Raw genomic sequence first — 57,671 nt, 5'->3', positions numbered from 1 at the left:
ATTATCGCTGGAACAATTATAGGTTTAATTTTAGAGAAATCAGGCGCTGCCTATCGAATGGCAGAAGTAGTTTTACGCATCGTTGGTCCAAAACGTCCACAACTTGCGATGTCTTTAATTGGTTACATCGTATCTATCCCAGTATTTTGTGATTCAGGTTTTATTATTTTATCGAGTTTGCAAAAATCATTAGCAAAACGGGCTAATGTAACGATTGCATCCATGGCTGTAGCTTTAGCGACGGGGTTATTTGCAACACATGTATTAGTACCCCCTACACCAGGTCCCATCGCAGCAGCTGGAAATATTGGGGCGGCCAATTATTTAGGGACAGTTATTGTCATTGGTTTATTAGTAGCGATACCTGCTACATTTGTAGGCTATATGTGGTCAGTGAAAGTTGCAACCAAAATTCGTGTACCCCAAGATGAGGTAGAGGCATTAGATTATGAGGAAGTCATTAAATCCTTTGGCAAAATGCCTTCAACATTTAAAGCCTTTTTACCAATCGTTCTACCTATTGTTTTAATTGGTCTTGGCTCAATAGCATCGTTAGCGGGTGATCCCGAATCAACATTCAATACGATTTTTAAGTTTTTAGGTTCGCCAACAGTAGCATTATTTTTAGGTGTAGCAGCTGCCTTTTTATTATTGCCTGAAATTAGTGAAACGACCTTAACGGGCTGGATTGGTGAAAGTTTAAAAGAAGCCGCGCCTATTTTACTTATTACAGGAGCAGGTGGTTCGTTTGGAACAGTTATTAAAAATGCTGGTGTTGGAGAAATACTACAGGAAATGGACTTGGGGATGTTTGCATCAGGTACTTTGTTCTTGCTAGTACCGTTTATAGTAGCAGCTGCCTTAAAAACTGCTCAAGGATCTTCGACGACAGCGCTTGTCATTACGTCTACTTTAGTAGCACCAATGCTCGTGACACTTGGCATTGAGGGCGCTGTCCCATTAGCATTAGTAGTAATGGCCATTGGAGCTGGTGCAATGACGGTTAGCCATGTGAACGACAGTTTCTTCTGGGTAATTACACAGTATAGTGGAATGGAAGTAACTCAAGCTTATAAGGCACAAACCGTTGCTACATTACTACAGGGCATTGTCACAATCATGATTACAATGGTTTTATGGTGGATATTTGTTTAAAGTACAAGGAGGGCTGCCCCATGGGAAGCTCTCTTTTTTGTATAATAGAAAAATAGAAAGGAAGTTAGTAACATGAGAAAATTAATAGTAGTACTCCTTTGCATTTTTTTATTAGCAGGCTGTACAGAAGCAATTAAGACAGAGCGGGTGCCTGTAACGGCTGGCGATGAAATGCGAGTTCATTTTATGGATGTGGGACAAGGGGATTCCATATTAATTGAATCGCCAAATGGGAAAACCATGCTTATTGACGCTGGTGTGAAAGGTGCAGGACAACAGGTAGTTTCTTATTTAAAGGAACTTGGTGTGAACAAACTTGATAAGGTAGTGGCGACACATCCCGATGCTGACCATATTGGTGGGCTCATTCCAGTGTTACATGCAATCCCTATTGAGCAATTTTATGATTCGGGCAAAGTACATACTTCTCAAACTTTTGAAGAAATGCTGATGGCGATTGATGAAAAAAACATACCTTATTATGTGCCGAAAACAGGAGATTTTATTGAATTTGATAAGGATGTAACGGTGAAGGTTTTAAATGCAAATGAACATGCAACCGATAATAATGACGCTTCCATTGTCTTAAAAGTGGTTTATGGCAATGTATCCTTTTTATTAACGGGAGATGCTGGCATAGCATTAGAGAAGGAAATGATGTCAAATGATGTAACAGCTACTGTTCTGAAGGCAGGGCATCATGGTTCTAATACCAGTAGCTCAGAAGATTTCATTCGTGCAGTGAAGCCAGAAGTCACTATATTAAGCTATGGTGAAGATAATAAATATGGACATCCACATGCAGAAGTAGTAAATCGATTGCAAGCTATTGGTAGTAACATCTATGCCACTGCGGATTTAGGAACGATTACAGTGGCAACAAATGGGGTAAACTACACGGTGAATGGAAAGAGGGCTGTAACTCAAAAAAAACCATCCACGGTTGAACCAACAACTGCTGTTGAGATTGTCAGCAAAGATTTAGTGACAGAAATTGTAGGCATTAAAAATAACGGTCAACAAGCTGTTTCGTTAAACGATTGGCAGCTCATTTCTCTGGAAGGAAATCAAGTCTTTAATTTTCCTAATCTATCCTTACAACCTGGTAAAATTATTTATGTTACTAGCGGGGCTAATGCTCGTGAAGGGGATAATTATTTAAAATGGACCACTAAACAGATTTGGTTAAATGATGGAGATGCTGCGCAATTACGGAATGAGAAAGGGGAACTTGTTAGTGAGCTCGACTAAATATACTTTAGATCGGATTGAAGACGGTTATGCTGTTTTTTTAAAGTATCCTGAGGAAGAAGAACAAATTATTATTTTACAGTCAGCTTTGAACAAGCCTGTGCTTGTTGGGGATCGTGTACAGATAGAAGAAATAGATGGCATGTACCATATTGAGATTTTAAGAGAAGAAACGGAACAAAAAAGAGCCGATATCCAGAATTTAATGGACCGTTTACGTCATAAAAACAAATAATAAATGATAAGCTGTGGAAGTTACCCGCAGCTTGTTTTTTTGATTGAGCAATGTCCTGTCCATCAGCCTTCTTTGGATAGATGTTTAGGTGTAAGGGATTTGAGAGGAATTGGACATAATTTGTTATCCTAAATATTTTGAAAATATGCTAAAATAATAGTATTAATCAGGAGCTAGGAGCGTACGGACAAAATGTCGATAAACACTATTATTTTTGATTTAGATGATACATTACTATGGGATAAAAAATCAGTAAAAACTGCTTTTGAAAAAACATGTGACTATGCTGCTACGATACATAATGTGAATTCTGCAGAGCTAGAAGAAGCAGTTCGTCAAGAGGCTCGTGCGTTATACGAAGGCTATGAAACGTATGACTATACGGTATTAATTGGTATCAATCCTTTCGAAGGTCTATGGGGAACATTTGATGACCCTACTGAATCCTTTCAAGCCATGAAGAGGCTTGTACCGGGCTATCGTGCGGCAGCATGGACAAAAGGTTTAAGCGCCCTTGGTATAGAGGATGCAAAATTCGGAGCAGAGCTAGGAGAACGCTTTGTAGCTGAGCGCAAAGCATCACCATTTTTATATGAAGATACATTTACTGTGTTAGACGAATTGAAAGGGAAGTACCAGCTTGTTTTACTTACCAATGGTGCACCTAGTCTGCAAAATTTAAAGCTAGAAATTACGCCTGAAATAGCGCCGTATTTTGATCATATTATTATCTCAGGAGACTTTGGAAAAGGTAAGCCAGACGCTTCTATTTTTGAGCATGTGATGGAGAGAACAGGCATTACAGCGGATGATGCCATTATGGTTGGCGATAATCTCAATACTGATATTTTAGGCTCTTCTCGCGTAGGAATGCGAAACGTATGGATTAACCGCGATAATAATATGGCCAATGGAGCTGTGACACCAACCTATGAGATTAGCTCTTTAACAGACCTAGTAAAACTTGTGAAACAGCTTTAAAAAAATGTACTGCACCTTCAAGGATGCAGTACATTTTTTTGTAGAAATATTAAAAAGGCAGACCATGCCTGCGAAGTTCGTCAGATTACCCTTCATAAAAGTATTAATTACCAAAAAAGCAGAGAGTAGGAAACCCTCTGCTTTTCACTTTACATATTATAGATTGATGGCTTTTACTTCATCAATATTTTCAAGCTGTGCCACAAATGCTAAATCCTCATTTGTTACAACGTTATCTATTGTTAACATCATAACCGCTGTTCCGCCAACTTGGGCACGGCCAACTTGCATGGTTGCGATGTTGATATCTTTTTCCGCAAGTTTAGTTGCTACACGGCCGATTGCACCTGGTTTGTCAGTATTTTTAATGTAAAGAAGATGACCCTGTGGAATAACGTCTACAACATAGTCCTCTACTTTGACGATACGTGCACCTAAGCCGTTTAATAATGTACCAGCTACAGTGTGTGTTTCATTCGCAGTAATAATTTCGATGGTAATTAAACTTGTAAAGCCCTTAGCTGTTGTCGTTTTATGCTCAATAATTTTCATACCAATACGCTCAGACAGGTAGCGAGCATTGACATCATTCACATGATTACCGTGATTTTTAGCTAATAAACCTTTTAATGCATTTGAAGTTAATGGACGGACATCATAGTTGGCTACTTCCCCAGCATAAGATAAGTTGATTTCTTTTACGGGCTCTGTTGTTACTTGTGATAAGAATGAGCCGAGTTTTTCCGCTAATTCAAAGAAAGGTTCAACTTGTGCTAGAAGTTCTTTCGGAATAGATGGCATATTCACTGGATTTGTCACAGTACCTGTTTTATAAAATTTAATAATATCATTTGACACATCAACAGCTACAGACTCTTGTGCCTCAATCGTAGACGCACCCAAGTGAGGTGTAGCAATTACTTGAGGTAAAGTAAGAAGCTTATGGTCTGTCGCTGGTTCAGATACGAATACATCCAGGGCAGCACCAGCAACTTTTCCTGCTACGATAGCATCATATAGGTCATCCTCATTAATAATACCGCCACGCGCACAGTTAATGATACGTACGCCATCTTTCATCATCGCAAATTTTTCTTTATTAATGAGATTACGTGTTTCAGGAAGAAGTGGTGTGTGTACAGTAATGAAATCGGCTGCTTCACAAATTTCTTCCACTGACGCCTTAGTGACACCTAATTCTTTTGCACGCTCATCAGTTAAGAAAGGGTCATATGCCATAACATTCATACGTTGACCTTTTGCGCGGTAAGCTACTTCAACACCGATTCGACCAAAGCCTACAACACCTAAAGTTTTGTTTTTTAGCTCTACTCCCACATAAGATTTACGGTCCCATTTCCCATTTTTTAGTGTATTAAAAGCTTGTGGAATGTGACGTGCAAGTGATGTCATCATGGCAATTGTATGTTCAGCGGCTGAGTTTGTGTTACCATCCGGAGCATTAACAACGATAATACCATGCTCAGTGGCAGCAGTAAGGTCAATATTATCGACACCTACACCAGCACGACCGATTAATTTTAAGCTTTTTGCGGCTTCAATTACTTCTCGTGTCACAGTAGTTTGTGAACGAACAAGTAACACATCTACATCTGCAATTTTAGTCATTAATTCTTCTGGTGCTAGACCAGTGTCTACGATAATATTTAAATCTAAATCTTGTTCCTGGCGTAATGGGAAAATACCATCCTCACTTAGTGGGTCAGCGATAAATACGTTAATTGTTTTTGTGGCAGTAATCATTATAATTAGCTCCTTTTAATAAATAGTAATTGTGGTTTTAACTACGACAGTCTGGAATTTGTAAAATTCTAACATCTTACAGCGTGCAAACAATCTCCTTTCCGAATCGAAAGCAATATAAAAAGCCTTCCACGCCTTACAAACACAGTTATTGTGTTGTAAGGGGCGAAAGGCTGTATAAACATTGGTTCGCGGTACCACCCTTAATCACTGCTAGAAAATTTATTCTTGCAGTCTTAGCAATATGCGTAACGTGCATGAGACGGATAAGCTTACTTAGATGGTTCGGCTTAACTATTCAGGAGTGGAACTATTATCGTAGAAATCACTGATTTACACCAACCATCAGCTCGCTTTGGATTTTCTTACGACTAGTGTGTCTCCGTCGTTATATTTTTTATGATTAAATTTGTTAACATCATAATCCCTATTGTTCACCTTTGTCAACAATAATTCTAAAAAAACTAAAAAAACATGACTTCGAAAGTCTGAAAAATACTTATATACGAATGATTTATGTATTTTAAGTGTATAATGTTCGTCTTTATGGAGTGCACAATGAAAGCGCTAACGATATTTGTAAATACTGATTTTATCAAGCTTCTATGAAGTTTATTGCGAAAATATTATATGGTAATTATATGGAATGAGTGAAGTGTTCTAAATTAGAACTGGATCGTTTTATGAAAGAAGACGAACGTTTTACGTTGTCACATTTTAGACAAACCTTTGATTTTTAGAAGGTAAATAGACTAGTAGAGAAGAATTTAAAGTAAGGATGATTGATTTGGGGGTGTAGTAATGAAATACGATGTTGCAATAGTTGGTGCCGGACTGGCAGGCTTAGTGGCAGCCTGCGAGTTAGTCGATGCAAAGAAAAAAATACTTTTAGTAGATCAAGAGCCTGAAAATTCAATGGGGGGACAGGCATTTTGGTCTTTTGGTGGCATATTTTTGGTAAATTCTCCTGAACAAAGAAGGCTCGGCATTAAGGATAGTAAGGAGTTGGCATGGCAGGATTGGCTAGGGACAGCAGGTTTTGATCGTTTAGAAGATGAGGATTCCTGGGCATACAAATGGGCGAGGGCCTACGTCGATTTTGCTGCGGGTGAAAAATATCATTGGTTGAAGTCAAAGGGTATTAAATTTTTCCCTGTTGTTGGTTGGGCAGAACGGGGTGGCTCACATGCTGGTGGACACGGGAATTCAGTGCCGAGGTTTCATATTGTATGGGGAACAGGTCCAGGCATTGTCAAGCCATTTGTGGATAAAGTTAAAAAGGCAATAAAAGATGGCTATATTGAGTTTAAACCACGACATCGTGTGGATGAATTTATTCAACAAGATGGAAAGATTATGGGGATAAGTGGCACAGTACTAGCAGAAACCTTTATCAGTCGAGGGGAAAAAAGTTCAAGATTAGGAGTCGGAGAATTTTCGTATGAGGCTGCAGCCGTTATTGTGGCAAGTGGTGGTATCGGGGCCAATTTTGATTTAGTGAGAAAAAATTGGCCAGAACGATTAGGGACCCCTCCTAAAAATATGGTCTGTGGTGTTCCTGCATATGTAGATGGAAGAATGCTTGAAATTACAGAGCATGCAGGGGGACGTATTGTGAATCGTGATCGTATGTGGCATTACACAGAAGGATTAAAAAATTGGGATCCGATTTGGCCTAATCATGGAATACGAATTTTGCCAGGCCCCTCCTCTTTATGGTTTGATGCAGAAGGTAACCGATTTCATGCGCCTAATTTCCCTGGATTCGATACGCTCAGTACACTAGAAACGATTCAAAAAACAGGCTATGACTATTCCTGGTTTATTTTAACAGAAAAAATTATTGAGAAAGAATTTGCTTTATCTGGCTCGGAGCAAAATCCGGATTTAACAAACAAAAGCATTGGTGATGTTTTAAAAAGGATCATGCCCGGACCACCTGCTCCAATCCAAGCCTTTAAAAATCATGGTGAGGATTTTGTGATTGCAAATGATTTAAGAGAACTAGTAAATGGAATGAATAAACTAGCAGGCAATGATTTACTCGATTTCATGAAAATTAAAGAGCAAATTTTAGCGAGGGATCGAGAAATGGATAATAAGTTTACAAAAGATATACAGGTGAACGCCATTCATGGTGCCAGAAATTATATTGGGGATAAGCTAATCCGTGTTGCCAAGCCACATAAAATTTTAGATACTAAAAATTGGCCTTTAATTGCGGTACGATTAAATATTTTAACAAGAAAAACCTTAGGGGGCTTACAAACAAACTTAAATGGAGCAGTATTAGGGATGGATGGTCAGCCTATTCCAGGACTATTTGCTGCTGGTGAAGTAAGCGGCTTCGGGGGCGGTGGTGTTCATGGCTACCGCGCTTTAGAAGGTACGTTTGTTGGTGGCTGTTTATTTAGTGGTAGGCAGGTAGGGCGTTTTTTAGCAGAAGTGTAATGCCAGTGCAAAAAGAGCATCGTTATAAACGATGCTCTTTTTGTCACCAAGTAATAATGACAGCGATTATGATTTTGCGTTTTGGACAACTGCAATTCTAGCGATTTGTTCTTCGATTTGATGAACCGTCCAGCCATGCTCCTCCACGAAGAAGTTACGTTTGGCACGACGGCATTCATCAGAGCAGCTGCGCATATAAAAGGCTTCATGCTTTTCTTCACATAGCATTAATTTATGGCATTCAGGGTTTGCACAGTTCGTATAACGTTCGGAAGGTTCACCTGTGAAATAATCTTTTCCGATAACGATATGCTCCACTTGATTGATTGGCACACTGCGACGACGATCAAAAACAAACATTTGCCCATCCCAAAGTTGCCCCTTTACTTCAGAATCTTTTGCGTATGTGGCAATTCCACCATGTAATTGACCAACACTTTTTCCATAGCCCTCACGTTTTAACCAACCAGAGAATTTTTCACAGCGTATTCCACCTGTACAGTAAGTTAAAATCTTTTTATCAGCGAATTCTTCTTTATGTGTTTCCATCCATGCTGGCAAGTCACGGAAATTTTCAATATCAGGTCGAACCGCGCCTCTAAAATGGCCAAGATCGTATTCATAGTCATTACGTGCATCGATAATAATAGTATTCTCTTCTTGCATTTGTTCCATAAATTCCTTAGGAGATAAATAATCCCCTGTTATCTCTAAGGGATTGATATCATTTTCTAAGCCTAAGTGAACGATCTCGCGGCGAGGGCGAACGTGCATTTTTTTGAAAGCGTGTCCTTCAGCTTCATCAATTTTCCACATGATATCACTAAAGCGAGGGTCAGCCTTCATATGATTCATGTAAGCATCTGTTTGTTCAATAGTCCCCGAAACCGTTCCGTTAATCCCTTCGTGACCAACTAAAATGCGGCCAAGAAGTCCGAGTTCTTGACATACTGCTAAATGTTCTTCAGCAAATGCTATAGGGTCTTCAATCGTAACATATTTATAATAAAGTAATATACGATAGTCTTTTTGTGTCAAAATACGTAACCACCTTTATAACAATATTCGTCCTTTAATATAGCATAATGAAGGTAAATTTGTTTAGCAGAGAAGGAGTTTACTAAAAAAACACGAATAGTACATAGTGAATGACTATTCATATTTGGGGGTAATGGAGATGGAATTTTCAACAATTACTGTAGAAAAGCTAGATCGACGTGCAACGTTAACTTTGAATCGTCCTCAGGCGATGAATGCGATGGATGACGTTATGATGCGAGAACTCGCTGAATGCTTTGAGGCTTTGCAACAGGAAAAAGATATACAAGTACTTGTTATTCGTGGAGAAGGGAAGGTCTTTTCTGCTGGAGGCGATATTAAGGCGATGCTTGATTCAACTAAGCCTTTAAATATTGATGAGGCGATGGGTTATCTTACACGCATCGTTAAGGCCTATTATCAGCTGCCAATGATAGTCATTGCGGCAGTTCATGGCGCATCGGCAGGTCTTGGCTTTAGTTTAACACTGGGGGCGGATATTGTTGTGGCCTGTGAAAATAGTAAACTAGCTATGAACTTCATAGGGATAGGACTGATTCCAGATGGAGGTGGTCACTTCTTTATGAAGGAACGTGTGGGGACTGTTAAAGCAAAACAAATGATTTGGGAAGGGAAGGTGCTTACTGCAAATGAAGCATTAGATGCAGGATTAATCGACTATATGGCACCAGATGGCACTGTATTTGCAATGGCAGATCAGCTTGTGGGTAAAATGCTTGCTTCACCTATTTCTTCTATGATTACGACAAAAAACATTTTACATGCTCAAAATTTACCACAGCTGGAAAATATCCTTGCACTAGAAGCAGAAGGACAATCAACAATGCGTAAAACGACAGATCATATAGAAGGTATTCATGCTTTTGTAGAGAAAAGAACACCTGTCTTTGTAGGAAAATAAAAATAAGAAAAGGCATGTAGATATCCTACGTGCCTTTTCTCAATTATTAAACATGGAATAAAATTAATTTACCTGAAGCATTTACTAGACGATGAGTTTTGTTGGCAACACCTTTTTCTTCAATTTGTTGTTGGCCATTTAATTTAGCAGCTTCGTCATTTTCAAATGTCCATGTTTCATCAAACAATGTTTCCCCTGTTTTTTCGAAAGCTGTGAAACGATAGTTCTCCATACAAACCCCACCCTTTTATTTAAATATATATCTATTATACATAGAAGATTTATAAACTTCACGGTAAAACTAGTAAACTATTTGATGAATTACGAAAATTGTGGAAAAAGTAAGTCGACGTTTTTTTTTAAGCATTACCATTTTTCATAAATAGGGAAGTATGATAAAATAGAACAAATATTCGGTTTTGTAATCATATATGACTGCTTTGGTTGATAGTTTGTAGTAACTAACTGAGGTGGGAAATATCTATAGTTGGGGTGATTGGATGTCAGAAATTCGTTTTTTTCATATGGCAGATTTACATTTGGATAGTCCATTTAAGGGCTTATTTGGCTTACCTGAACACATTTTAAAGGAAATTCGATCAAGTACCTTTGATGCTTTTGATAAAATTATTCAGAAGGCAATTCAGGAGCAGCCAGACTTTTTATTAATTGTCGGAGATATTTATGATGGTGAAAATCGCAGTTTACAAGCCCAAAGAAAATTTCAAGATGCAATGGAGAAACTTTTTCAACACAATATTCCTGTAATTATTAGCTACGGGAATCATGATCATTTAAAAGGAACTTGGACACGTTTTTCTTTACCAAGTAATGTTTATGAATTACCGGCTGAAACAAGTGTTGTTCAGTTGAAAATCCGTGGTCAGCAAGTCTGTATATACGGCTTCAGCTATAGTGAACGCCACCTGAAGGAGTCTGTTATTGATACGTTTCCAATCGCTCAAGATTCTCATGCAATTCATATTGGCATGTTGCATGGCAGTGAGGCTAGTGATACGTCACATGCTTTGTATGCGCCATTTACCAAACAGCAACTGCTTGAAAAGAATTATCATTATTGGGCGCTAGGGCATATTCATAAACGACAACTGTTACATGAAAACCCTCCTATAGTTTATCCAGGCAATATTCAAAGTCGTCATCGTAAAGAACAAGGAATAAAAGGTTGCTATGATGTAACTTTATCTCAAACAGCATGTGAATTAGATTTTATTCCTACCTCCGCTATTGTTTATACCACGATAGAGGTGGATTGTACAAATATCGTTCATGCTAATGAATTACTTAAAAGATGTGAAGAAGCAATTGCTGTCAATCGTACTTCATGGGGAGCGGCGGTAGTTGAGCTTTATTTAAAAAATATTGATGAGCAAACAGAAGCATTGTTTGAGCATGCGACGGTGGACACTTGGCTGGATACCATTCGAGAGGCAGAAGAGGGTATTGAGCCAATGTGTTGGGTACAAAAAATGGTGTTACAAAAACCTTCGATTCATGGTGAATATTCTGCTGCTACGCAGTCAGTCGTAAGTTTAATGGAGCAATGGGATAGTAATGACTGGAAGGATATACTAAAAGACTTATACCAGTATGCTGGTGGCGCTCGGCTGATTGAGCCTTTATCTGAAAAGGATATAAAGAATCTAACGCACAATGCACAGTCACTATTGGCGGAAGAAATTCAAAGGGCGTGATGCACATGCTAACAATCAAAAAACTACAAATTTATGGCTTTGGTAAGCATGAAAACGTGACGATTCCCTTAAATGAAGGCGTTACAATTTTTTATGGATTAAATGAGGCAGGAAAAACAACGATTCAGCAATTTGTTTTACAAATGCTCTTTGGCTTTCCAACAAGACAGCAGACACAGCGCAAATATGAACCAAAAGCATCGACGAAATTCGGTGGTCAGCTGACACTATTACACCCTATTTATGGTTCATGCATTATTGAGCGTGTGAAAGGCAAGGCTGCAGGTGATGTTACTGTTTATCTTGAAGATGGTACAACAGGACAGGAGGAGCTGTTAGCTAAGCTTTTATATGGCTATTCTAGAGCATCCTTTGAATCCATTTTTTCCTTTTCATTGCATGAGCTTCAGGGCATTGAAAAAATGTCTGAGGAGGAACTAACACATCTTCTCCTCTCCTCTGGTACAACAGGTATCCAGCACTTGTCTGCTCTTGAGAAAAAAATGGATAAAGAGGCCAATGAGCTATTTAAGAAGACAGGTAAAGTTCCAGTAATCAATCAAAAAATTGAGCAGTTAAAGCAACTCGAGCGAATGATTAGACACGAGCAAGGTAAGATCCAAACATTTGAGAATAAATTACAACAATTGCAACTTCTTGAGCAAAACCTTGAGAAACTTTATGCCACTCAAAAAAAGCAACAACAACAATGGCAATACTTAACGGTTCAAAAGCAGGCCTTGCCTCTTATCAAGCAACAACAGATGTTGCAGCAAGCATTAGGTAATGATCCGCATGTTCAATTTCCAGCAGAAGGTGTAAGACGATATGAACAAGTAAAGGACCGACTTTTACATGAAAGTCAGCAGTTGCTGCAATTAAAAGAACAATATCAATTGCTACAGGACAAAGTGCTCGCGACAGTGAATGAGCAAACTGTAAATGAAATGGGCCGCCTTATGCAAAAAGAGGCAACATGGCATCAGCTGATCGTGAAGGAGAAAAACTTACGGGATGATCTCTTTATGCTTGAGCAAGAAATAGATGCGCAGTTTCGTTTATTAGGTGTGCAAGAAAAAGAGGCACAGAACATTCTTCTTGGAGAAACAGTATCCTTACAGCAGGAACAGCAATTTCAACAGCAATTAAAAAGGCTGGAGGAGGCGGAGGATGAGCTAAAGTTTCATTTACATTCGCTAGAGCAAGTCCATCAAGCATTAGATGCCATAACGCAACAAAAGCAAAGGCTAAAGCAGGAGTCATTAACAAAGGAAGAAGAACATATTTTAGCACAGTGGCCTCAACAAAAGCGGAGGCTAGAGCAATTGCGTGCTGCCAAATCGCAACGGACTAAACAAAGGCAGCCTAATTATTTTTCCTTGATGATTTTATTAATTGGTTTATTATCATTTGTTTATGGGATATTCCAAAAAAATGTGGCAGTGGCCATTATTGGTGCTATTTTGACCATCATAACCATTTGGTTGATAAAGTTTGTTAGACCAGCAACGGAGACGTCCGATAAAGAAAATAGTCACCTCTTACGACAATTAGAGCAGGATGAAATGACTGTACAAACTATACTCCTAAAGAAACAAAGATTGGAGGATCGTTGGTTACATGTCCATGAACAGCAAAGTGAGAAGGAGCAACAATATGCTCAATTGGAATATAAAATTCAACAAGCGGAGCTGGAGAGTGAAGAAACTACGCAGTCATTGCAGCAATTTTTAAAACGCTATCGATTACAAGGTACGATAGCTAGAACGTTAATGCCCGAATTATTTATGCGTATACGAAGTGTTCAAGAATTGGCGGTTAAAAGGGAGGGCTCAATAAGCCTTTTGCAAGAAGTTCAGGATGAAAAGAACAGCCTTTATGAACAGCTTCAACTAGTATTAAATGAAAATTATAATGAACATGAAATATATATGTATCTACGAACAGCCTATCTGGACGCACAGCAACAGCAACAGCAAGTGCAGCAAGCACAAGCTCAGCTAGCTGACATCAAGATTAAGCTACAAAGTGGACAAACACGAATAGATCGTTATACAGCTGATATGATGCAGCTATTGAACGAAGCGGAGGTGCAAAACGAGCAAGCTTTTTATGAGAGATATGAGCAATTTGAGCATCAAAGAAAAATAATGACAGAGCTTCAAACGGTTCAGGCTCAAATAGCCTCGTTGGATTTATCTGAAAATGTTGGTTTAAAAGAGGACTCTGTTATCGAGGATATGCGGGTTTTAGAGCAGGAGCAAGCTTCTTTGCAAATGGATATAGACCGATGTCTTGAACATCGTGCTGCATTGCAAATTGAAAAAGAACAGCTATTAAATGATGAAAAATATGGCCAACTACTTCAAGAGTTTGAGCAGGAAAAATCGGAGTTACAGCAAATGATTGAGCATTGGGCAACGAAAAAGGCTGTGGCGACTGCTATTCATGAAACATTATTTCGTCTTCGGGAAGAAAAATTACCACATGTTTTATCGAAGGTTAATGCAATATTCCAATTACTTACAGGAGGGCGCTACGTTCAACTTACGATTCACGACGAAGGCTACTTTATGGCGCAAGATGTGGCGGGAATCCGTTATCAAATGGTTGAATTATCGCAGGCAACTAAGGAGCAAGCCTACATTGCATTACGTCTGGCACTTGCACAAACGTTGATAACCTCTGCGCCATTCCCGATTATTATGGACGATCCGTTTGTCCATTTTGATCGAAACCGTACAGACAAAATGGTACAATTAATGAAAGAAGTAGGATATGAACGTCAAATTTTATATTTTACTTGCCATGATGAAATGCTCAAACATTGGCCAAAAGAGCAAATTATAGATGTAGGAGCACTAGCAAATGAAAGGGGAGTGGCGTCAACATGAAAGGAATTACAACGCTTCAGGTTGGAGAATCAGTGGATCAATATTTATTAATTAAACAAGCGACAAAAGGAGTTACTACTGTTGGGAAGCCATTTATGTCGCTAATATTACAAGATAAAAGTGGAGATATTGAGGCTAAGCTTTGGGATACAAATGAAGATCATGAAAAGATGTATCATGCTGAAGCCATTGTACGTGTCGGTGGAGAAATTCACGACTATAGAGGGAAAAATCAATTGCGTATCAAAGCTATTCGTGTGGCAAAGCCAGAAGAAGGAGTTGCCATTCATGATTTAGTACCCTCCTCTGCAACACCAAAGGAACAACTTTTTGAAGAATTAAATCAATTTTTCTTTGATATTAAAAACCCAAATATTTCACGTATTACGAGAGCGGCCATTAAAAAACACCAGGATGCCATTTTAGTGTTCCCAGCGGCTACTAAAAATCATCATGATTATGCTTCTGGCTTATTAGATCATATGGTGTCTATGCTAAAACTAGGTAAGGCCATTGCTGATTTATATCCGACTCTTAATCGAGATCTATTATATGCAGGTATTATTTTGCACGATATTGGAAAAGTGGTGGAGCTGTCTGGACCAGTTGCCACGACGTACACAGTGGAGGGAAACCTTTTAGGACATATTACGATAATGGTGAATGAAATTGCTAAGATTGCTAATGAACTAGAAATTGAAGGTGAAGAAGTGATGCTTTTGCAGCATATGGTTTTATCTCACCATGGCAAAGAAGAGTGGGGTAGTCCGAAAAAGCCGATGGTTCAAGAAGCAGAAATTTTACATTATATTGATAACATCGATGCTAAGATGAATATGCTAACTAGAGCATTAGGTAAAACAGCACCTGGTGAATTTACAGAGCGACTATTCCCTCTGGATAATCGATCATTTTATAAACCAACATTTTAATCTTTCAACACATTATTTGTGAAATTTTAGTTTCAAAATAACTGGATGAGCTAGCTTTTTTATAAGTCTATCTATATATCTGTGGAATTTCAGTACCTATCCATTGTACCAGTACTGTATTTATTTTAGAATATAGGAAGAATTTATAGGAATGGGGAAAAACAATGGATAAAGAGGGACTTGTTTCACGTAAAATAAAATTTTGGAAAAGCTTGATTTTCAAAATGATACTAGCTATTGGTATCAGTTTATTTATTAGCTCACATATTTCTGAGTTCGTCAGCCAACAAATCGAAAAGGTAGTGGCGTTAAATGGTAGTGCAGGAGTGGCCATTAATACATTTATTTCGCTATTTATTGGTACTGTTATTATTTCTTTATGTACAAGGTATATCGTCTTAAAACGTGTAAAGCGCGTCTTAAAGGCAATGACGGAAGCTGCGGATGGCGATTTAACAGTTCGTATAGATGATAAATTGAAAGATGAAATTGGTCAATTATCAACGGAATTTAATCATATGTTAGAGCAAATAGGTACAGTTATTGAAAAGGCGAATAAAGCATCTTCGGATGTTTCTACTTTTACAAATGAATTTACTACTATTACTGAGCAAAGTAGTAACACAGTTGAAACCATTTCTGTTGCCATTAGAGAAATTGCTGCTAGTGCAGAAGGGCAATTGAAGCAAATGGACTTATTATCGGACTCCGCTAACTTAATTTCCAAAGATATGGACCATGCTTCATCCGCAGTCCAGGCAGTTGCAGATATAGCGAATGAAACGAATCAAAAGGCTGATTTAGGATTACAGTTAATTGAACAAACGATTGGAAAAATGAATACCATTAATGAATCTGTACACCAATCAACAGAGGTTGTTAATGCGCTAGGGGAAAAATCGAAGGAAATTAGTACTATTGTGGCACTAATTACAAGTATTACGGATCAAACAAATTTGCTTGCACTGAATGCTTCCATAGAGGCGGCACGTGCAGGAGAGGCTGGAAAAGGATTTGCGGTTGTGGCAGATGAAGTAAGAAAACTAGCAGAGGAATCTGGGAAGGCTGCTGACAATATTAGAACATTAGTAGATGATATCTTAAGTCAAACATCAAGCGCAGTTTCTGCTATTAATAGTGGTACACAATTTGTGGAGGAAGGGCGAGAGGCTGTTGAGCAGACAGGTGGTGCCTTTAAAAATATTGTAGATTATTTACAACAAATTAGCCAACGTACCAAGGAAGTTACGGATATAGTATTGCGTGTAAATGACAAGGCAAGCCAAACCGATTCTGCAACAAAAGAAATTGTTGATATTGCAAATAGCACATCTTCAGGTATACAGCATATCGCGCTCTCTATAGAGCAACAAACTGCGTCTAACGAGGAAATTGCAAGTGCAGCAAATGTCCTTCAGACGATGTCGAATGACTTACAAGCCGAAATAAGCCAGTTCAAAGTAAAATAACAAAAGAGAAAGGGAGCATCTGTATTATGAGATGCTCCCTTTTTTTGAGGATGTCGCTCTTTAAATGGAAAAGGACATCATCTGAATTATTTAGATTCTTTATCTGTATCTTCTGCTTTGTCGCTAGATTCTTCCTTAGAAGCTTTTTCTTCTGCTTTTTTAGCTTCTTCTTCAGCCGCTTTAGCTTGTTCTTCACTTGTAGTCGTAAAGAATTCTAGGGAATCTTTTAAATCTTTATCAGAAGTTTTAACATTCGCATCTTTTGCCATTTTCGCAACGATGTCTTTTAGAATAGTTTGTGCTTCACCTGTTTGGTTCAGTTTACTTAACATAGTTGTACGAATTTTTTCTTCTTCATCTTTAAATGAACCAACATCTTTCACGTCACGTTTCTCCGTAATTTCGATTACGTGATAACCAAAGCTAGATTTTACCGGCTCACTTAAAGTGTTTAATTCAAGCGCATAAGCAGCATCGTTAAACTCATCAACCATCGAACCAACTGAGAACCATCCAAGCTCGCCGCCTTTTTGTGCAGAGCCTGTATCTGTAGAGTACTCTTTTGCTACATCAGCAAATTTAGCGCCACCTTTTATTTTTTCAATGACTTCTTTTGCTGTTTTTTCATCTGCTACTAAAATATGACGACCATTTAGTTCTGTTTTCATTTGCTCGTAGTATTTTTTCACATCTTCTTCTTTAATGGCTTGGTCTTTTAAAGCTTTTTCTTGAAGAAGTTGAACGCGTAATGAATCTTTAAAGCCTTGCTCTGTTAAGCCACTTTCAGCTAGTGCTTGTGCAAAACCATCACCAAATTGTGAAGCTGTTGTATCGTAAGCTTCTTTAAGTTCTTTATCTGTTACTTCATATTTGTCAGACAATACTTTTTCAGTCACCATTTGCTGTAATACATATGAGCCTGTTAAAGATTTGGCTTTTTCATTAAAGTCAGCAACTGAAATATCGCCAACTTTAGAAGTAACGATTGCTTTGCTATCTCCGCCGCTACACGCACCAAGCGCTAAAACAGAAGCAGCTAAAGTTAAAGATAAAACTGTCTTTTTCATAGTGGATATTCTCTCCTAACATGGTTTCGTCCATTTTTTACTATAACATAAACGTTTTAAAAACAAAATGGTTCCCCCTTGAGTATTGCCTATATTTCAAATTTTGAAGCGCATAGGATATAGAAAAGAAAGGGGGTGAAGTTATGGGCAACGGAGGATACGGTGGCGGTGGCTACGGCTCAGGCTTTGCTTTATTAGTTGTGTTATTTATTTTATTAATTATCGTTGGTGCAGCGTTCCTATACTAATTAATAAAACAGTGAAAAGCTAAGAGCTCTATTAACTCTTAGCTTTTCTTAACAATGTTAGTACTTCACGCCGCATGCCAAAGATCCAAGCCGTTAGTAATGGTTTGAACAAGTTGTTTAATGGGGACTCAACTTATCTTGTAGCGTGCGGACGTGAATGTATTTTACTTTTCGATTGTTATACTGCATATAAAATTTCAATATAAAATGAGACAAGTAAAATGGTAATAAGTATATTTATAGTTCGGAATATTTTTGGCTGGTTTTCTTCGGGAATTTCACGTCGCATACATAGAGCATATGTCATACGGTTAATTTGAAATAAATAGAATACCGAGAATAGAACTACAATCATTAATAGCAAGTCTATTCCTCCCCTCTTTCAATAGTAATAGCATAACAAAGAACGCCATTAAAAAACAAGTACAAGCAATTTAGTGAACAGTTGGTGGAACTAAAATCTCATAGCCCTTTGGTGTTTCTTCAATTTGTGAGTTTTTTGGTGAATTCAATAAATATTTCACGTAAAGTATATCAATTAAACATAGACTACAGTGATATGCTAACAGCAATGTACCGTAATGTGTATAGGCTGGTAGTAGCCAAGTACCTATGATAATACTAGAATTGAGAACGATAAAAGGCGTAAGAAGTGCTAGTATATAGCGATTTTTGGATAATGGCTCATGAATACGCATGTGTAGAACAGGAATTAGATAAAATTGCGTACGGACACGCAATTTAAGATGCTGTCGTAAATCGTACAGAGCTAAAAAGTGTAGAAACTTGTGAACCGGATAAAGTGTTAATACGGCTATTACAAAGAGCCAGAATAAATGATCGGTGTAGTGCTCTTCATTAAATAAATTAAACGTCACATACGATACGGAAAAAACGGATAAAAAAGTAATAACACCCATTATAATAATACGCGTAGTGCCGTAATGATGTTCAAGATTTAAAATTTTCCAACAGTGCATAGTTTATTATCAACTCCGAAAATAGGAAGTGTCCTATTTAATGTAAATTGAATTGTCTTAGAATGCAAGAGAAAGGAGGTACTTCAGAAATATTTCTGAAATACCTCCTTTCACATAATTTATTCCTGCTAGCACAACAAGAATCCCCATGAAAATATCTGTACGATAGTTTTATTTATCCTTTTACAGTTGGACGTTCTTCAAGCGTGTCAAAGGAATCACGAAAATGCTGGAAGGAGCGTTCAAAAATATCGATGAAATCCTCACCATAAATATTACGAATGACAGCCATTACGTCTAAAAAATCTGGGAAACGGCCATATAAGTCCTTTAAGGCCAATGATCCTTCTAATACAGAATGATAAGTATTATGGTAGTTTTTATTCATCTCTACAATGAGCTCTGTACCAGCTTCAGTTAGCTCAACATACGTATTGCGCTTATCATCATCTCGCTTTGAAAACTTAAGGAAGCCACGTTCTTCTAATTTTTTGGAGAAATTGAATGCTGTAGATACATGCATGACTCCAAACTTTGCTACATCCGAAATAGATGCCCCTTTTAAATGATAGGAAATCCACAGAATATGGTGTTCATTAATATTTAAATCATAGGGTTTAATCCATTGTTGCCAATCTTTTTCAACCGCTTTCCATAGTGCTTTCGATAATTGTGCGATTCTTTGACTATAAAGCATAGCTTCTTTTTGTGTGTATAATTCCTCTGACAATACCATCACCTACTGCTTTCTTTCACATTTTTAAAAATATTATAGCAGTAAAGAAAAAAAGTTTAAAGTTAGAAAAATTCAAAAATTGAAAAGTGGTTAAAAAATAATATTATAGCAATAGTTTTTGATGAAAAAATAGATAAGTAAGCTCCTAAAGAGGACTTTAGTCGCTTGTTTTTTTCTGTGGTTTTTCCTTATTTTCTGTGAATTGTGCAATGTTTTTCTCGATTTCGCTTATCGAATTCTGTAAAGCATCTAATTCTTGTTGCAAATTATTTTTATTTGGCTCTATTTCTTCTGAAAAAGTGGTAATTGTTTGTTTTAAATCATTTATTATTTGTGGGATATTATTTTTAACTTCGTTTGTTAAAGTATTGACAGAGTGTTTCACAGTCCCTACTTGTTGTTTAACATCGAGGAGCATGCCTTTTGTTTGATCTACGTTTTGTTTTAAAGTTGTACGTAACTGCTGGCCTGATTGTGGAGTTGAGAACAAAACAGCAGCTGTTCCACCGATAATACCTGTTGCTAGTCCAATTAAAAATGGTTTTGCTTTCATAATATATACCTCATTTCTTGTCATGTTTATCTACTATTAAACCATGAAAAGCATGAATACAAAAAGAAAAAGAAACTGAACGAGTGATAGATCATCACAGTGCAGTTTCTTTTAAATGTTTAAAGTCAATAGTTATGAAATCTGAGAAATGGCTGTTACAAATTTAGAGCGCTTCACTAATTTTGCTACAATAGGATAAATAATAGCAAAAGCAACGACATTAAATGCTACAGCTGGAAGGACAACCCCAATAAATAGCATTGTAAACGTTGCACCTACATTTGCATTGAAAACAAAAAGTGCTGCTGCTAAAAAGACTGTACCTGATAGAATAGTACCCAAACCAACTAAAAATGCAGAGACAGCGAAACTCTTTGCTATCCTTTTTAGAATAACTAAAGCAGCTAAAAACACAAAGCCTGTCACCGCTTTATCAATAATGTTCGGAACTAGACCAGCAGGAAATGTTGTGAACAAACCTGAAAGTACCCCTGTTGCTAGCGAAAGTAAAAACGTTTCTTTCACTGTAGGAAATAATAAAATGCCAATGAACATCATTGTTAACATGAAATCAGGCTTCATGCCATTAATCATTCCCGGTGTCACGACATATAGTGCCGCTCCGATACCAACTAAAAGGGCCATTAATACTAAATTCTTTGTATTCATTTTTAATCTCTCCTCGACTGAGCTAATCTATTAGTTTCCCAACGTGTCCTCGTGACCGTTAGCGAAACTTATTTGTGATTGTACGCTAAAATTTTTATATTTGCAATACAGTAATTGGGTTATTAAAATGTTAATATATGACAAAAAATTATAAATGAGCTTTAATATTTTCGGCCACATCAGCCAATTGTTCAGGTGAATATTTTTGCGTTTGCCAAACTAAACCTAAGCCTTCTTTTTCGTCATAACGCGGAATAAAATGTAGATGATAGTGGAACACAGTTTGTCCAGCTGCCGCCCCATTATTATTAATTGTATTCAAACCTATTGGCTCAAACGCTGCCTTTATGGCATTCGCAATCTTCGGTGCAACAGCGTATAAATTACGTGCAACATCCTCTGGCATTTCGTATAGATCTTGGCAGTGATGCTTTGGAATTAGTAAGGTATGACCCTTTGCAACTGGCGAAATGTCTGTAAATGCATAGACATGTTCGTCTTCATAAACTTTTGTACTTGGAATGGATCCATCGATAATTTTGCAAAATAGGCAATCGCTCATGAGAATTTCCCCCTTAACGTATATGTAAATTCATTCTATCATACTCAAACCTGTATCATTTGCTAATTTTTGATAAAATATAAAACAAGAAGAGGAGTGAGGATATGTCAGTATTAGAGGTACAGCATGTGACAGGTGGATATACAAGAAAACCTGTTATTAAAGATTTATCTTTTACTATTGAAAAAGGAGAGCTTGTTGGCTTAATTGGCTTGAATGGAGCTGGGAAAAGCACAACGATTAAACATATAATTGGAACAATGTTGCCAAAGGAAGGGGATATTTACCTTAATGGGGTAACGCTAAAGGAAGATACGGACAAGTATCGTACAGCCTTTTCTTATATCCCTGAAACCCCCGTGCTCTATGATGAGCTAACATTAAGGGAACATTTAGAATTAACAGCGATGGCTTATGGTATTGATAAAGCAACTCTAGATGCTCGTTCTGAGGTACTTTTAAAGGAATTTCGAATGGAGAAAAGATTAAACTGGTTTCCTTCGCATTTTTCAAAGGGAATGCGTCAAAAGGTTATGATTATGTGTGCCTTTCTAATTAATCCTAGTCTTTATATTATTGATGAACCTTTTGTGGGGTTAGATCCTCTGGGGATTCAATCATTATTAGATCAAATGGATGAGAAGAAAAAAGAAGGTGCTTCCATATTAATGTCTACGCATATCTTATCGACAGCCGAAAAGCATTGTGATCGAATTATATTATTGCACGAAGGAAGAGTTCGAGCACAAGGAACGATGGCCGATTTGCGTCAAACATTTGCGATGCCTAATGCAACGTTAGACGATCTTTATATTGCAATGACAAAGGAGCGGGACCATGAAGAACTTGCGTGATGTATGGTCCTCTCGCTTCATGCATTATATAGGAGAAGTACAAAAATATATGCAATTTATTTTTACAGGGCATATTGCCATTGTGCTTGTATTTCTAATTGGAGCAGGAGGCTACCAATATAGTGAATGGTTGAAAGTTGTACAGACAGATTTCCCAGCTGAAATACTTATTGCTGTTTTTATAGGCATTTTATTGGCTTTTAGTCGTCCTACTACATTATTGAGAGAGCCAGACCAGGTATACCTATTGCCCCTAGAATCTAAAATGTCACATTATTTCAGCAAGGCTTTAGCTTGGACATTTTGGTCTCAGGTGTGGATTGTAGCAATCGTCTACATCGTCAGTATCCCGTTATTAAAAGCAGTGACTGATTTAACAACAATTGAAATTTGGTCCATTTTCATACTAGTGATTGTACTGAAATATATAAGTGTTCGAGGAGAATTTAGCTATCGATATAGTGAACGTGGTCAAATGGTTTGGGTGGACAGGCTGATTCGAGCAATAATATTTGCTGCAGCTGTTTATATGGGTCTGCAAGCTCAGTTGCTCCTAACCATTGTGGCTACAGTCATTAGCATCATTTATATGATTGTCTTTAGAAAAAAATCTGTCGGCGAACCAGTACCTTATGAACATTTTGTAAAGCTTGAACAAAATCGTATGATGAGTTTTTATCGTTTTGCAAATTACTTTACAGAGATACCCCATCTACATGGAAGCATTCGACGTCGAGGATGGATGGACTGGCTCTATAAATTCGTACCATATGGTAAAAAAAATTCTCAAAAATATTTGGTGTTCCGCACCTTTGTCCGTACAGATGATCATTTTTATTTATGGCTCCGTCTTACGGCAATTGCAGGAGTGATTGCAGCCTTTGTAGACATTCCGATAGTTACATGGATTGTAGCTGGGGCACTAAGCTTTGCAACGACTATTCAATTAAAGCAAGCATTACTATCAAGTGGAGAATTCCGCATGGATATGCTGTTTCCATTGCCAGATAATGCTCGTCAACTAGCTGTGAAGCAAATTGTACGTCTAGCTATGGTTACACAAGCAATCATCGTTGGATTATGTGCAATTACACAGCCTATGTTTTACATTGTAGTTGTTATTGTTTTAGTAATTAGCGAATTGACTGCGAAAGTATCTAAATAATGAAAAGCTCATTTTCCCAGTACTGCACTGAGAAGATGAGCTTTTATTTGTTGTAGATCTATTCTGATTGCTCTTTGGGCATAGCACTATAAGTTGTTACGTAGGAAGCTGCTGAGAAAATGTTCTGCTGATTTACTCCTGTTGAATCATCTCTTTTAGCATGAGCTTTTTCAAAGGCTTTAGAGCTTTTCCAAGCTTCAAATGAGTGTGGTCCATGCCATTGAGTCATGACAATATAAGTGTCACTTTTGATGGGACGAAGTAATCGGTAGGACTCAAATCCTGGCTCATCTTCAATGGCATGTGAGCGTTGTAAAAAGCGATGCTCGAAAACAGGGCGACCTTCATCTGTTACGGGAATATTATTAAGAACAAAGAATCCATGTTCTTCTAGCTCGTTTACCGAATCTAACACTTCAAATTTGCGGGGTGTGGCAAAAACAGATTTTCCTTCTGTTTCATGAATTAATACGGAGTTTCCCTCTCCGTGAATTAAGATCATATGCTCATTTGGATACTTATTTTTCAGTTGCTCTAAAAAATCACCAGTACCAGAAGTTAAATAAATATTCATCAATTTATCCTCCTTATGAATCTTGCTAATTATAGCGTGATTATACCCTTTTTAGCATAAGTCTAAGCTTTGACTAAAAAGAATCTGTCTAGAATGAACAATTTTATGACATTTCACTAGGATAACTATACAATAACAGAGGAAGCGTTTACTATTGGAAACGGATATCAATAATAATGGAATAAATAATACATTTTTTTCTTGATTCAGCAAATGTTTTTTGTACTAAAACAATGGATAAGATACAGAAGACTCTTTCCGCTATAGAAAGTGGTAAGCCCACTGATTCAAGATAAAGTCTCTGATGGGTATTGCAGATTTTGAAGAGAAGCTATTTGAGTAAACAGAAAGAAATCTGGAAACAATTACCCGAGAGCGTATGGATAGTAATGAATTTATCGAGGGGAAGGAATTATTCATGACAACTTTTAACGACACACTTCTGCGTGCTGCTCGTGGAGAAAAAACGACACACACGCCAGTATGGTATATGCGACAGGCAGGGCGTTCTCAGGCAGAATATCGTGCCATCAAAGAAAAATATTCTTTAGAGGAAATTACACATCAACCTGAACTATGTGCGTATGTCACTCGTCTACCTGTTGAAAATTACAACGTTGATGCAGCTATATTATACAAGGATATTGTCACACCTCTACCTGGAATTGGCATAGATGTAAAAATTAAAGCAGGTGTTGGTCCTGTTATTTCTAATCCAATTCGTTCAGTTGCAGATGTAGACAATTTAGGTGAATTCAATGCCAAAGAGCATACTCCCTTTGTACTAGAGACTATAAAAATCTTGACAGAAGAGCAATTAAATGTCCCGTTGATTGGTTTTGCTGGAGCACCATTTACACTAGCCAGCTACATGATTGAAGGGGGTCCTTCTAGAAACTATAACAAAACAAAATCATTCATGGTGTCAGAACCGCAAGCTTGGTTTGCGTTAATGGATAAACTTGCTGACATGATTATTGCAGATGTAACTGCCCAAATTAAAGCTGGTGCAAAAGCAATCCAAGTATTTGATTCTTGGGTGGGTGCTTTAAATGTGGAGGATTACCGTGTATTTATAAAACCAATTATGACGCGAATTTTTGCGGAATTACAAAAAGAAAACGTGCCATTAATTCAGTTCGGTGTTGGTGCAAGTCATTTAGCGAAGGAATGGAATGATTTACCGATTGATGTTGTCGGCTTAGATTGGCGTTTACCAATAAAAGAAGCACGCGCGAATGGCATTACAAAACCAGTCCAAGGTAACCTAGACCCATCGCTATTATTGGCGGATTGGTCAGTCATTGAAAAACGAACTAAGGACATTATCGATCAAGGTTTAGAAATGCCAGGTCATATCTTTAACCTAGGCCACGGTGTTTTCCCTGAGGTTGATCCAGCGGTCTTAAAACGTTTAACGACACTTATTCATGAATATAGTGCACAACAAATACAAAATCGTTCTTAAAAAAGCGAATTCAAATGTGAATTATGTCCTTTTCTATGTATGAAATTTTTATCATAGAAAGGGAGCTGTCCAAGATAATAGATTGGACAGCTTCTTTTTATCACATAATGTATAAAACATAAAACAATTTTAGAGGTGAAAAGGGTAATGAAAGAAGTTAAAGGCTTATTGGTAATGGCATACGGAACACCTTATAAAGAAGAGGATATTGAACCTTACTATACACATATTCGTCATGGTCGCAAACCTTCGGAAGAGCATTTAGAAGATTTACGTAGTCGCTACGAAGCGATTGGAGGTTTATCTCCTTTAGCGGCAGCAACACAGGCACAAGCTGAAGCATTGTGTTCCCGCTTAAATGAAGTTCAGGATACTGTAGAATATAAATTGTTTATTGGTTTAAAGCATATTCATCCATTTATTGAGGACGCAATAGAGCAAATGGTGGCAGAGGGCATCAAAGAAGCGGTATCCATTGTTTTAGCTCCTCATTTCTCAACATTCTCTATTAAATCTTATAATGGCCGTGCTGTAGAAGCAGCAGGGGATCGCTTAACGATTACATCAGTAGAATCTTGGTATGATGAACCTAAATTTATTGAGTATTGGAAACAACAAGTCAATGATACGTTTAAGTCAATGTCAGAAGAAGAACGTGAAACAGCTTGCTTAATTGTTTCAGCGCATTCACTTCCTGAAAAGATTAAAGATTTAGGTGATCCTTATGAGGATCAATTAATTGAAACAGCTCGACTTATTCAAGAAGCAACTGATTTGAAAAACGTTGAGGTCGGTTGGCAATCAGCAGGACAGACGCCAGAGCCTTGGATTGGTCCAGATGTTCAAGACTTAACACGCGAGCTCTATGAAGAAAAAGGCTTCCGTTCATTTGTTTATACACCAGTAGGTTTTGTAACAGAGCATTTAGAAGTGTTATATGATAATGATTTTGAATGTAAAGTTGTTTGTGATGAACTAGGCACAAAATACTATCGTCCGTCAATGCCTAATACACACCCTTTATTTATTGATGCGATGGTCGATGCGATTTATAAAAAATTAAGCTAAGCGAAAAGAAAGTGATGATGTTGGTGACTCAGAAAAGACGAAAGGTAGTTGTTGTAGGTGGTGGTATTACAGGCCTTACAGCTGCGTTCTATATGCAAAAACAAGCAAGCACAAAAGAATTGCCATTAGATATCGTACTTGTCGAGTCGTCATTACGTCTTGGCGGAAAAATTCAAACACTAAGAAAAGATGGTTTTATTATTGAGCGTGGACCAGAATCTTTTTTTGACCGAGAAAATTATGTAAATGCTTTAGCGAAGGATCTTGGTATTGAACAAAAAATCATGACAAGTAATGCAGGACCTAACTATGTGGCTGTCGGAAGTCAGTTATACCCAATCCCAAGCCATTTATTATCAGGAGAAACGCCACATATCTCGTCATTCATTACATCAGGTTTGTTTTCACTAAGTGGTAAAGTTCGCGCGGCGGGTGATTTTTTTATCCCGCGTTCCGTACAGGACGATGATCAACCATTGGGGTCATTTTTTAGAAGAAGATTTGGCGCTGAGGTTGTTGAAAACCTAGTTGAACCATTACTGGCAGGGACATTTGCAGGGGATATTGAGCAATTAAGTATGAGTTCAACTTTTCCACAGCTTTATCATCTAGAGCAAAAATATCGTAGCTTATTAGTAGGGATGAAAAAGGCAGGAACAAATTTCTTGAGTAATGATGTTATTGATGAAAATAAAGGGATTTTTCAAACGTTTAGTAATGGACTTGAAACCTTAATCGAAAGTATTGAGGAATCTCTACTTCCTGGGACAGTAATGAAAGGTGTCAAAGTGGAAGAAATTGAACATGGAAAAGATGGGTCTGTACATGTAATGCTTAACAATTTCACACATATTAAAGCAGATGCAGTAATTATTGCTACACCCTTTAATATGGCGGATAAGATGTTCAGTAAGTATAATTTGTTAAATGAACTAGGGACAATGAAAGCTGCAACTATCGCAACCGTTACAATGGCATTTAAAAAGGAGCAGCTTGGTGATTTAGACGCGCTATCTTTTTATGTCTCTCGAAATAGTGATTTTTCAATAACTTCATGTACGTGGATGAATCGAAAATGGCCGGGTACCACGCCTGATGATTATGTGCTATTACGTAGTTACATTGGTCGAGTTGGAGATGAGGCGATTGTCGCATTATCAGATACTGAGATAGAAAAAACAGTGCTACAGGATTTAAATAAAACTATCAGTATAGATGGAGAACCCGTAACGACAGTGGTTACACGTTGGAGAAATGCAATGCCACAATACACCGTTGGACATGAGGCGAAGGTCCAACGCATAAAGCAGGAATTACGAGAACATTTTCCAACTGTAAAATTAGCAGGTAGCTCATTCGAAGGAATATCCATCCCCGAATGTGTGCAACAAGGTAAACATGTTGCTGAGGAAGTGTTGGCGGAAATTTTTTGTTAGTAGAAGCAAAATAGTACAAACATTATGTTTGTACTATTTTTTTATTGCAGTAAGTTCAAAATATAAAGAAATAGCAAACTAACTATTTCATAGTTTGCTATTTCCATAACTATATTTTGAAAATTTGAATAACGTTGTTCTAAGAAATTCGGTGACATGACCAAACGATACCGCCAGAGTTTGCTCCGCCTAGTATAAGAGAGATAGTTAATCCATTGGCTTCATAGAACAAATCAATCGTATCTCCAGCATTTAAATTCACTTCTCCTGCTAAAGTGATTGTGCCATTTCCAAGAACTGCTCGTAACGTTAATACAAGTGCCACATTGACGTTTAGTACAGGGAACAGGCCACTAATTAAATTTGTAGTAGCATTTTGCCTAATTGCAAATGAAGGGTTTATTCCCGCTCCTAAAGTAACAGTAATGGCCGCAGAAGTGGAGTAGTTAATGGTTGCTTCAAAGGAATACCTACCTGTAGTTGGTACAGTGAATATTCCAGTAGTTGGATTGAAAGCAGGTGTTGTAAAGTATGGTGACGCTACACTCCAGTTAGTGATTGAAGTAGATCCACTAACTGTCAATGTGTTTTTAAAGGCAGAGAATCCTTCAGTAAACGCAGGTCCAGTAAAACCAGTAGCCCCAGTAGGTCCCGTAGCTCCAGTAAAACCAGTAGCTCCAGTAAAACCAGTAGCTCCAGTAAAACCAGTAAAACCAGTAGCCCCAGTAGCTCCAGTAGGTCCGATATCACCCGTAGCGCCGGTAGCGCCAGTCACGCCAGCAATCCCAGCAGCCCCAGTTGCCCCAGTAGCTCCAGTAGAGCCGGTTACCCCGGTTATCCCAGTAGCGCCAGTAACGCCAGTAACGCCAGTAACGCCGGTTACCCCAGTAGCGCCGGTAGAGCCAGTAACCCCAGCAATCCCAGTAGCACCAGTAGCTCCTGTTACACCAATAGCCCCAGTAGCTCCAGTAGGTCCGATATCACCAGTAGAGCCGGTAGCGCCAGTCACGCCAGCAATTCCAGCGGCCCCAGTAGCCCCAGTAGCCCCAGTAGCCCCAGTAGCCCCAGTAGCTCCAGTAGGTCCGATATCACCAGTAGCGCCAGTAGAGCCGGTAGCGCCAGTCACGCCAGCAATCCCAGCAGCGCCAGTGGCCCCGGTAGGTCCGATATTACCAGTAACGCCAGTAGCGCCGGTAGTTCCAGTAACCCCAGCAATCCCAGTAGCGCCGGTAGTTCCAGTCACGCCAGTAGCTCCTGTTACACCAGTAACTCCAGTAGCCCCAGTAGGTCCGATATCACCAGTAGCGCCAGTAGAGCCGGTAGCGCCAGTCACGCCAGCAATCCCAGCGGCCCCAGTGGCCCCGGTAGCCCCGGTAGAGCCCGTAACCCCAATTGAACCAGTAAAACCAGTAGCGCCAGTAGCTCCAGTAACACCAATGGCCCCAGTAGGTCCGATATCACCCGTTGCGCCAGTAGCCCCAGTAGTTCCAGTAACACCAGCAATCCCAGTGGCCCCGGTAGAGCCCGTAATCCCAGTTGAACCAGTAGAACCAGTAGCGCCCGTAGCTCCTGTTACACCAGTGGCCCCGGTAGGTCCGATATCACCAGTAGCGCCAGTAGCCCCAGTAGCCCCAGTAGCCCCAGTAAAACCAGTAGCGCCCGTAGCTCCAGTAACACCAATTGCCCCAGTAGCTCCAGTAGGTCCGATATCACCAGTAGCGCCAGTAGAGCCGGTTACCCCTGTTATCCCAGTAGCGCCAGTAACGCCAGTAACGCCGGTAGCACCAGTAGCGCCAGTAGAGCCGGTAGGTCCGATATCACCCGTAGCTCCAGTAGCCCCAGTAACGCCAGTAGAACCGGTAGCGCCAGTAGAACCGGTAGCGCCAGTAGAGCCGGTAGGGCCAGCAATCCCAGTAGCTCCTGTTACACCAATAGCCCCAGTAGCGCCAGTAGCTCCTGTTACACCAGTAGCCCCAGTAGGTCCGATATCACCAGTAGAGCCGGTAGCGCCAGTCACGCCAGCAATTCCAGCGGCCCCAGTAGCCCCAGTAGCCCCCGTAGCTCCAGTAACACCAATTGCCCCAGTAGCTCCAGTAGGTCCGATATCACCAGTAGCGCCAGTAGAGCCGGTAGCGCCAGTCACGCCAGCAATCCCAGCAGCGCCAGTGGCCCCGGTAGGTCCGATATTACCAGTGGCACCAGTAACGCCAGTAGCGCCGGTAGTTCCAGTCACGCCAGTAGCTCCTGTTACACCAGTAACTCCAGTAGCCCCAGTAGGTCCGATATCACCCGTAGCGCCAGTAGCGCCGGTAGCTCCAGTCACGCCAGCAATCCCAGCAGCCCCAGTTGCCCCAGTAGCTCCAGTAGGTCCGATATCACCCGTAGCGCCAGTAGAGCCGGTTACCCCGGTTATCCCAGTAGCGCCAGTAACGCCAGTAACGCCGGTTACCCCAGTAGCGCCGGTAGAGCCAGTAACCCCAGCAATCCCAGTAGCACCAGTAGCTCCTGTTACACCAATAGCCCCAGTAGCTCCAGTAGGTCCGATATCACCAGTAGAGCCGGTAGCCCCAGTAGCCCCAGTAAAACCAGTAGAGCCGGTAGCCCCAGTAAAACCAGTAGCGCCCGTAGCTCCAGTAACACCAATTGCCCCAGTAGCTCCAGTAGGTCCGATATCACCAGTAGCGCCAGTAGAGCCGGTAGCGCCAGTCACGCCAGCAATCCCAGCAGCGCCAGTGGCCCCGGTAGGTCCGATATTACCAGTGGCACCAGTCACGCCAGTAGCGCCGGTAGTTCCAGTAACCCCAGCAATCCCAGTAGAGCCGGTAGTTCCAGTCACGCCAGTAGCTCCTGTTACACCAGTAACTCCAGTAGCCCCAGTAGGTCCGATATCACCAGTAGCCCCAGTAGGTCCGATATCACCAGTAGCGCCAGTAGAGCCGGTAGCGCCAGTCACGCCAGCAATCCCAGCAGCGCCAGTGGCCCCGGTAGGTCCGATATTACCAGTGGCACCAGTCACGCCAGTAGCGCCGGTAGTTCCAGTCACGCCAGTAGCTCCTGTTACACCAGTAACTCCAGTAGCCCCAGTAGGTCCGATATCACCAGTAGCGCCAGCAATCCCAGTAGCCCCGGTAGAGCCGGTTACCCCAGTAGCGCCAGTAGAGCCGGTAGCTCCAGTCACGCCAGCAATCCCAGTAGCCCCGGTAGAGCCGGTTACCCCGGTAGCGCCAGTCACGCCGGTAGCCCCAGTAACCCCAGCAATCCCAGTAGAGCCGGTAGTTCCAGTCACGCCAGTAGCTCCAGTCACGCCAGTAGCCCCAGTAGGTCCGATATCACCAGTAGCGCCAGCAATCCCAGTAGCCCCGGTAGAGCCGGTTACCCCAGTAGCGCCAGTAGAGCCGGTAGCTCCAGTCACGCCAGCAATCCCAGTAGCCCCGGTAGAGCCGGTTACCCCAGTAGCGCCAGTCACGCCGGTAGCCCCAGTAACCCCAGCAATCCCAGTAGAGCCGGTAGTTCCAGTCACGCCAGTAGCTCCTGTTACACCAGTAACACCAGTAACTCCAGTAGCCCCAGTAGGTCCGATATCACCAATAGCGCCAGTAGAGCCGGTAGCTCCAGTCACGCCAGCAATCCCAGCGGCCCCAGTGGTGCCGGTAGCCCCAGTAGTTCCAGTAACCCCAGCAATCCCAGCGGCCCCAGTGGCGCCGGTAGCCCCAGTAGTTCCAGTAACCCCGGCAATCCCAGCGGCCCCAGTGGCGCCGGTAGCCCCAGTAGTTCCAGTCACGCCAGCAATCCCAGTGGCCCCGGTAGAGCCCGTAATCCCAGTTGAACCAGTAAAACCAGTAGCGCCCGTAGCGCCAGTCACGCCAGCAATCCCAGCAGCCCCAGTGGCCCCAGTAGGTCCGATATTACCAGTGGCCCCAGTAACCCCGGTAGAGCCGGTTACCCCAGTAGAACCAGTAAAGCCAGTAGCGCCCGTAGCTCCAGTCACACCAGCAGCCCCAGTAGCCCCAGTAGCCCCAGTAACACCAGTAGCCCCAGTAGCCCCAGTAGCGCCAGTAGCGCCAGTAGCGCCAGTAGCGCCAGTAGCCCCAGTAACACCAGTAGCCCCAGTAAAACCAGTAGCGCCAGTAACGCCGGTTACCCCAGTAGCGCCGGTAGAACCAGTAGAGCCGGTAGCTCCGATATCACCAGTAGCGCCAGTAGCCCCAGTAACGCCAGTAGAACCGGTAGCGCCAGTAGTACCCGTTACACCCGTAGTGCCAGTAGAACCGGTAGTTCCAGTAACCCCAGTAGAACCAGTAGCCCCAGTAACACCAGTAGAGCCAGTAACACCAGTAGAGCCAGTAACGCCGGTTACCCCAGTAGCGCCGGTAGAGCCAGTAACCCCAGCAATCCCAGTAGAGCCGGTTACCCCAGTAGCACCAGTAGCTCCTGTTACACCAATAGCCCCAGTAGCGCCAGTAGCTCCTGTTACACCAGTAGCGCCAGTAGCTCCTGTTACACCAATAGCCCCAGTAGCCCCGGTAGTTCCAGTAGCCCCGGTAGTTCCAGTAGCGCCAGTAGAACCAGTAATACCAGTAACACCAGTAGCCCCGGTAGAGCCCGTAACCCCAGCAATCCCAGTAGCCCCAGTAGAGCCAGTAGCCCCAGTAGAGCCAGTAACGCCAGTAGCCCCAGTAACGCCAGTAACGCCAGTAACGCCAGTAACGCCAGTAACGCCAGTAACGCCAGTAACGCCAGTAACGCCAGTAACGCCAGTAACGCCAGTAACGCCAGTAACGCCAGTAACGCCAGTAACGCCAGTAACGCCAGTAACGCCAGTAACGCCAGTAGCCCCAGTAGCCCCAGTAGCCCCAGTAACACCAGTAACACCAGTAGCCCCAGTAACACCAGTAGCCCCAGTAACACCAGTAGCGCCAGTAGAGCCAGTAGAGCCAGTAACGCCAGTAGAGCCAGTAACCCCAGCAATCCCAGTGGCCCCGGTAGAGCCGGTTACCCCAGTAGAGCCAGTAACCCCAGCAATCCCAGTGGCCCCGGTAGAGCCGGTTACCCCAGTAACACCAGTAACACCAGTAGCCCCAGTAGCCCCAGTAGCCCCAGTAGCCCCAGTAGCCCCAGTAGCCCCAGTACTTCCCGTTGCCCCAGTAATGCCCCCAGTAGGTCCGGTAGGTTTTACAGGCCAAACTGGACAACTTGGAATAGGTCCAGTTCTACAACAGCAAGGAAAAGAATTACATTTACTACATACTTGTTTTAAATAATTTCCAAAATGCAAAGTCTCACCTCCCCTCTCAAATATCGTATTCTGAGAATTGATAGAAGAGGTAGACACATAACTATTAAATAATAGTAAATAGAAGTTTGTTACATTGTTTAAGGATTTTTAATGTTCTACTAAATACTAATACGTAATTTTTTGTCCTGTTTAAACTAGCAATTAGAACTTCTAGGAATCCGTCTGATTAGACTTTAAGATTTGCTGAAAATACTTTTTATTGTGTAAAACTTTTGCGTCGTTAGGGATAAAGGAGCCAGCTAATTCATTGTGTGCGTTTGCGAGTTCGTATTCTTGAAGTCGGTCAAATAGAACACAAAGCTGTAAGTGAGGAAGCCAAGTTGAGAAGCTTTTATTTTGAAAAGGAGCGTTAGGATTTTGTTTAATGATAAGTGCTTGTTCGTACCAGAAAATAGCTTGATAATTCTTATATTGCTCCATGAAATGATAACCTAGGCGACAGCATGCTTCAGGGCGGGGGACATCGTATTCAAAGCTTCTTAATATAGAACTAAAATTGTTTTCCGGGTCATTTAAATTTGAATAGCAATCCGCTAATTTAAAGCAAGCACGAATATTATCCTCCACCCAGCCTAGTTTTGAGGTTAAAAATAATTCGTAATAGTAAATGGCTTCTTCAAATTGACCGTGATCTAGTAATTCATTGGCAAAATAAAAGGTATCTCTTGGTGATAATGTTTTACCAGATTCCACTAATGTTTTATAAATCGTTATATTACGTGAATGGTCATGCGTTAGTGGCAAGTGACTTACGGCTATATCGCTATCCAACAGTGTTCCACCCACTTCTAAATATTCGTGGACAGCACCAATCCATTGGAAATTTTTATCTTTCTTTACGAGTCTGTTTCTTCTTATTAAAGCATCTACATTTCCCTCACTATCAAAACTAAGATTGTAATTCATTGAAACGGCATCAATAGTAGCGGAAAGAGAATTCTTTAGCGCCTTAAATTTTTCTTGATCTTCTTCTAAAAATACATCGTCTGCATCTAACCAAAGAATGTAATCCATCGTTGCTTGCTGAAAGGAATAGTTTCTGGCAGCGGCAAAATGATGGATCCATTCGAAATCAAAAATTCTATCAGTAAATTGAGCAACAATTTGTTTTGTACGATCTGTTGATCCTGTATCCACAATATTGATTTCATCTACTAACCCTTTAACAGATTCAAGACATCTTCCAATGACTTCCTCTTCATTTTTCACAATCATACATAAGCTGATGGAAACCACATTTTATTCCTCCTTACGATTATCCTAGTAGTATATGTATAGAAGGAAATATTGGCTGGATGAATACAACTGAAATACTTCGTTTAAATTGTGAAATGTCTTTTTATGGTTTGTCATAAATTTACCTTTCAAGTTTCACCCGGATTTCACAATTGTGAAGTATAGTAAAGGGGCAGAGGTGATAACGTTGAAAAAATGGGCATTCTTCATTTTTTCTTTACTACAAATAATTTGGTTAGCTGGTTGTACTGAAAAATCGTATGAATCGATTGAGCGTGATCGGAATTTTATAGCTTCATTAAATATTCAAGAGCCATCCTTGGACTTTATTGATGAAAATGGTCATGTATTAGCAAAATGGTTATTTGATAAAGCTTACTCAGGAGCAACATTACTGGGGGATGATCAAGTCCTCTTATACGGACACCAATTAAATACCATTGATGTCTATACATTATCAACTGGAGAAAAGCTCTATTCCCAAAAGGTAGAGGTAGGTACAACAAATGTGTATTATGATAACAATATCAAGCAATTTTTTATAACGAATAGTAAAACTAATACAGTGACAAGCTTTGATCATGAAGGAAACATGTTGGCCTCACAACGAATAGGTAATTATCCTATGTCAATGGCATCGTATAAGGATAAGCTGTATGTAATAAATTTTAAAGATACAAAATTATCTGTTCTCAATATGAAAGATTTACAGATTGAACAGGAGTGGCCGATCCAAAAATCCTCACATGGGATAGCCATTATAGACGAGATAGACGAACTCTGGATAGGTGGTCATGGAGAAGGGAGTAAGCCAAATAGTTCGGTTAAAAAATACGATTTGAACAGTGGTCAATTACATGGTGAAATAAACATGCCATTAATGCCAGTAGGGTTAAAAAAGACAAAGGATGCTGTACTTGTTGTCAGTCATGGTCATAATGAGTTATATGTCGCTGACTTTGATGGTCATATAAAATGGCAGCAGGAAGTAGGAGCAAACCCTTTTGTGGTCAATCAATTTAAAGACTATATTGTGGTCGCTGGCTACGACGATCACAAATTGCACTTTATAAAAGATGGCCAGACAGAAAAAACAGTTGATGTGGGGAAAGGTGCTTTTCAGCTGTTAGTAAGGGAGGAAAAATGATGACAACTGTATTAATAGTTGATGATGAGCAAGATATGCGGAACCTAATCGAAATGATGCTTAATAACTCTGATATTGAAACATATACTGCTGCGAGTGGGACTGAGGCATACGATATAATTGTACGTGAGAAAATTGATTTAGTGCTGCTTGATGTAATGATGCCACACGAGGATGGCTTTGTTGTTTGTCAAAGTATACGCGCAATGTCAAATGTCCCGATAATATTCCTTACAGCTCGTGATGCTAATGAGGACAAAGTGAAGGGTCTTACACTTGGTGGAGATGATTATATTGTTAAACCATTTACACATGATGAACTAGCTGCTAGAATCTACGCAGTATTAAGAAGAAGTGGTGCAAATATTGCTGAGCTACAGCAAAAGTATGTTGTATTTGGTCCCATTAAAATAGATGAAATTGCACGTAAAGTATCAGTACATGGAAAAAGTATCCCCCTTACTTTAAAAGAATTTGAACTACTCCATTTATTTATGAAAAATCCAGGAAATGCTTATACACGAGAGCAATTATTAGAACGCATTTGGGATATTGATTATGTAGGTGGGACTCGAACTGTCGACACTCATATAAAAACCTTACGCATAAAGCTTGGAAAGGAAGCGGCTGCACATATTCAAACGGTCTGGGGAGTCGGCTACCGCTTTGATCCTGGCGAATGAAAAAGATAGCCACTCGTATTTGGTTGTTAATTTTCGCATTTCTAATTATTACTGTTGTTTTTATGTATGTCCTCACAAATTTTTTGTACCAACGTTTATATGTACAGGATACGGAAGATACAATGGTTGAGGTTGGCCTAAAGCTACAGACTATGTATAACAATGGAAAGGTAACGGATGAATTTATTGCTGATATTGAACGTTTTAACGATTATTCAAATTTAAATATATTTGCAGTAAGGAATCCACGTGAACTAAGTGCCTGTGTTCCATTTGATATAGATTATGAAACATTAATTGGTCCTGAAGAAAGACAAAAATTACTTTCTGGTAGTTATGTGCAAAAAATCGGCTATGAGCCTCGTTTTGATCGACAGCTAATTTCTGTAGTCTTGCCTCTTGTCGATCAAAATAGATTAGAAGGAATTATCTACATTTATTTCCCTCTAGCCAAAATTAGTGAATTAGCTAATAGCGGGGTGATTCTGTTATTTATTAGTGCCTTTATATTTTTAATGGTTGTAAGCTATTTAATTTATAAAGGGATTCGACATATTATGCGACCATTAAACGATTTGCAACGTGCTGTGGAACAGATGTCCTTCGGGAATTATGAGACACGGGTACCTGTAAATTCACGAGATGAAATTGGTAAATTATCAAGCACTTTTAATAAAATGGCAGAAGCAATCCAGCAGGAGGATGAAGCACAAAAAACATTTTTAGCCACTGTTTCTCATGAGCTACGAACTCCAATTAGCTATGTAAAAGGCTATAGTGAAGCAATGCAAAACGGCATCATAACAGAAAATCAAAAAGAGGAAACGATTCAGCTAATTGTTCGTGAGGCAAATCGTATGGAAAGATTGACGAACGAATTACTTCAACTTGCCAGAACTGAAAATGAACAAACAGAGATTGTAGTATATCCAATTCCTCTGGGAGAGACTTTACGAGAGGTTCAAAAAATCTTAACACATCAAGCTGATAAAAAGAACATAACCTTACATTTAGATGTGGACGATGCCCTCATTATTCAGGCAGATGAGGTAAAGCTTAAACAAATTTTTATAAATATTATTGAAAATGCTATTAATTACTCGTATGAAAATTCGAAGGTTGAAATGGTTGCTATTGAAAAGAATGGCAGTGCCCAAATTACCATCAAAGATTATGGAATCGGAATCCCACAAGAGGATATATCACACGTAACAGAGCGATTCTACCGTGTTAATAAGGCACGGAGCCGAGCAGATGGCGGAAGTGGATTAGGTTTATCCATTGTAGAGCAACTATTAAAACAGCTACAGGGAAGATTAGAAATAAAAAGTATTATTGAAAAAGGCACAATCGTTAAGATTACATTGCCATTAATGGAGGATTAAAAAATGAAAAAATGGTTATTTGCACTAATTGCGGTTCCTGCCTTGTTGGTAGGCTGTGGAGAAAACAAGGAGGAGACTTTACCAGAGCCAGAAGTTCCACAAATACCAGAAGTTGAAATTTTAACACCCAAAGAAGTAGCACTTCATGAAACAATTGAGCTTGCAGCCCATGTTGAGCAGGGTGGTAAAAATGTCGATGACGCAGTAGTAGAGTTTGAAGTGTGGGAATCAGGGAAACGTGATGAAGGTCAAATGGTTGATGGGAAATTAGAGAAAGATGGCGTATATAAAGCGACAACTACATTTGATCATGATGGGGTCTATTATATGTATGCCCATACAACAGCAAATGGTGTTCATAATATGCCGAAGCAACAAATTATTGCGGGAAGCCCTGATATGACACAAGTTTTACCTGAAGATGAAAAGAGCAATAACAGTATGGATAATAATATGATGAACCATGGTAATGGCACATCTGACGATACTGATCAGAACGAAGAAAAAAAAGATGAAAAAAATCATCATTAAAGACTTGCAATTTTTTTAAAATAGGAATATGATAATGACCAGATGACCGAAATGGTTTTCTGGTCATTTTTATGAATGTGTACTTTAGATGTACATAACCTAACAAGAAAGGGTGTTACTAATGGATCGTAGGCAGGAAATTCTTGAAGCAGCTGCAAAATCTTTTACATTGTTTGGCTACAAAGCGACAACAATGGAGCAAGTGGCAAAGATAGCTAATGTTGGTAAAGGTACGATTTATACATTCTTTGCAAATAAAGAGATTTTATTTCAGGAAATCGCTATGTCACTTGTTCGAGAGATGAAGGGTGAAGCAGATGCAGTGTTGGATGCATCAGCAAGCTTTATGGATAATGCACATAATGCTTTAATGAAAATGCTACAGTTCCGTGAAAAACATCTTTTATTTGCGAAGTTGATAGAGGAAGAAAAAGAACTACGTACACCAGCTGTTAAACAGGTGCTCCTACGCATCGAGACAGAAATTTTATCGTATGTTGCAGAATTAATTCAGCGACGTATTAATAAAGGTGAAATTAGAGATTGTGATGCAGAGCTGGTTAGTTACTTACTGTTAAAAGCCTATCTTGCATTTGTTGTCGATTGGCATGAGTTACACGGTGATGCGATCCCTGAAGAGAAGATTCTTAATCTTTTCAAGGAGACAATCTTTCGAGGTTTAATTCTAACTTGATTCGATTTCGTTACTCCATAAAGTGTCGAATCAAGTGTTATTTTGCAAAGGTTGAAGGGTTTATATTTTTTTGAATGAAAATGACCAAATGACGTTTTCGGTCAAATAGTTTAGGAGTGAGGATATTATATGATTAAAGCTGAGTGGCTGAAGATCTTTAAAACAAGAAAAATGCTTGTCTCAATCATTGCTGTATTATTTATTCCAGTAATGTATGCAGGTATGTTTTTATGGGCGTTTTGGGATCCTTATGCAGGACTTCCTAATCTTCCAGTAGCTGTTGTTAATGAAGATACTGGTGCTGAGATGGATGACGTTAAATTAGACTTAGGGGACACCTTAGTTGATAAGTTAATAGATAGTGAGCAGTTTAACTTTATAGAGGTATCAAAGGAAGAAGCAGAAAAAGGCTTAAATAGCCGTGATTATTATATGATTCTAGAAATCCCAACAAATTTCTCTGAACATGCTACAACATTATTAGATGACAAACCATCAAAATTGGTTATGAACTACATTCCAAATGAAGGACTTAACTTCCTTGGTGCACAAATTGGTGAGACTGCAATGGATCGTGTTCGTGCAGAAGTAAATTCACAAGTTTCAGCAACATACGCAGAAAAATTATTTGATTCTATTGCAACACTTGGAGATGGCTTTACAGAGGCAGCTGATGGCTCTAATAAGCTTGATGAAGGTGCACAAAAGGTTGCAAATGGTGCAAAAGATTTAAAAGGTTATCTTGAACAACTAGCATCAAGTACAGTTGAACTGTCTAATGGTACAGATAAACTTACAAAAGGTGCTGGAGATGCTGCAAAAGGTGCGAATGATTTATCTAGTGGTTTAGTTAAACTTCAAGATGGAACTGTACAATTACAACAAGGTGCACAGCAGGCAGCTAATGGTGCAAGTAGCCTTGAACAAGGAATATCACAATATACACAAGGTGTTGCAAAAGTTGGGGCTGGTTTAAACACTTTAAACGATAAACAGCAACAAATTAGTGCAGGGGCAGCATCTATTGCAGAAAATGCAGGTGCATTAAATGGTGCAGCTAACCAATTAACTGCTGGTTCTGCAAAGGTGGAAGCAGGCATTACAGCCTTATCCAACCAGTTACAAACAATGATGACTTCAATGCCAGAGGAACAAGCAGCGGCATTAAAGCAAACATTAGCGGAGCTACAAGCAGGAAGTGCTAGTGTGCATAACGGTTTAACGACATTATCTGCAGGTACAGAAAAATTACAAGCTGGTGCTAATCAAGTAAGCTCAGGTGCAGGTCAAATAGCAGCAGGGCAAGCAGAGGTGCTAGCGGGTGCAAATGCTCTAACAGCAAAAAGTAATGCTTTAGTAGAAGGTGCTAAAGGTCTACAAGCAGGTAATGCAACATTAGCTGCAAAATTAGGTGAGCTAAATGCGGGTGTAACTACAGCTGTAACAGGTTCTAAAACATTGGCATCTGGTTTAAATGAATTAGCAAATGGTACAACGACATTAAATCAAGGTACATCTACGCTTGCTTCAAAATCAGGTGAACTAGCACAAGGTTCAGCAACACTTGCAGATGGTTCTACTGAGCTTGCTGACGGTACATCTACATTATCCGGTAAATTAGGTGAGGCTAGCGAAAAAGCGAATGAAGTAAAAGCTAATCAAGACACTTATGATATGGTAGGTAGTCCAGTTGAAGTTGAAAAAGAGTCAGTCAACCATGTTCCTAACTATGGTACAGGTTTTGCACCATACTTTATCTCTCTAGGTTTATTCGTAGGTGCATTATTAATTTCAATTGTATTCCCACTTGTTGAACCAGCTATCCGTCCAAAAAATGGAGCATCTTGGTTCACAAGTAAAGTGACTGTTTTAGCAGTCGTAGGTTTAGTACAAACGGTACTAACAGTAGTTATTGTTAAATGGGGTCTAGGACTTGAAGTCAATAACATGGGCTACTTTATCGTAACAGCATTATTAACAAGCTATGTATTTTTAGCTTTAATCCAAATGCTTGTTTCTATCTTTGGTGATCCAGGTCGTTTCATGGCCATTGTGGTATTAATTTTACAATTAACAACAAGTGCAGGTACTTTCCCACTTGAATTAATTCCATCACCATTACAAGTATTTAACAAACTATTACCGATGACTTATACGGTTCAAGCATTTAAATCAAGTATTTCTACTGGGGATACATCATTCTTAATGCAAAACTATGGAGTTTTAGCCGGCTTCTTAGTAGCATTCTTAGCTATCACATTCGGTTATTTCATGCTGTTGCATAACAAACGTTACTCAAAAATAGCTGAAGAAAATTAAAGTATTTGAAGCACTCACCATCTAAGGTGGGTGCTTTCTTGTGTAATTACCACAAAAAAACAACAGCTGATATGAGCGTATCAGCTGTTGTTTTGTAAGTGTAAGAGATTTAATTAAAGGTTCATCAAAATATGATGAAGAGTGTCATGATTGCTACGTGTGGGGCACGTAAATGACAATTACAGAATAGGCAAATGCTTACAGGTGGTTACATTTTTCACAAGTGTTGCTGTAGCATTCACTTTGTTCTTCAATTTTTTCACCGCACTCTGTACATTGCTTAGCAGGTAAATTCTTGAAAAATTCAACTACGTTTTCTAACATTGTGGACTCCTCCTTTAAGTTCATCTGTACTATTACTGTTTTGATATTTCCTAGTGTATTATAACAGATGCTTTTCGTCAACACAAAATGCCTAATTTACGTTAAAATAAATATGGATATTTTGTGAAGGAGGAAACGTAAACTATGATTTTCGTTGATAATAAAGGGATCCATGATCCGCGTGTTAACCTTGCTATTGAGGAGTATTTGCTTAAAACGATGGATGTGGAAAAGGAGCCAGTGCTACTTTTTTATATTAACCAGCCATCCATCATTATTGGTAAAAATCAAAATACCATTGAAGAGATTAATACGGATTACGTAGAGGATAATGGCATTATTGTTGTCCGTCGTTTGTCAGGTGGTGGAGCAGTATACCATGATTTAGGAAATCTTAATTTCAGTTTTATTACAAACGATGATGGCGATAGCTTTATGAATTATAAAAAATTCACGCAGCCCGTAGTAGATGCTTTGGCAAAAATGGGGGTCAATGCAGAGCTTTCAGGACGTAATGATATTCTTGCAGAGGGGCGTAAAGTTTCTGGAAATGCTCAATTTTCGACACGAGGCCGTATGTTCAGTCATGGTACGTTGATGTTTGATACGGAAATAGACGCTGTTGTGTCCGCCTTAAAAGTCAAAAAGGATAAAATTGAATCTAAAGGAATTAAATCTATTCGTTCCCGAGTAGCAAACATTTCGGAGTTTTTAAAAGAGAAGATGACAATAGAAGAATTCCGTCTTGAAATTTTAAAATCTATTTTCGGTGGAGAAACAAACATTCGTTATTATGAACTGACGGATGAAGATTGGGTAAACATTCATAAGCTTTCTGCAGAACGTTATCAAACATGGGAATGGAATTATGGTAAATCACCACGCTTTAATATTCAAAAGACGCACCGTTTCCCAACAGGTGGCATTGATATTCGCCTTGAAGTTAATCATGGTGTCATCGAAGAGGCACATATTTTTGGAGATTTCTTTGGTGTAGGTGATATGACTGATATAGAACAACGTTTAGTTGGGACAAACCACGATAGAACAGCTATTGCTAATGCATTAGTGGATATTGATATTCCTACATATTTTGGTGGAATTTCAACTGAGGACTTTTTACAATTAATTTATTAAGAAAAATTCGATTTCGTGTAATGATTTAGCCTAAAGGTTCGCTGACAATTATGTCGTCGAACCTTTTTTTGATACAATATAGTTAGAAAGGAGTGTTGATATGGAAAAGCATCGAATATTCATAGTTGAAGATGATGTAAAGATTGCATCATTACTAGCGGAAACGCTTAGAAAATATCAATACGAAGTTGAAACGATTCAAGAGTTTGATCATCTTATAGAAGAATTCACAGCATTTAATCCACATATGGTGCTGCTCGATATAAATTTACCTTCATATGACGGCTACTATTGGTGCCGTCAATTACGTCAACATACAACGTGTCCGATTATTTTTATTTCTGCCCGCTCAGGTGAAATGGACCAAATTTTTGCACTTGAAAATGGGGGTGATGATTTTATTACAAAGCCCTTTAATTATGAAATTGTCTTGGCTAAAATTCGTAGTCATTTGCGTCGTACATATGGTGAGTATGCTACAAGGCAAGAGGAGCGGACAATTAAGCAAGGGCAGCTAATTCTTCATTTAGAGAGGATGGAGCTGCATAAAAATGAATTAGAAATTCCTCTACAGAAAAAAGAGTGTATTATTTTGGAACTGCTTATGGGGAATGCCCCGAAAGTAGTAACACGTGAGCAACTTTTAGAGGAACTCTGGGATGATCAGGCATTTGTCGATGAAAATACGTTGAATGTTAATATGACTCGTGTCCGTAAAAAATTAGCGGATTATCATATTTCATCAACCATTGAAACTGTGCGTGGAGCAGGTTACCGATTCATATTGAGTGCGGGTGAGCTATAGTGGGCTGGAAATTATTTTTACGAGATTACGCATCATTTATTGTCTTTCAGCTCTTATTAGTTGGCTTCATCATGGTCTTATATGGACTAGACGGGTTTAGGAATATCGATACAGCTATATATTCTTTCTGTATTAGTCTTGTGCTGCTATGTTCATTTTTACTAGTTCGCTATTTAATGCGACAACGTTATTTGTTGAAAATATCTCAGCTTCCAACAGCTATGGAGGATGTGCTACAAAAAAACGCCAAAACGCCAGAAGCAATGCAAGCAGAGAAATATATGCATGAGTTGTATCGACTTTATCAACATGAGCTGCATTCATTATACGCAAGTCAAAAGCGTCATGATCAATTTATGAATCAGTGGGTGCATCAGATGAAAACACCCATTTCTGTCATTGAGTTACTTTTACAGGATGACCGTCCTCTTGATAAGAAAAATGTGCAGGAGGAAATTGACCGTTTACGTAGAGGCTTAGACATGGTGCTTGTAAATGCACGTTTAGAAAACTTTGAAGATGATATGCAAGTAGAACAGGTTGCATTAAAGACAATAGTCACTGCAACTGTTAATGAGAATAAACGTTTATTTATTACGAAAAGAGTATTCCCTGAAATTCATATTGAAGATGATCTTATCGTGGCGAGTGATTCAAAATGGCTTCGCTTTATTCTCGGTCAGTTTGTAACCAATGCTGTGAAATACACTTTTGAAGCCAATAAAAAAATAGTCATTTCTGCCATTAAAAAGGACGATTATGTGCAGCTAGCCATTTGCGACGAGGGAATTGGTATTCCAGCTTCCGACCTTTCACGTGTTACGAAGGCGTTTTTCACTGGTGAAAATGGGCGAAAAACAGGGGAATCTACTGGGATGGGCCTTTATTTAGCCAAGGAAATTTGCGAAAAGCTTGGACATGATTTGGCTATTTCATCAGAGGTAGGAAAAGGGACGATTGTTACAGTGACATTTACAAATTAGGGGGAGCTAGGATGACAGAAGTAAGCATTGAAGGCTGGTTATTAAATATAAATAAAGAAAAAACAAAGGCACTGTATATGACCCATTTGCAAGAGGATGATCAAGTATCTTATCAAAATTTCGTCATGGCAAATGAAGTGCTAAATGAAGAACTACTGCATTTTTCAAATATCCTTGGGTTAAACTTACAACAACCAACATTATTACAGGCGTTTCCTGTCGATGGTCAACAGATTATGTATAGTGGACATTACACTGTATATGGTGAAATTCTAGAGGGAGAAATGGATGCCTGGGATGTCATTATAGGAGAGCATTGTTTTAGTTTGGTAGCGGAAGAGTCCGTTTTAGGATTAACAGAGCCCCATTTTCAAATCGGCTTTGAGGTTGTATTACAGTGGCTTTTACCGCAATCATTAGAATTAATGAAGAAATAAGGTGAATTTAGCATGCCTATATTACAAATTAAAGATGTGACAAAAGTTTATGAAGGCAAGGTCACACATCGTGCATTAAATCAATTGAGCTTTGAGGTGGAAGAAGGCGAATTTTTAGCAGTTATGGGCCCTTCCGGGAGTGGCAAAACAACATTATTGAATATTATTTCTACTATTGATGAACCAACGAGTGGTGAAATAATTTTAGATGGCATGAATCCACATACGCTTAATGCAACGGAGCTAGCCTATTTTAGAAGAAGGCAGCTTGGCTTTGTCTTTCAGGACTTCAATCTCCTGCATATGCTAACAGTAGAGGAGAATATTGTGTTGCCGTTAACATTGGACCAGCAACCATTAGAGGTCATGGAGGAACGTTTGGCTAATATTGTCGAAAAGTTAGATTTGACACCCTTCTTGCACAAGCGCCCAAATGAAATTTCAGGTGGACAAGCACAGAGAACAGCCATTGGTCGAGCACTTATTCATAATCCGAGTCTCATTTTAGCAGATGAACCAACAGGTAATTTAGATTCCAATTCTTCACGGGATGTACTTGAACTTTTAACGAAAGTAAATAAGGATAAACGCACGACGATTGTGATGGTAACACATGATCCAATCGCAGCAAGTTACTGTGATCGAGTGCTCTTTATAAAGGATGGCGAATTTTTCAATGAAATTTATCGAGATGACCGTCGTCAAATGTTTTTTCAACGTATATTAAATGTTTTGAGCTTACTAGGAGGAGGGCAAGTAGGTGACCTTTCGACAATTCGCTTACCGTAATGTCGTACGGAACAGCCGGATATATGGTGCCTTTTTCATGGCGAGCTTTTTTTCTGTGGCTGTATTTTTTATCTATTCCATGCTAATGTTTCATCCCGATATTGAACGTGGGATATTAGGAGAAGTGTCCCTTATTGGCATGGTGGGTGCTGAAATTGTACTCGTACTTTTTACTTTGTTCTTTTTATATTACTCTATGAGTGCTTTTTTAGAGGCTAGATCACATGAATTTGCGATTTTATTGCATCTAGGAATGGAAAAGCGTCAGATGAATAAACTTGTCTTTCTTGAGACAATGATTATTGGAGCGGGCTCCATCATTGTGGGAATTGTTTTTGGTTTTTCATTTTCAAAATTCTTTTTCATGATTGTGCGGGAGATTTTGCATTTGGATGAATTACCATTGTATGTTTCGTGGCAGCCATTTCTACTGACAATAGGTGTTTTCACAAGTGCTTTTGTGGTGATTTCTTTTATTAGTGTATATTTTACACGAGAGAGGAAATTACGTGATCTTATTAAAGGTAGCGATTATTTAAATAGTTTAACAACCTATTCCAAAATTCGGGCTGTTTATGGTATTGCTTTAATTTTAGGGACTTATATTCTAGCGTTTGTTGTGGGGCATACTTCTTTGATTGGGCTAACGCTATTAATACCATTTTCAGCAACATTTGGTACTTATTATTTTTTCAGTGACTCTGTTCCGTGTTTTTTAGACTTAGCACGTGGCAAACGTAAATTTCATTGGCAACGTTATCGTCTGCTCTCACTTGCTGAGCAAACTCATATTATGATGGATAATGTGAAGATGTTTTTTGTCGTTACTATGGTGTCCACCCTCGCATTTTTATCTGTAGGTGTATTAGCAACAATGTCTTCCTACACAACCCAATACGATCGTTTAAATCCATTGGGTCTAGTTTATAAGGGCGACATTGATAATCCTTATGAGCGGGAGCATATTAATTCATTGCGCCTGCAGTTAGAAGAGAAGGGTTTATCCTATCAGCTGTCCCGCTTTGTTGTGATTAAGCAAACATCTTCTTTTACGCAAAATGAAGTAGAGGTTTTTCGTGAGTCTGATATGAATGTCTTGCTATCTTCCTATAGTTATCCACTACTAGATCTTGGCTCTGGTGAAGCGGTATTTATTCCTTATTCCGAGGATTCTCTAAAAAAATTAAAAAATAGAGTTGTGCATACGGTGCTTGAAGAGAATTCAATACCTATTACGATTGATAGTGTCTATCCAAAGATTGTGTTTCCTGGTTCAATTGTAAGCGTTAATTCGATCGTTATTAGCGATGAAGATTTTGCAAAGCTTATTCATCCTATTTCTGAGAAAAACCTTATTCAACCAAGCTATCATTTATTTACATTTGTTATTCCACAATGGATGGAAACAAAAGAAGTCGGTAAGGACATAGATTATTTAGAATCCAATTTATATTTTCTTAAAAAGGATAAATTTAGTCCTTTTTACTTTGAAAATGCTGGTTTAAATTATTCTTATATATTAGCTACCTACTCATTATTTACATTAGTGGGTGTTTTAGTAGCTACCGTTTTCTTACTGGCCGCAGGTAGCTTTATTTATTTTAAATTGCATACGTCATTAGAAAGAGAAAAGCGTAAATTCGATGTGTTAAAGCGCATGGGTTTAACGGATATAGAGTTAAAGAAGCTTGTTAACCGTCATTTATTTCCTCAGTTTTTCTTACCGTGGGGCGTTGCTATGATGCACAGTGCCTTTGCTTTTTTAATGGTTCAGGGCATACTAAAAGATATCGCGAATATTTCTATTGTAAAAGAAGTATTCTTTGCTTTTGGCTTTTTTGTATTAATACAAGTAGTGTATTTTTATTTAATTCGTTGGCGGTACATTTCTCATATTCGTTCGTGATGTAATGGTTTAAAAGAGAAAAAAACGAATTAATTAACGTAATTTATGACATGAAATAAAAAGACTCATTGTTTTTTAGATATATTTCTTATATAATATTACTGAATAACGATTCATTTTATACGATAAGGGGATGGTGTAATTGAATTTAGTTTCACGTGTTCGCCAACAGGCAACAGAACAGCCGGATAAAGTTGCGTATCATTTTATGGGGAAAGATACGACATACGGAGAGTTCGAGCAAACAGTTGGTCGTTTTGCAAAGGGGTTACAAGATTTAGGTATTGAAAAAGGGGATCATGTGGCGTTTTTACTCGGCAATACACCACATTATTTAATTGCATTGTATGCAACCATGCGTATAGGGGCAACGGCAATCCCTGTTAACCCAATCTATACACCAGATGAAATTTCCTACATTTTGCATAATGGTGATGTAAAAGCGGTCATTGCGCTAGATCTTTTACTGCCATTGGTAGAAAAAGGTGTACAAGCATTTCCACAAGTAAAAGCATTTGTAGTATGTGAAACAACGGCAGATATAGCGGAAAAAGTGGCAGCTTTATCACTAAAAGCGCAAGAAAAAACACATTTATTTACACAAATCGTCACGAATACTTCTCAATCTTTACAGCCTGTTGAAGTGGCAGATGATGACAATGCTATTATTTTATATACTTCGGGCACTACCGGCACTCCAAAAGGGGCTATGCTCACGCATGAGAATGTGTATTCAAATGCTCGAGATGTTGCCCATTATTTAGACATTCAAGAAAAAGACCGTGTCATTGCCACATTGCCTGTATTTCATGTCTTTGCTTTAACAGTTGTCGTAAACGCACCATTATTAAGTGGAGCAACAGTGCTACTAGCACCTAAATTTAGTCCTACAGAAATTTTTGCTTTAGCACGAGAGCAAAAAGCAACAGTCTTTGCTGGGGTACCAACTATGTATAATTTCTTATACCAATTACCTGAAGGCAACCCGGAAGATTTCTCGACAATTCGTTTGGCTATTTCAGGAGGAGCTTCTTTACCTGTTGCACTATTACATAATTTCGAGCAGAAATTCAATGTGCGTGTATCAGAAGGATACGGCTTATCAGAGGCTTCACCTGTTACATGCTTTAATCCTCTGGATCGTGACCGTAAAGCTGGGTCTATCGGGACATCGATTAGCAATGTGGAAAATAGAGTGGTCGATGTGAACGGTCAGGAAGTACCTGTTGGCGAGGTTGGGGAGTTAATCGTACGCGGACCTAACGTGATGAAGGGGTATTATAAAATGCCAGAGGAAACAGCTATGGCGATACGTGATGGTTGGCTCTATACAGGAGATTTAGCGAAAGTGGATGACGAAGGCTATTTTTACATTGTCGATCGTAAAAAGGATATGATCATTGTAGGAGGGTTTAATGTCTATCCTAGAGAGGTCGAGGAAGTATTGTTTGCCCATAATAATATTGTAGAGGCAGCAGTAGTAGGATTCCCTGATCCTAATTTAGGAGAGGCAGTTCATGCATATGTTGTTTTAAAAGAGGTTGCCGCCACTACGACAGAAGATCTTCTATCATATTGTGGTAAGCATATGGTGAAATATAAGGTACCAAAGGTAATTGAAATTATGGATGAATTACCTAAAAATACGACTGGAAAAATACTTCGCCGCTCCTTAAAAGAAAAAGTTTAAAACGAAAAAAGCTACTATTAAAAAATGGTAGCTCTTTTTTTGTGTACATTATTCGTATAATAGTAAAATGAGTTGAGAGTAGTTATCTGTAAGTGATAAAATCAAACTTGTGAAATCTTCTACATACTTTTCAATAGCTTGTCATATAGTGAGGAAGTAATGTAAAAAGATGTACAAAACTGGAACCCTTTGATGTAAGGCTACGTCAAAGCTTTTAGGTAAAAATACTATTGAAAGAGAGCATACAAAAACATGATAGAACTCATTAAAGAGTTAATAAGCTTTATTGTGCATATAGATGTGCATTTAGAAGAAATCATTCGTGATTTTGGCAATTGGAGTTATCTTATTTTATTTGCCATTGTTTTTGTAGAAACAGGCGTCGTTATTTTCCCATTCTTACCGGGCGATTCATTGCTTTTCGCTAGTGGTACATTGGCTGCTGCAATGGGAGCCTTTGATATGTGGATATTAATACCAGTATTTTTAGCAGCGGCCATTTTAGGTGATACAATGAATTACCATATTGGTCATAAAGTTGGGACGTCGATTCCTCCAAAGAGTCTTCTCGGAAGAGTTGTTAAAAAAGAACGTATGGAAGCAGCTGAAAAATTCTTCAATACACATGGTGGAAAAACAATTGTTATAGCTCGTTTTATGCCATTTATTCGTACATTTATCCCATTCGTAGCGGGAGCAAGTAAAATGAATTATAGCTACTTCTTACTTTATAATATTTTAGGTGCTATTTTATGGGTATTCAGCTGTACATTACTAGGTTATTTCTTCGGTAATATCCCTATTATTAAAGATAACTTCTCAGTTGTGCTTATATTGATTATTTTTATCTCTGTCGTTCCTGCGGTAATAGGTGCGATAAAAGCCAAGGTTGGCAAATAGTTTGGACAGTCCTAACGTGATACAACATCACTGGGACTGTCTTTTTTTAGGTAGAAAAAAGATATAGAAAATCTTCAATGGTGATGATAAATTATATTGAAGTATAAGCATCAGGTCGTAAAAAATGTTATACTATTAATAACTAGAATGTGGAGAAATGGGGGCAACGAAATGGAAGTATTTATTGGCAGGCAACCTATTTTTAATCTTCACGAACAGGTCGTTGCGTATGAATTGTTATATCGTGGAAAAAACGTTAATGCCTTTCCAATGGTTGATTCAGATGCAGCAACTATTGATGTACTGGTGAACTCATTTCTTTCAATTGGTTTTGAAGAAGTAACGAAGGGTAAGCCGGGTTTTGTTAACTTTACTGATAACTTATTAATGAGCTCCATTCATGAATTTTTAAATCCTTCACAAGTTGTCATTGAAATTTTAGAGGATGTTCCACTGACATCTCAATTAGTGAAACGTGTGGTGGAGCTAAAAAATTATGGATTTCAAATTGCATTAGATGATTTTATTATGGATGAACAGGTTGACATCTATGATGAATTATTTGAACAAGTTGATTTTATAAAGGTTGATTTTCTAGCAACATCAATGGTCAAAAGAATGGAAATTGAAAATAAAGTTAAGGGAAATTACCCACATATTCAATTGCTTGCAGAAAAAGTAGAGACTCGTCATCAATTTGAAGTGGCTAAATCTTCTGGGTACGTATTATTTCAAGGCTATTTCTTTGAACAGCCTCAAATCATAAAAGCAACAGATATCCCTGCTAATACGATACAATATATTCATATTATCTCGTTGTTAAAAGAAGAAGAACCAAATATTCAATTATTAGCAGAAAATATCGAACGAGATATTTCTTTGACGTATAAATTATTACAAATGATTAATAATTCTTCTAAGCGTTCAAAATCTAAAGTACGCTCTATAAAACAAGCAATTGTGTTATTAGGAATATCCAATTTACGTAAATGGATTTATCTATTAGCGATGCGAGAAATTGATATTGATGCGGACTCAGACCTTTTTAAAGAAGTAATGTGTATGTCCTTGTTTCGAGCAAAAGTTTGTGAGAAGTTAGCCAAGCTATCCTATAAAAAGAATTTTTCGGAATATTTTCTAGTAGGTATGTTCTCACTTATTGATACATTACTGCAAAGACCCATGAGTGTCATATTGCATCAGCTACCATTTTCAGAGGATATTACCAATACAATCTTAGGGCATGAAACAGATATGACGCCATTTCTAGAATTCAGTATCGCTCTAGGAAAATTAGATTGGGCACGATTAGAGGAACTAAGTGCTCAATTAAATATCCAGCTCAACGATATGGATCTTCTATATTATGAGGCAATGGAATGGGCAGAAAAATCATTTTAAGTAATTACCTATTACTCCTACAATAAGCTATCTTACGTCCGTTTAAGATAGCTTATTTTTTATCCTCCACAATAGCTAATCCCTTCATCAAGATGAAGTTCTCAATGTGTAAAGTATTTGCTATAATCATTTCGTCTTTAAAAAATTCTGATAGTTGAAGTGGGCGTGGGGAAATGAAACATGATGTTAGGGAAAACATTGTGGACTATGTGTATGTTATTGTAGGAGCGGCAGTGATTGCTATTGGTTTTAATGTCTTTTTATTACCAAATCAGGTTGCTTCCGGAGGGGTAAGTGGAATTAGTACAATTTTGCATGGTTTATTTGGCTGGAATCCAGGTATTGTGCAATATGCCTTTAATATTCCACTATTTATTGCTGGTGTTTTATTACTCGGCAAAAAATTTGGCATAAAATCATTTATTGGGACGATTACTTTACCGTTTATTGTCTTGCTAACAAATAGTTGGGAGCCTTGGACGGATAATCCTTTGCTTGGAGCTCTTTTTGGGGGAATTGTAGTTGGTTTAGGAATAGGACTAGTCTTTAAAGGGAATGCTTCTACTGGTGGCACTGATTTACTAGCGCAAATCATTACGAAGTATACAGGATTAACGCTTGGTACAAGTGTACTGTTAATAGATGGAATCATAGCGATTAGTGCAGCAGTTGTTTTTGATTTAGAGAAAGGTTTGTATGCCCTGATTGGACTTTATGTAACAACCAAAACGATTGATATTATTCAGCTAGGTTTTAGCCAATCAAAAATGGTCTATATTATTACGTTGAAACAAGATGAAGTACGTGAAGCCATTTATGCTGAAATTAATCGGGGTGTCACTAAGTTACAAGCATTTGGGGGCTATACAGGAGAAGCGCGACCAGTTCTTATGGTTGTTGTTTATCAGACAGAATTCACAAAGCTGAAACAACTCATTAAAAGCGTTGACCCATCAGCGTTTGTCATTGTTTCGGATGCCTATGAGGTATTAGGAGAAGGTTTCAAACGTGCATAATTTTGGTATAATGGCGGCGTAAGGTAATTATCGATTATGAGGAGGGGTACTAATGAAAAAGGCAATGTTAACATTAGTGTTCGGTTCAGCAATTTTCTTAGCAGCTTGTGGAGGCGGAAATAAAGAGGCAACTAACAATGAAGGTGCCACTGCTCCAGATGGAGAAGCTATCGCAATGAAATCATGTGTTACATGTCATGGTGGCGAGCTACAAGGTGCCAATGGACCAGCATTAAACGATGTAGGTTCTCGTTTATCGGAATCGGAAATTTTAGATATTATTAATAATGGTAAAGGTGGCATGCCTGGAGGAATTGTAAAAGGCGCAGATGCTGAAGCAGTTGCTAAATGGTTAGCTACTAAAAAATAATAATTCAAAAACTAGCGGACTGGAGAGCCGCTAGTTTTTTTCATTAAGAGTAAATACATTTCTTTTATACATAGACATGCTAAAATAAGGAGAACTTTATCCATTGATTGGAGGCTTTTTCATTGGTTGTAGTATTAACGAGAGATGTTATGGAGAAATTTAAGTTAGAGTTATTAGCAGGCGAGGAAGGAATCGGCAGAACGATTGTGACAAGTGACATTTCAAGGCCAGGACTTGAAATGGCCGGGTATTTTACGCATTATCCAGCCAATCGGGTACAATTGCTTGGCAAAACGGAGCTATCCTTTTTTGAAATGTTACCAACAGATGTTAAGCTTGAACGGATGCGCTTACTTTGTTCCCAAGATACACCTGCAATTATAATTTCTCGGGATTTAGAAGTACCTGAGGAGCTGATTCAAGCTTCCAACGAAAAGCATGTTCCTGTTTTTAAAACACATATGACAACAACCAAATTTTCAAGTAGATTGACCAACTATTTAGAGGGCCGATTAGCACCAATGACAGCTGCACATGGTGTACTTGTGGATGTGTATGGCATCGGCATACTAATTATTGGTAAAAGTGGCGTGGGTAAAAGTGAAACAGCACTTGAGCTTGTCAAAAAAGGTCACCGTTTAGTAGCTGACGATTGTGTCGAGATTAGACAAGAATCAGAAAATTTATTAATTGGTAGTCCACCTCCTCTTTTAGAGCATCTATTGGAAATACGAGGCATCGGCATTATTGATATTATGACACTATTTGGTGCAAGTGCAGTCCGCCCATATAAACGTATTACACTCATTATTGAGCTAGAAATTTGGGACCCACAAAAAGTATATGATCGATTAGGCTTAGAAGAAGAAAAGATGAAGATCATTGATACAGAATTGACGAAATTAACAATTCCGGTAAGACCAGGACGAAATGTATCTGTAATTATCGAAGTAGCAGCGATGAATTATCGATTAAAGAAAATGGGTGTAAATGCGGCAGAAGAATTTTCAAGACGTTTAGATGAAGTTATTTCGTCGAACGATGTATTAGATGATTAAAAGTTTACCGATCTTTGGTAACAGATAATTGGAGAGGAGCAAAAGATGGATTTATTACTTTTACAAATTAACCCGATTGCCTTTCATTTGGGGCCAATTCCAGTTCGTTGGTATGGATTGCTCATCGTATCGGGTATTATTTTAGCGTATGTGGTAGGCCAACGAGAGGCCGTAAAGCGAGGATTGCCTGAAGATTTTCTTGCAGACTTATTATTGTGGGCTGTTCCGATATCCATCATTTGTGCGCGCATTTATTATGTGTCAATGAGATGGGATTACTATAGTGAAAATCCAGGTAAAATCATTGAGATATGGAATGGTGGTATTGCCATACACGGTGCGTTAATTGGAGCATTTGTGACGGCTTACATATTTACTCGTATTAAAAATGTAAGCTTCTTACGAGTAGCAGATATTGCAGCACCTAGTATTTTAATTGGACAAATTATAGGTCGCTGGGGTAACTTTATGAACCAAGAGGCTTATGGTGGGCCTGTTTCAAAGGAATTTTTAGAAAATTTAATGTTACCAGATTGGATTATCAATCAAATGTATATTGAAGAATTAGGTACTTATGTACATCCTACATTTTTATATGAATCCGTCTGGAATCTAATAGGGCTGATTATTTTACTGATATTACGAAAAGTAAATTTAAATCGTGGGGAAATTTTCTTCAGTTATTTAATTTGGTATTCCATTGGTCGTTTCTACATTGAAGGAATGCGTACAGATAGTCTTTACCTAGTCGGTGATTTACGCTCAGCTCAAATTGTATCTATTATAGGTATTGTAGTAGGTCTTGGAGCCATTATTTATCGTAGAATAAAGGTTAAACCAGCCATGAAATACTTAGATAATAAATAAGGAGATGTAACATATGGCTGTAAAGGCACTACTATTTGATTTTGATGGAACTTTACTGAATACAAATGAATTAATCATTCAAACATTTATGCATGTTTTAAATGAGAGATTTCCCGGGCAATTTTCGCCAAAAGATTGCTTGAAATTCATTGGTCCCTCACTTAAGCAGACATTTAATGACATTGCACCAGGTGAAGAGGAAGCTTTGATAGCCAAATATCGAGCTTGGAATATAGAGCATCATGATGAACTTGTTAGTCAATACCCAGACGTTGTCTCAACATTAGAGCAATTAAAAGCACAAGGGATTCGTTTGGCGATTGTTTCGACAAAACGGAATGATACGATTGATCGTGGGCTATCTATTCTTGGGGCTACACACCTATTTGATGTGCGTATTGGAACAGATGATGTGCATAATGTGAAGCCAGATCCAGAACCAGTTTTACTTGCATTGGAACGTTTAGGGATCAACAAAGATGATGCAATTATGATTGGAGATAACTCGCATGATATTGAAGCAGGACATCGTGCAGGAGTCAGAGCAGCTGGTGTCGCTTGGGCAATTAAAGGCGAGGCATACTTACAGCAGTTCCAACCAGAGTATATATTGCATCATATGACGGATTTATTGGATATTGTGAAAGAGGGGTAAGTTAGATGGCGCGTAAAACAGAACGTTACCGTGTCGAAGGAGCAAATTCACTGTGGAAAATCTACGACACGGTGTCCTTTTGGAAGGTGATGAAGTGTTTCATTGTCATTCAAATTGGACGCTTCACACCATTTTTACGTGTGAAAAACTGGCTTTATCGAACATTTTTAAAAATGACCATAGGTGAAAAAACTTCACTAGCGTTAATGGTTATGCCAGATACTATGTATCCTGAGCGTATTTTTATTGGGGATAATACAGTAATTGGCTTTAATACGACCATCTTAGCCCATGAATATTTAATAGAGGAATATCGTTTAGGGGATGTCCGTATTGGCCATGAAGTAATGATTGGTGCGAATTCTACAATTTTACCAGGTGTGACAATTGGAGATGGTGCCATTGTTTCTGCCGCAACTCTTGTACATAAGGATGTGCCGGCTGGCTGTCTAGCAGGAGGAAATCCGATGCAAATTATTTATACAGCAGAACAAATGGCAGAGCGTAAGCGTCATGAAGTTGTGCAATGGTGTACACCTAAAAAATAATCAAATTCATATATCTAAAAAGCTAAAGCTACTCCCAAAATTGGGAGTAGCTTTTATTTGTTGGTATTTACTCGTCAAATCTTTTAATTTTAGATTTTCAGGTAGTTGCAACCTTCTTCATAAAGTAATTTAAAGATTTAGATAATTAGAGGGAATACGTTGACTGTTTAACAGAAATAAGTTAAAATTCTTTCATAATCTAATTCTCTAATACTCTAGTGAATTAAAGTGGATGTGAGGAAGTGTTCATATGTCGTCAATAAAAATGTTTGAAAAGCCACTTGGAATGCGTGATACCTTTCCACAAATCTTTGAAAAAGTTGAAGCGGTAAGACAAACAGGTAGAGATTTTTTAACTAAAAGGGGATATGAGTTTATTAAAACACCTGCTGTTGAATATTTTGATACAGTTGGAAAAGCTTCTGCGATCGCTGATACCCATTTATTTAAACTTGTAGATAGTCAGGGAAATACATTAGTGCTCCGACCAGATATGACAACCCCGATTGCTCGGGTGGCCACCTCGAAATTATTGAAAGAAATGATTCCTCAACGTTTAGCTTACTTCGCAAGTGTTTTTCGTGCACAAGAAGCAGAAGGGGGGAGACCAGCAGAATTCGATCAAATGGGTATTGAATTAATAGGGGACCAATCTGTATTTGCTGATGCAGAAGTGATTGTGACAGCAATGGAGCTTTTAAAGCACTTAAAACTAGAAGCGTTTAAAGTAACGATTGGACATGCAGGCATACTAAACTGCATTTTACAAGATTACACAGAGAGTATTGAACAGCAAACTACCCTTAGAACATTACTTGTCCACCGAAATTATGTTGGATTTGAAGAAGCGGTAGATTCATTTAATTTACCTAAAGCTAAAGCAGATGCCCTCCTCCAGTTTATTGAAGAAGCAATGGATGTGAAGGATATCCGCGATATTGAAAAATATGTTCGTAAAAATGATGCATTAGTATATATGCAACAGCTTGCTCAATTATTGGAAATGGCCGACTTAGCTGCTTATGTTACGTTTGATTTTACACTCTCAAGTCATATGAGTTACTACACAGGTATGCTTTTTGAAGTATTTGCCTTAGGTAGTGGTTTTCCATTAGGAAATGGTGGCCGTTACGATGGATTGTTAGAGGTGTTTGGATCAAAGGCTGGTGCGACGGGATTTAGCATTCGTGTCGATCGTTTATTGGAAACATTACATGGGCAATCAGAGATGCAACAAGAAGCAACTGTTGTGCTTTTTGATGAAGAACAATTTGAGGCAGCTTTAATAAAGGTAAACACATTGCGGG

General features: G+C 38.9%; 52 protein-coding genes and 1 other annotated feature (2 of these 53 running past the window's edge). Of the genes, 38 read left to right on the top strand and 14 right to left on the bottom strand.

What is annotated here, in order from left to right; all coding sequences use genetic code 11:
• The 4 genes from AC3CH7_RS18910 to AC3CH7_RS18895 all read left to right on the top strand — a co-directional run.
• On the top strand, nucleotides 1–1,155 hold the 3' portion of the coding sequence (locus tag AC3CH7_RS18910) for a GntP family permease (RefSeq protein ID WP_012292168.1). The gene continues 192 nt to the left of window position 1, outside the view; 1,155 of the gene's 1,347 nt are visible here — the last part of the coding sequence; the start codon falls outside the window, past its left edge; its stop codon occupies nucleotides 1,153–1,155.
• 72 nt (nucleotides 1,156–1,227) lie between these two features.
• Nucleotides 1,228–2,406, top strand: a complete 1,179-nt coding sequence (locus AC3CH7_RS18905) for an MBL fold metallo-hydrolase (protein ID WP_012292169.1) — start codon at nucleotides 1,228–1,230, stop codon at nucleotides 2,404–2,406.
• Entirely contained in the window at nucleotides 2,393–2,641 is a 249-nt protein-coding gene (locus AC3CH7_RS18900; protein WP_012292170.1) for a DUF3006 domain-containing protein, read from the top strand. Before AC3CH7_RS18905 ends, AC3CH7_RS18900 begins: the two co-directional genes overlap by 14 nt.
• A gap of 192 nt (nucleotides 2,642–2,833) precedes the next feature.
• On the top strand, nucleotides 2,834–3,622 hold the full coding sequence (locus tag AC3CH7_RS18895; RefSeq protein WP_012292171.1) for an HAD family hydrolase: 789 nt from the start codon (nucleotides 2,834–2,836) through the stop codon (nucleotides 3,620–3,622).
• A 156-nt stretch (nucleotides 3,623–3,778) separates the two neighbouring features.
• On the opposite strand, the gene serA is transcribed toward AC3CH7_RS18895, so the two are convergent.
• Entirely contained in the window at nucleotides 3,779–5,386 is a 1,608-nt protein-coding gene (gene serA / locus AC3CH7_RS18890) for a phosphoglycerate dehydrogenase (RefSeq protein WP_012292172.1), read from the bottom strand.
• Between the two features lie 158 nt (nucleotides 5,387–5,544).
• Nucleotides 5,545–5,784 (bottom strand) — a binding site (T-box leader).
• Nucleotides 5,785–6,187: 403 nt separating this feature from the next.
• Here serA and AC3CH7_RS18885 point away from each other — a divergent pair.
• The gene (locus tag AC3CH7_RS18885) at nucleotides 6,188–7,837 is read left to right on the top strand and encodes an FAD-binding dehydrogenase (RefSeq protein ID WP_036165467.1); all 1,650 of its coding nucleotides are present in this window, start codon (nucleotides 6,188–6,190) and stop codon (nucleotides 7,835–7,837) included.
• Nucleotides 7,838–7,903: 66 nt separating this feature from the next.
• Here AC3CH7_RS18885 and trhO read toward each other — a convergent pair whose 3' ends face one another.
• Nucleotides 7,904–8,875 carry an oxygen-dependent tRNA uridine(34) hydroxylase TrhO gene (gene trhO / locus AC3CH7_RS18880; RefSeq protein ID WP_031418266.1) on the bottom strand — a complete coding sequence of 324 codons (972 nt, stop codon included), beginning with the start codon at nucleotides 8,873–8,875 and terminating at the stop codon, nucleotides 7,904–7,906.
• A 139-nt stretch (nucleotides 8,876–9,014) separates the two neighbouring features.
• On the opposite strand from trhO, the gene AC3CH7_RS18875 reads away from it, so the two are divergent.
• Nucleotides 9,015–9,797, top strand: a complete 783-nt coding sequence (locus AC3CH7_RS18875) for an enoyl-CoA hydratase (protein WP_036165470.1) — start codon at nucleotides 9,015–9,017, stop codon at nucleotides 9,795–9,797.
• 46 nt (nucleotides 9,798–9,843) lie between these two features.
• Here the strand turns inward: AC3CH7_RS18875 and AC3CH7_RS18870 are convergent, their stop codons facing one another.
• Nucleotides 9,844–10,029 (bottom strand): YhzD family protein, encoded by a 186-nt coding sequence (locus tag AC3CH7_RS18870; RefSeq protein ID WP_008173354.1) that lies wholly within the window; start codon nucleotides 10,027–10,029, stop codon nucleotides 9,844–9,846.
• Nucleotides 10,030–10,297: 268 nt separating this feature from the next.
• Here AC3CH7_RS18870 and AC3CH7_RS18865 point away from each other — a divergent pair, with 268 nt between their 5' ends.
• From AC3CH7_RS18865 to AC3CH7_RS18850, 4 genes are all read left to right on the top strand, one after another.
• Nucleotides 10,298–11,512 carry a metallophosphoesterase family protein gene (locus AC3CH7_RS18865; protein WP_012292176.1) on the top strand — a complete coding sequence of 405 codons (1,215 nt, stop codon included), beginning with the start codon at nucleotides 10,298–10,300 and terminating at the stop codon, nucleotides 11,510–11,512.
• Between the two features lie 5 nt (nucleotides 11,513–11,517).
• Nucleotides 11,518–14,406: an ATP-binding protein gene (locus AC3CH7_RS18860; RefSeq protein WP_036160485.1), complete on the top strand. Its 2,889-nt coding sequence runs from the start codon at nucleotides 11,518–11,520 to the stop codon at nucleotides 14,404–14,406.
• Nucleotides 14,403–15,338: a 3'-5' exoribonuclease YhaM gene (yhaM, locus tag AC3CH7_RS18855; protein ID WP_036165476.1), complete on the top strand. Its 936-nt coding sequence runs from the start codon at nucleotides 14,403–14,405 to the stop codon at nucleotides 15,336–15,338. The genes AC3CH7_RS18860 and yhaM overlap by 4 nt, the downstream gene beginning before the upstream one ends.
• 164 nt (nucleotides 15,339–15,502) lie before the next feature.
• Entirely contained in the window at nucleotides 15,503–16,807 is a 1,305-nt protein-coding gene (locus AC3CH7_RS18850) for a methyl-accepting chemotaxis protein (protein ID WP_031418271.1), read from the top strand.
• Nucleotides 16,808–16,893: 86 nt separating this feature from the next.
• Here the strand turns inward: AC3CH7_RS18850 and AC3CH7_RS18845 are convergent, their stop codons facing one another.
• Nucleotides 16,894–17,874: a peptidylprolyl isomerase gene (locus AC3CH7_RS18845; protein ID WP_036217592.1), complete on the bottom strand. Its 981-nt coding sequence runs from the start codon at nucleotides 17,872–17,874 to the stop codon at nucleotides 16,894–16,896.
• A 143-nt stretch (nucleotides 17,875–18,017) separates the two neighbouring features.
• Between AC3CH7_RS18845 and AC3CH7_RS18840 the strand changes: the two genes are divergently transcribed.
• Nucleotides 18,018–18,122: a YjcZ family sporulation protein gene (locus AC3CH7_RS18840; protein WP_004230765.1), complete on the top strand. Its 105-nt coding sequence runs from the start codon at nucleotides 18,018–18,020 to the stop codon at nucleotides 18,120–18,122.
• A 178-nt stretch (nucleotides 18,123–18,300) separates the two neighbouring features.
• On the opposite strand, the gene AC3CH7_RS18835 is transcribed toward AC3CH7_RS18840, so the two are convergent.
• The 6 genes from AC3CH7_RS18835 to AC3CH7_RS18810 all read right to left on the bottom strand — a co-directional run bounded on the left by AC3CH7_RS18835 (nucleotide 18,301) and on the right by AC3CH7_RS18810 (nucleotide 21,622).
• Nucleotides 18,301–18,486 carry a hypothetical protein gene (locus tag AC3CH7_RS18835; protein ID WP_008173337.1) on the bottom strand — a complete coding sequence of 62 codons (186 nt, stop codon included), beginning with the start codon at nucleotides 18,484–18,486 and terminating at the stop codon, nucleotides 18,301–18,303.
• Between the two features lie 70 nt (nucleotides 18,487–18,556).
• Nucleotides 18,557–19,102, bottom strand: coding sequence for a DUF3267 domain-containing protein (locus AC3CH7_RS18830; RefSeq protein ID WP_488381824.1), 546 nt, complete (start codon nucleotides 19,100–19,102; stop codon nucleotides 18,557–18,559).
• 175 nt (nucleotides 19,103–19,277) lie between these two features.
• On the bottom strand, nucleotides 19,278–19,838 hold the full coding sequence (locus AC3CH7_RS18825) for an HTH-type transcriptional regulator Hpr (protein ID WP_008173331.1): 561 nt from the start codon (nucleotides 19,836–19,838) through the stop codon (nucleotides 19,278–19,280).
• 157 nt (nucleotides 19,839–19,995) lie between these two features.
• Nucleotides 19,996–20,391: a YtxH domain-containing protein gene (locus AC3CH7_RS18820; RefSeq protein WP_488381823.1), complete on the bottom strand. Its 396-nt coding sequence runs from the start codon at nucleotides 20,389–20,391 to the stop codon at nucleotides 19,996–19,998.
• A 132-nt stretch (nucleotides 20,392–20,523) separates the two neighbouring features.
• On the bottom strand, nucleotides 20,524–21,060 hold the full coding sequence (locus tag AC3CH7_RS18815; RefSeq protein ID WP_036160491.1) for a tryptophan transporter: 537 nt from the start codon (nucleotides 21,058–21,060) through the stop codon (nucleotides 20,524–20,526).
• Between the two features lie 148 nt (nucleotides 21,061–21,208).
• Entirely contained in the window at nucleotides 21,209–21,622 is a 414-nt protein-coding gene (locus tag AC3CH7_RS18810) for an HIT family protein (protein ID WP_012292187.1), read from the bottom strand.
• 104 nt (nucleotides 21,623–21,726) lie between these two features.
• On the opposite strand from AC3CH7_RS18810, the gene AC3CH7_RS18805 reads away from it, so the two are divergent.
• Both AC3CH7_RS18805 and AC3CH7_RS18800 read left to right on the top strand, forming a co-directional pair.
• Nucleotides 21,727–22,476: an ABC transporter ATP-binding protein gene (locus tag AC3CH7_RS18805; protein ID WP_036165492.1), complete on the top strand. Its 750-nt coding sequence runs from the start codon at nucleotides 21,727–21,729 to the stop codon at nucleotides 22,474–22,476.
• The gene (locus tag AC3CH7_RS18800) at nucleotides 22,460–23,641 is read left to right on the top strand and encodes an ABC transporter permease (protein WP_289449736.1); all 1,182 of its coding nucleotides are present in this window, start codon (nucleotides 22,460–22,462) and stop codon (nucleotides 23,639–23,641) included. The genes AC3CH7_RS18805 and AC3CH7_RS18800 overlap by 17 nt, the downstream gene beginning before the upstream one ends.
• Before the next feature lie 58 nt (nucleotides 23,642–23,699).
• Here the strand turns inward: AC3CH7_RS18800 and AC3CH7_RS18795 are convergent, their stop codons facing one another.
• Nucleotides 23,700–24,215: an antibiotic biosynthesis monooxygenase family protein gene (locus AC3CH7_RS18795; RefSeq protein ID WP_012292190.1), complete on the bottom strand. Its 516-nt coding sequence runs from the start codon at nucleotides 24,213–24,215 to the stop codon at nucleotides 23,700–23,702.
• Between the two features lie 418 nt (nucleotides 24,216–24,633).
• Between AC3CH7_RS18795 and hemE the strand changes: the two genes are divergently transcribed.
• The 3 genes from hemE to hemY all read left to right on the top strand — a co-directional run bounded on the left by hemE (nucleotide 24,634) and on the right by hemY (nucleotide 28,187).
• Entirely contained in the window at nucleotides 24,634–25,683 is a 1,050-nt protein-coding gene (gene hemE / locus AC3CH7_RS18790) for a uroporphyrinogen decarboxylase (RefSeq protein ID WP_289449735.1), read from the top strand.
• Between the two features lie 147 nt (nucleotides 25,684–25,830).
• Nucleotides 25,831–26,751, top strand: coding sequence for a ferrochelatase (gene hemH / locus AC3CH7_RS18785; protein ID WP_488381822.1), 921 nt, complete (start codon nucleotides 25,831–25,833; stop codon nucleotides 26,749–26,751).
• Nucleotides 26,752–26,765: 14 nt separating this feature from the next.
• Entirely contained in the window at nucleotides 26,766–28,187 is a 1,422-nt protein-coding gene (gene hemY / locus AC3CH7_RS18780; protein ID WP_012292194.1) for a protoporphyrinogen oxidase, read from the top strand.
• Nucleotides 28,188–28,326: 139 nt separating this feature from the next.
• Here hemY and AC3CH7_RS18775 read toward each other — a convergent pair whose 3' ends face one another.
• Both AC3CH7_RS18775 and AC3CH7_RS18770 read right to left on the bottom strand, forming a co-directional pair.
• The gene (locus tag AC3CH7_RS18775) at nucleotides 28,327–33,462 is read right to left on the bottom strand and encodes a beta strand repeat-containing protein (protein ID WP_488381821.1); all 5,136 of its coding nucleotides are present in this window, start codon (nucleotides 33,460–33,462) and stop codon (nucleotides 28,327–28,329) included.
• A 171-nt stretch (nucleotides 33,463–33,633) separates the two neighbouring features.
• On the bottom strand, nucleotides 33,634–34,719 hold the full coding sequence (locus AC3CH7_RS18770; RefSeq protein ID WP_036160507.1) for a glycosyltransferase: 1,086 nt from the start codon (nucleotides 34,717–34,719) through the stop codon (nucleotides 33,634–33,636).
• Nucleotides 34,720–34,897: 178 nt separating this feature from the next.
• On the opposite strand from AC3CH7_RS18770, the gene AC3CH7_RS18765 reads away from it, so the two are divergent.
• The 6 genes from AC3CH7_RS18765 (at nucleotide 34,898) to AC3CH7_RS18740 (ending at nucleotide 41,478) form a co-directional block, all read left to right on the top strand.
• Nucleotides 34,898–35,866 (top strand): YncE family protein, encoded by a 969-nt coding sequence (locus tag AC3CH7_RS18765; protein WP_230586073.1) that lies wholly within the window; start codon nucleotides 34,898–34,900, stop codon nucleotides 35,864–35,866.
• Nucleotides 35,866–36,549, top strand: a complete 684-nt coding sequence (locus AC3CH7_RS18760) for a response regulator transcription factor (protein ID WP_031417817.1) — start codon at nucleotides 35,866–35,868, stop codon at nucleotides 36,547–36,549. The genes AC3CH7_RS18765 and AC3CH7_RS18760 overlap by 1 nt, the downstream gene beginning before the upstream one ends.
• A complete protein-coding gene (locus AC3CH7_RS18755; RefSeq protein ID WP_012292200.1) occupies nucleotides 36,546–37,934 on the top strand; it encodes a sensor histidine kinase in 1,389 nt (462 codons plus the stop codon). The genes AC3CH7_RS18760 and AC3CH7_RS18755 overlap by 4 nt, the downstream gene beginning before the upstream one ends.
• 3 nt (nucleotides 37,935–37,937) lie before the next feature.
• Nucleotides 37,938–38,465 (top strand): FixH family protein, encoded by a 528-nt coding sequence (locus AC3CH7_RS18750; RefSeq protein WP_012292201.1) that lies wholly within the window; start codon nucleotides 37,938–37,940, stop codon nucleotides 38,463–38,465.
• 121 nt (nucleotides 38,466–38,586) lie between these two features.
• Complete coding sequence (locus tag AC3CH7_RS18745) at nucleotides 38,587–39,159, top strand: TetR/AcrR family transcriptional regulator (RefSeq protein WP_012292202.1); 573 nt, start codon at nucleotides 38,587–38,589, stop codon at nucleotides 39,157–39,159.
• Nucleotides 39,160–39,288: 129 nt separating this feature from the next.
• Entirely contained in the window at nucleotides 39,289–41,478 is a 2,190-nt protein-coding gene (locus tag AC3CH7_RS18740; protein ID WP_012292203.1) for a YhgE/Pip domain-containing protein, read from the top strand.
• Between the two features lie 198 nt (nucleotides 41,479–41,676).
• Here the strand turns inward: AC3CH7_RS18740 and yhfH are convergent, their stop codons facing one another.
• Entirely contained in the window at nucleotides 41,677–41,802 is a 126-nt protein-coding gene (yhfH, locus tag AC3CH7_RS18735; protein ID WP_012292204.1) for a protein YhfH, read from the bottom strand.
• Between the two features lie 144 nt (nucleotides 41,803–41,946).
• Here yhfH and lplA point away from each other — a divergent pair, with 144 nt between their 5' ends.
• From lplA to AC3CH7_RS18655, 16 genes are all read left to right on the top strand, one after another.
• Entirely contained in the window at nucleotides 41,947–42,939 is a 993-nt protein-coding gene (gene lplA / locus AC3CH7_RS18730) for a lipoate--protein ligase (protein WP_012292205.1), read from the top strand.
• Nucleotides 42,940–43,039: 100 nt separating this feature from the next.
• On the top strand, nucleotides 43,040–43,744 hold the full coding sequence (locus AC3CH7_RS18725) for a response regulator transcription factor (protein ID WP_012292206.1): 705 nt from the start codon (nucleotides 43,040–43,042) through the stop codon (nucleotides 43,742–43,744).
• Nucleotides 43,744–44,727 carry a sensor histidine kinase gene (locus AC3CH7_RS18720; RefSeq protein WP_031417815.1) on the top strand — a complete coding sequence of 328 codons (984 nt, stop codon included), beginning with the start codon at nucleotides 43,744–43,746 and terminating at the stop codon, nucleotides 44,725–44,727. Before AC3CH7_RS18725 ends, AC3CH7_RS18720 begins: the two co-directional genes overlap by 1 nt.
• Before the next feature lie 11 nt (nucleotides 44,728–44,738).
• A complete protein-coding gene (locus AC3CH7_RS18715; RefSeq protein WP_332291286.1) occupies nucleotides 44,739–45,164 on the top strand; it encodes a hypothetical protein in 426 nt (141 codons plus the stop codon).
• Between the two features lie 12 nt (nucleotides 45,165–45,176).
• Nucleotides 45,177–45,953, top strand: a complete 777-nt coding sequence (locus tag AC3CH7_RS18710) for an ABC transporter ATP-binding protein (RefSeq protein ID WP_012292210.1) — start codon at nucleotides 45,177–45,179, stop codon at nucleotides 45,951–45,953.
• On the top strand, nucleotides 45,925–47,859 hold the full coding sequence (locus tag AC3CH7_RS18705) for an FtsX-like permease family protein (RefSeq protein WP_036160509.1): 1,935 nt from the start codon (nucleotides 45,925–45,927) through the stop codon (nucleotides 47,857–47,859). The genes AC3CH7_RS18710 and AC3CH7_RS18705 overlap by 29 nt, the downstream gene beginning before the upstream one ends.
• A gap of 142 nt (nucleotides 47,860–48,001) precedes the next feature.
• Nucleotides 48,002–49,549, top strand: a complete 1,548-nt coding sequence (locus tag AC3CH7_RS18700) for a fatty acid--CoA ligase family protein (RefSeq protein WP_031417812.1) — start codon at nucleotides 48,002–48,004, stop codon at nucleotides 49,547–49,549.
• Between the two features lie 255 nt (nucleotides 49,550–49,804).
• Nucleotides 49,805–50,449 carry a VTT domain-containing protein gene (locus AC3CH7_RS18695; protein ID WP_031417811.1) on the top strand — a complete coding sequence of 215 codons (645 nt, stop codon included), beginning with the start codon at nucleotides 49,805–49,807 and terminating at the stop codon, nucleotides 50,447–50,449.
• Nucleotides 50,450–50,620: 171 nt separating this feature from the next.
• Nucleotides 50,621–51,850, top strand: coding sequence for an EAL and HDOD domain-containing protein (locus tag AC3CH7_RS18690; protein WP_197224504.1), 1,230 nt, complete (start codon nucleotides 50,621–50,623; stop codon nucleotides 51,848–51,850).
• A gap of 173 nt (nucleotides 51,851–52,023) precedes the next feature.
• On the top strand, nucleotides 52,024–52,866 hold the full coding sequence (locus AC3CH7_RS18685; protein ID WP_031417809.1) for a YitT family protein: 843 nt from the start codon (nucleotides 52,024–52,026) through the stop codon (nucleotides 52,864–52,866).
• Between the two features lie 52 nt (nucleotides 52,867–52,918).
• Nucleotides 52,919–53,236, top strand: a complete 318-nt coding sequence (gene cccB / locus AC3CH7_RS18680; RefSeq protein WP_031417808.1) for a cytochrome c551 — start codon at nucleotides 52,919–52,921, stop codon at nucleotides 53,234–53,236.
• A gap of 122 nt (nucleotides 53,237–53,358) precedes the next feature.
• Nucleotides 53,359–54,294: an HPr(Ser) kinase/phosphatase gene (hprK, locus tag AC3CH7_RS18675; protein WP_031417807.1), complete on the top strand. Its 936-nt coding sequence runs from the start codon at nucleotides 53,359–53,361 to the stop codon at nucleotides 54,292–54,294.
• Between the two features lie 45 nt (nucleotides 54,295–54,339).
• Nucleotides 54,340–55,161, top strand: a complete 822-nt coding sequence (gene lgt, locus AC3CH7_RS18670) for a prolipoprotein diacylglyceryl transferase (RefSeq protein ID WP_012292219.1) — start codon at nucleotides 54,340–54,342, stop codon at nucleotides 55,159–55,161.
• Between the two features lie 13 nt (nucleotides 55,162–55,174).
• Entirely contained in the window at nucleotides 55,175–55,816 is a 642-nt protein-coding gene (ppaX, locus tag AC3CH7_RS18665; protein ID WP_012292220.1) for a pyrophosphatase PpaX, read from the top strand.
• 5 nt (nucleotides 55,817–55,821) lie between these two features.
• Nucleotides 55,822–56,364 (top strand): acyltransferase, encoded by a 543-nt coding sequence (locus tag AC3CH7_RS18660; protein WP_012292221.1) that lies wholly within the window; start codon nucleotides 55,822–55,824, stop codon nucleotides 56,362–56,364.
• Nucleotides 56,365–56,614: 250 nt separating this feature from the next.
• Nucleotides 56,615–57,671: the 5' portion of an ATP phosphoribosyltransferase regulatory subunit gene (locus tag AC3CH7_RS18655; RefSeq protein ID WP_031417804.1), read on the top strand. Its footprint extends 116 nt past the window's final position; the window shows 1,057 of its 1,173 coding nt (coding positions 1–1,057); it begins with the start codon at nucleotides 56,615–56,617; its stop codon lies beyond the right edge, outside the window.

The sequence above is a fragment of the Lysinibacillus sp. F12 genome (assembly GCF_057773605.1).
This window is presented reverse-complemented; position numbering and strand designations above follow the sequence as displayed.

Excerpts from the sequence above, each read along its gene's own strand:
- AC3CH7_RS18905 (WP_012292169.1), top strand. The coding sequence starts at position 1,228 with ATGAGAAAATTAATAGTAGTACTCCTTTGCATTTTTTTATTAGCAGGC.
- AC3CH7_RS18895 (WP_012292171.1), top strand. The coding sequence starts at position 2,834 with ATGTCGATAAACACTATTATTTTTGATTTAGATGATACATTACTATGG.
- serA (WP_012292172.1), bottom strand. The coding sequence starts at position 5,386 with ATGATTACTGCCACAAAAACAATTAACGTATTTATCGCTGACCCACTA.
- AC3CH7_RS18885 (WP_036165467.1), top strand. The coding sequence starts at position 6,188 with ATGAAATACGATGTTGCAATAGTTGGTGCCGGACTGGCAGGCTTAGTG.
- AC3CH7_RS18875 (WP_036165470.1), top strand. The coding sequence starts at position 9,015 with ATGGAATTTTCAACAATTACTGTAGAAAAGCTAGATCGACGTGCAACG.
- AC3CH7_RS18870 (WP_008173354.1), bottom strand. The coding sequence starts at position 10,029 with ATGGAGAACTATCGTTTCACAGCTTTCGAAAAAACAGGGGAAACATTG.
- AC3CH7_RS18865 (WP_012292176.1), top strand. The coding sequence starts at position 10,298 with ATGTCAGAAATTCGTTTTTTTCATATGGCAGATTTACATTTGGATAGT.
- AC3CH7_RS18860 (WP_036160485.1), top strand. The coding sequence starts at position 11,518 with ATGCTAACAATCAAAAAACTACAAATTTATGGCTTTGGTAAGCATGAA.
- yhaM (WP_036165476.1), top strand. The coding sequence starts at position 14,403 with ATGAAAGGAATTACAACGCTTCAGGTTGGAGAATCAGTGGATCAATAT.
- AC3CH7_RS18850 (WP_031418271.1), top strand. The coding sequence starts at position 15,503 with ATGGATAAAGAGGGACTTGTTTCACGTAAAATAAAATTTTGGAAAAGC.
- AC3CH7_RS18845 (WP_036217592.1), bottom strand. The coding sequence starts at position 17,874 with ATGAAAAAGACAGTTTTATCTTTAACTTTAGCTGCTTCTGTTTTAGCG.
- AC3CH7_RS18840 (WP_004230765.1), top strand. The coding sequence starts at position 18,018 with ATGGGCAACGGAGGATACGGTGGCGGTGGCTACGGCTCAGGCTTTGCT.
- AC3CH7_RS18830 (WP_488381824.1), bottom strand. The coding sequence starts at position 19,102 with ATGCACTGTTGGAAAATTTTAAATCTTGAACATCATTACGGCACTACG.
- AC3CH7_RS18825 (WP_008173331.1), bottom strand. The coding sequence starts at position 19,838 with ATGGTATTGTCAGAGGAATTATACACACAAAAAGAAGCTATGCTTTAT.
- AC3CH7_RS18820 (WP_488381823.1), bottom strand. The coding sequence starts at position 20,391 with ATGAAAGCAAAACCATTTTTAATTGGACTAGCAACAGGTATTATCGGT.
- AC3CH7_RS18815 (WP_036160491.1), bottom strand. The coding sequence starts at position 21,060 with ATGAATACAAAGAATTTAGTATTAATGGCCCTTTTAGTTGGTATCGGA.
- AC3CH7_RS18810 (WP_012292187.1), bottom strand. The coding sequence starts at position 21,622 with ATGAGCGATTGCCTATTTTGCAAAATTATCGATGGATCCATTCCAAGT.
- AC3CH7_RS18805 (WP_036165492.1), top strand. The coding sequence starts at position 21,727 with ATGTCAGTATTAGAGGTACAGCATGTGACAGGTGGATATACAAGAAAA.
- AC3CH7_RS18800 (WP_289449736.1), top strand. The coding sequence starts at position 22,460 with ATGAAGAACTTGCGTGATGTATGGTCCTCTCGCTTCATGCATTATATA.
- AC3CH7_RS18795 (WP_012292190.1), bottom strand. The coding sequence starts at position 24,215 with ATGAATATTTATTTAACTTCTGGTACTGGTGATTTTTTAGAGCAACTG.
- hemE (WP_289449735.1), top strand. The coding sequence starts at position 24,634 with ATGACAACTTTTAACGACACACTTCTGCGTGCTGCTCGTGGAGAAAAA.
- hemH (WP_488381822.1), top strand. The coding sequence starts at position 25,831 with ATGAAAGAAGTTAAAGGCTTATTGGTAATGGCATACGGAACACCTTAT.
- hemY (WP_012292194.1), top strand. The coding sequence starts at position 26,766 with ATGATGTTGGTGACTCAGAAAAGACGAAAGGTAGTTGTTGTAGGTGGT.
- AC3CH7_RS18760 (WP_031417817.1), top strand. The coding sequence starts at position 35,866 with ATGACAACTGTATTAATAGTTGATGATGAGCAAGATATGCGGAACCTA.
- AC3CH7_RS18755 (WP_012292200.1), top strand. The coding sequence starts at position 36,546 with ATGAAAAAGATAGCCACTCGTATTTGGTTGTTAATTTTCGCATTTCTA.
- AC3CH7_RS18750 (WP_012292201.1), top strand. The coding sequence starts at position 37,938 with ATGAAAAAATGGTTATTTGCACTAATTGCGGTTCCTGCCTTGTTGGTA.
- AC3CH7_RS18745 (WP_012292202.1), top strand. The coding sequence starts at position 38,587 with ATGGATCGTAGGCAGGAAATTCTTGAAGCAGCTGCAAAATCTTTTACA.
- AC3CH7_RS18740 (WP_012292203.1), top strand. The coding sequence starts at position 39,289 with ATGATTAAAGCTGAGTGGCTGAAGATCTTTAAAACAAGAAAAATGCTT.
- yhfH (WP_012292204.1), bottom strand. The coding sequence starts at position 41,802 with ATGTTAGAAAACGTAGTTGAATTTTTCAAGAATTTACCTGCTAAGCAA.
- lplA (WP_012292205.1), top strand. The coding sequence starts at position 41,947 with ATGATTTTCGTTGATAATAAAGGGATCCATGATCCGCGTGTTAACCTT.
- AC3CH7_RS18725 (WP_012292206.1), top strand. The coding sequence starts at position 43,040 with ATGGAAAAGCATCGAATATTCATAGTTGAAGATGATGTAAAGATTGCA.
- AC3CH7_RS18715 (WP_332291286.1), top strand. The coding sequence starts at position 44,739 with ATGACAGAAGTAAGCATTGAAGGCTGGTTATTAAATATAAATAAAGAA.
- AC3CH7_RS18710 (WP_012292210.1), top strand. The coding sequence starts at position 45,177 with ATGCCTATATTACAAATTAAAGATGTGACAAAAGTTTATGAAGGCAAG.
- AC3CH7_RS18690 (WP_197224504.1), top strand. The coding sequence starts at position 50,621 with ATGGAAGTATTTATTGGCAGGCAACCTATTTTTAATCTTCACGAACAG.
- AC3CH7_RS18685 (WP_031417809.1), top strand. The coding sequence starts at position 52,024 with ATGAAACATGATGTTAGGGAAAACATTGTGGACTATGTGTATGTTATT.
- cccB (WP_031417808.1), top strand. The coding sequence starts at position 52,919 with ATGAAAAAGGCAATGTTAACATTAGTGTTCGGTTCAGCAATTTTCTTA.
- lgt (WP_012292219.1), top strand. The coding sequence starts at position 54,340 with ATGGATTTATTACTTTTACAAATTAACCCGATTGCCTTTCATTTGGGG.
- ppaX (WP_012292220.1), top strand. The coding sequence starts at position 55,175 with ATGGCTGTAAAGGCACTACTATTTGATTTTGATGGAACTTTACTGAAT.
- AC3CH7_RS18660 (WP_012292221.1), top strand. The coding sequence starts at position 55,822 with ATGGCGCGTAAAACAGAACGTTACCGTGTCGAAGGAGCAAATTCACTG.